The 56,583-nt window shown below is 66.7% G+C and carries 53 protein-coding genes, 1 tRNA gene and 1 riboswitch (2 of these 55 running past the window's edge); of the genes, 26 read left to right on the forward strand and 28 right to left on the reverse strand.

Annotated elements, in window-relative coordinates; genetic code table 11:
- Window positions 1-63 carry the final stretch of a MaoC/PaaZ C-terminal domain-containing protein gene (locus DZG09_RS06460; RefSeq protein WP_119696796.1) on the forward strand. 354 nt of this gene lie to the left of the window's left edge, so the window shows 63 of its 417 coding nt (coding positions 355-417); the start codon falls outside the window, past its left edge; it ends in the stop codon at window positions 61-63.
- Entirely contained in the window at window positions 60-1,190 is a 1,131-nt protein-coding gene (locus DZG09_RS06465) for a UDP-N-acetylmuramate dehydrogenase (RefSeq protein ID WP_119696797.1), read from the forward strand. Before DZG09_RS06460 ends, DZG09_RS06465 begins: the two co-directional genes overlap by 4 nt.
- 11 nt (window positions 1,191-1,201) lie before the next feature.
- On the opposite strand, the gene DZG09_RS06470 is transcribed toward DZG09_RS06465, so the two are convergent.
- Window positions 1,202-2,401, reverse strand: coding sequence for a pyridoxal phosphate-dependent aminotransferase (locus DZG09_RS06470; protein ID WP_205529078.1), 1,200 nt, complete (start codon window positions 2,399-2,401; stop codon window positions 1,202-1,204).
- A gap of 160 nt (window positions 2,402-2,561) precedes the next feature.
- Here DZG09_RS06470 and DZG09_RS06475 point away from each other — a divergent pair.
- From DZG09_RS06475 to rplA, 6 genes are all read left to right on the forward strand, one after another.
- A tRNA-Trp gene (locus DZG09_RS06475) sits at window positions 2,562-2,634 on the forward strand.
- Between the two features lie 35 nt (window positions 2,635-2,669).
- Window positions 2,670-2,930: a preprotein translocase subunit SecE gene (gene secE, locus DZG09_RS06480; RefSeq protein ID WP_087054391.1), complete on the forward strand. Its 261-nt coding sequence runs from the start codon at window positions 2,670-2,672 to the stop codon at window positions 2,928-2,930.
- 36 nt (window positions 2,931-2,966) lie between these two features.
- Complete coding sequence (gene nusG, locus DZG09_RS06485) at window positions 2,967-3,968, forward strand: transcription termination/antitermination protein NusG (RefSeq protein ID WP_119696799.1); 1,002 nt, start codon at window positions 2,967-2,969, stop codon at window positions 3,966-3,968.
- 223 nt (window positions 3,969-4,191) lie between these two features.
- Entirely contained in the window at window positions 4,192-4,383 is a 192-nt protein-coding gene (locus DZG09_RS06490; protein ID WP_119696800.1) for a WCX domain-containing protein, read from the forward strand.
- 138 nt (window positions 4,384-4,521) lie between these two features.
- On the forward strand, window positions 4,522-4,953 hold the full coding sequence (gene rplK / locus DZG09_RS06495) for a 50S ribosomal protein L11 (protein WP_119696801.1): 432 nt from the start codon (window positions 4,522-4,524) through the stop codon (window positions 4,951-4,953).
- An 11-nt stretch (window positions 4,954-4,964) separates the two neighbouring features.
- Complete coding sequence (rplA, locus tag DZG09_RS06500; RefSeq protein WP_205529131.1) at window positions 4,965-5,660, forward strand: 50S ribosomal protein L1; 696 nt, start codon at window positions 4,965-4,967, stop codon at window positions 5,658-5,660.
- Between the two features lie 66 nt (window positions 5,661-5,726).
- Here the strand turns inward: rplA and DZG09_RS06505 are convergent, their stop codons facing one another.
- From DZG09_RS06505 to DZG09_RS06530, 6 genes are all read right to left on the reverse strand, one after another.
- A complete protein-coding gene (locus DZG09_RS06505; RefSeq protein ID WP_119696803.1) occupies window positions 5,727-6,641 on the reverse strand; it encodes a carbohydrate ABC transporter permease in 915 nt (304 codons plus the stop codon).
- A complete protein-coding gene (locus DZG09_RS06510; RefSeq protein ID WP_119696804.1) occupies window positions 6,638-7,615 on the reverse strand; it encodes a carbohydrate ABC transporter permease in 978 nt (325 codons plus the stop codon). The genes DZG09_RS06505 and DZG09_RS06510 overlap by 4 nt, the downstream gene beginning before the upstream one ends.
- 65 nt (window positions 7,616-7,680) lie before the next feature.
- Window positions 7,681-9,048, reverse strand: coding sequence for an ABC transporter substrate-binding protein (locus tag DZG09_RS06515; RefSeq protein ID WP_119696805.1), 1,368 nt, complete (start codon window positions 9,046-9,048; stop codon window positions 7,681-7,683).
- A 232-nt stretch (window positions 9,049-9,280) separates the two neighbouring features.
- Window positions 9,281-9,760, reverse strand: coding sequence for a MarR family winged helix-turn-helix transcriptional regulator (locus DZG09_RS06520; RefSeq protein WP_119696806.1), 480 nt, complete (start codon window positions 9,758-9,760; stop codon window positions 9,281-9,283).
- Complete coding sequence (locus tag DZG09_RS06525) at window positions 9,750-11,474, reverse strand: MDR family MFS transporter (protein WP_162893194.1); 1,725 nt, start codon at window positions 11,472-11,474, stop codon at window positions 9,750-9,752. The genes DZG09_RS06520 and DZG09_RS06525 overlap by 11 nt, the downstream gene beginning before the upstream one ends.
- 333 nt (window positions 11,475-11,807) lie before the next feature.
- Window positions 11,808-12,491 (reverse strand): YqaJ viral recombinase family protein, encoded by a 684-nt coding sequence (locus DZG09_RS06530; protein WP_119697431.1) that lies wholly within the window; start codon window positions 12,489-12,491, stop codon window positions 11,808-11,810.
- 388 nt (window positions 12,492-12,879) lie between these two features.
- Between DZG09_RS06530 and DZG09_RS06535 the strand changes: the two genes are divergently transcribed.
- The 6 genes from DZG09_RS06535 (at window position 12,880) to rplL (ending at window position 16,430) form a co-directional block, all read left to right on the forward strand.
- Complete coding sequence (locus DZG09_RS06535) at window positions 12,880-13,422, forward strand: SipW-dependent-type signal peptide-containing protein (protein WP_119696808.1); 543 nt, start codon at window positions 12,880-12,882, stop codon at window positions 13,420-13,422.
- On the forward strand, window positions 13,392-13,988 hold the full coding sequence (locus DZG09_RS06540; protein WP_240423747.1) for a signal peptidase I: 597 nt from the start codon (window positions 13,392-13,394) through the stop codon (window positions 13,986-13,988). The genes DZG09_RS06535 and DZG09_RS06540 overlap by 31 nt, the downstream gene beginning before the upstream one ends.
- Window positions 13,985-14,617, forward strand: coding sequence for a hypothetical protein (locus DZG09_RS06545; RefSeq protein ID WP_119696809.1), 633 nt, complete (start codon window positions 13,985-13,987; stop codon window positions 14,615-14,617). Before DZG09_RS06540 ends, DZG09_RS06545 begins: the two co-directional genes overlap by 4 nt.
- Window positions 14,614-15,189, forward strand: a complete 576-nt coding sequence (locus tag DZG09_RS06550; RefSeq protein ID WP_119696810.1) for a hypothetical protein — start codon at window positions 14,614-14,616, stop codon at window positions 15,187-15,189. Before DZG09_RS06545 ends, DZG09_RS06550 begins: the two co-directional genes overlap by 4 nt.
- 286 nt (window positions 15,190-15,475) lie before the next feature.
- Window positions 15,476-15,991 carry a 50S ribosomal protein L10 gene (gene rplJ, locus DZG09_RS06555; protein ID WP_119696811.1) on the forward strand — a complete coding sequence of 172 codons (516 nt, stop codon included), beginning with the start codon at window positions 15,476-15,478 and terminating at the stop codon, window positions 15,989-15,991.
- Between the two features lie 49 nt (window positions 15,992-16,040).
- Complete coding sequence (rplL, locus tag DZG09_RS06560; protein WP_119696812.1) at window positions 16,041-16,430, forward strand: 50S ribosomal protein L7/L12; 390 nt, start codon at window positions 16,041-16,043, stop codon at window positions 16,428-16,430.
- Between the two features lie 111 nt (window positions 16,431-16,541).
- Here rplL and DZG09_RS06565 read toward each other — a convergent pair whose 3' ends face one another.
- The 5 genes from DZG09_RS06565 to DZG09_RS06585 form a co-directional block, all read right to left on the reverse strand.
- Entirely contained in the window at window positions 16,542-18,806 is a 2,265-nt protein-coding gene (locus tag DZG09_RS06565; RefSeq protein ID WP_119696813.1) for a sulfatase-like hydrolase/transferase, read from the reverse strand.
- 24 nt (window positions 18,807-18,830) lie between these two features.
- Complete coding sequence (locus DZG09_RS06570; RefSeq protein WP_119696814.1) at window positions 18,831-19,877, reverse strand: ABC transporter substrate-binding protein; 1,047 nt, start codon at window positions 19,875-19,877, stop codon at window positions 18,831-18,833.
- A 42-nt stretch (window positions 19,878-19,919) separates the two neighbouring features.
- Window positions 19,920-20,717 (reverse strand): ABC transporter ATP-binding protein, encoded by a 798-nt coding sequence (locus tag DZG09_RS06575; RefSeq protein ID WP_119696815.1) that lies wholly within the window; start codon window positions 20,715-20,717, stop codon window positions 19,920-19,922.
- Between the two features lie 45 nt (window positions 20,718-20,762).
- Window positions 20,763-21,494, reverse strand: coding sequence for an ABC transporter permease (locus DZG09_RS06580; RefSeq protein ID WP_240423858.1), 732 nt, complete (start codon window positions 21,492-21,494; stop codon window positions 20,763-20,765).
- Between the two features lie 92 nt (window positions 21,495-21,586).
- Window positions 21,587-22,219 (reverse strand): ABC transporter permease, encoded by a 633-nt coding sequence (locus DZG09_RS06585; protein ID WP_162893196.1) that lies wholly within the window; start codon window positions 22,217-22,219, stop codon window positions 21,587-21,589.
- Window positions 22,220-22,651: 432 nt separating this feature from the next.
- On the opposite strand from DZG09_RS06585, the gene DZG09_RS06590 reads away from it, so the two are divergent.
- Window positions 22,652-23,641, forward strand: coding sequence for a sugar-binding transcriptional regulator (locus tag DZG09_RS06590; protein ID WP_205529080.1), 990 nt, complete (start codon window positions 22,652-22,654; stop codon window positions 23,639-23,641).
- Window positions 23,642-23,760: 119 nt separating this feature from the next.
- Window positions 23,761-25,212, forward strand: coding sequence for a sulfatase family protein (locus tag DZG09_RS06595; protein WP_119696819.1), 1,452 nt, complete (start codon window positions 23,761-23,763; stop codon window positions 25,210-25,212).
- A 162-nt stretch (window positions 25,213-25,374) separates the two neighbouring features.
- Here DZG09_RS06595 and DZG09_RS06600 read toward each other — a convergent pair whose 3' ends face one another.
- The 6 genes from DZG09_RS06600 to DZG09_RS06625 are packed head-to-tail and all read right to left on the reverse strand — an operon-like array spanning window position 25,375 to window position 30,868.
- A complete protein-coding gene (locus DZG09_RS06600; protein WP_119696820.1) occupies window positions 25,375-26,265 on the reverse strand; it encodes an endonuclease/exonuclease/phosphatase family protein in 891 nt (296 codons plus the stop codon).
- A complete protein-coding gene (locus DZG09_RS06605) occupies window positions 26,262-26,948 on the reverse strand; it encodes an HAD family hydrolase (RefSeq protein ID WP_119696821.1) in 687 nt (228 codons plus the stop codon). Before DZG09_RS06605 ends, DZG09_RS06600 begins: the two co-directional genes overlap by 4 nt.
- The gene (locus tag DZG09_RS06610; protein ID WP_119696822.1) at window positions 26,945-27,994 is read right to left on the reverse strand and encodes an ABC transporter ATP-binding protein; all 1,050 of its coding nucleotides are present in this window, start codon (window positions 27,992-27,994) and stop codon (window positions 26,945-26,947) included. The genes DZG09_RS06605 and DZG09_RS06610 overlap by 4 nt, the downstream gene beginning before the upstream one ends.
- The gene (locus tag DZG09_RS06615) at window positions 27,991-28,872 is read right to left on the reverse strand and encodes an ABC transporter permease (protein WP_119696823.1); all 882 of its coding nucleotides are present in this window, start codon (window positions 28,870-28,872) and stop codon (window positions 27,991-27,993) included. Before DZG09_RS06615 ends, DZG09_RS06610 begins: the two co-directional genes overlap by 4 nt.
- On the reverse strand, window positions 28,860-29,741 hold the full coding sequence (locus DZG09_RS06620; protein ID WP_119697433.1) for an ABC transporter permease: 882 nt from the start codon (window positions 29,739-29,741) through the stop codon (window positions 28,860-28,862). Before DZG09_RS06620 ends, DZG09_RS06615 begins: the two co-directional genes overlap by 13 nt.
- Complete coding sequence (locus tag DZG09_RS06625; RefSeq protein ID WP_119696824.1) at window positions 29,738-30,868, reverse strand: ABC transporter substrate-binding protein; 1,131 nt, start codon at window positions 30,866-30,868, stop codon at window positions 29,738-29,740. Before DZG09_RS06625 ends, DZG09_RS06620 begins: the two co-directional genes overlap by 4 nt.
- Before the next feature lie 234 nt (window positions 30,869-31,102).
- Here DZG09_RS06625 and DZG09_RS06630 point away from each other — a divergent pair, with 234 nt between their 5' ends.
- On the forward strand, window positions 31,103-31,852 hold the full coding sequence (locus DZG09_RS06630; protein WP_119696825.1) for a GntR family transcriptional regulator: 750 nt from the start codon (window positions 31,103-31,105) through the stop codon (window positions 31,850-31,852).
- A gap of 9 nt (window positions 31,853-31,861) precedes the next feature.
- Here DZG09_RS06630 and DZG09_RS06635 read toward each other — a convergent pair whose 3' ends face one another.
- The 4 genes from DZG09_RS06635 to nagA form a co-directional block, all read right to left on the reverse strand.
- Complete coding sequence (locus tag DZG09_RS06635) at window positions 31,862-32,584, reverse strand: DUF305 domain-containing protein (RefSeq protein ID WP_119696826.1); 723 nt, start codon at window positions 32,582-32,584, stop codon at window positions 31,862-31,864.
- A 9-nt stretch (window positions 32,585-32,593) separates the two neighbouring features.
- Entirely contained in the window at window positions 32,594-33,307 is a 714-nt protein-coding gene (locus DZG09_RS06640; protein WP_119696827.1) for a DUF3105 domain-containing protein, read from the reverse strand.
- A gap of 42 nt (window positions 33,308-33,349) precedes the next feature.
- On the reverse strand, window positions 33,350-35,131 hold the full coding sequence (locus tag DZG09_RS06645) for a sigma-70 family RNA polymerase sigma factor (protein WP_119696828.1): 1,782 nt from the start codon (window positions 35,129-35,131) through the stop codon (window positions 33,350-33,352).
- Window positions 35,132-35,462: 331 nt separating this feature from the next.
- Window positions 35,463-36,623 (reverse strand): N-acetylglucosamine-6-phosphate deacetylase, encoded by a 1,161-nt coding sequence (nagA, locus tag DZG09_RS06650; RefSeq protein ID WP_119696829.1) that lies wholly within the window; start codon window positions 36,621-36,623, stop codon window positions 35,463-35,465.
- Window positions 36,624-36,792: 169 nt separating this feature from the next.
- A riboswitch (ZMP/ZTP riboswitch) is annotated at window positions 36,793-36,877 on the forward strand.
- A 29-nt stretch (window positions 36,878-36,906) separates the two neighbouring features.
- Between nagA and glyA the strand changes: the two genes are divergently transcribed.
- The 3 genes from glyA to DZG09_RS06665 all read left to right on the forward strand — a co-directional run bounded on the left by glyA (window position 36,907) and on the right by DZG09_RS06665 (window position 40,077).
- Entirely contained in the window at window positions 36,907-38,205 is a 1,299-nt protein-coding gene (gene glyA, locus DZG09_RS06655) for a serine hydroxymethyltransferase (protein ID WP_119696830.1), read from the forward strand.
- Window positions 38,206-38,356: 151 nt separating this feature from the next.
- On the forward strand, window positions 38,357-39,238 hold the full coding sequence (locus DZG09_RS06660; protein WP_119696831.1) for a bifunctional methylenetetrahydrofolate dehydrogenase/methenyltetrahydrofolate cyclohydrolase: 882 nt from the start codon (window positions 38,357-38,359) through the stop codon (window positions 39,236-39,238).
- A gap of 71 nt (window positions 39,239-39,309) precedes the next feature.
- Entirely contained in the window at window positions 39,310-40,077 is a 768-nt protein-coding gene (locus tag DZG09_RS06665; RefSeq protein ID WP_119696832.1) for an LLM class flavin-dependent oxidoreductase, read from the forward strand.
- A gap of 20 nt (window positions 40,078-40,097) precedes the next feature.
- On the opposite strand, the gene DZG09_RS06670 is transcribed toward DZG09_RS06665, so the two are convergent.
- Window positions 40,098-41,555, reverse strand: a complete 1,458-nt coding sequence (locus DZG09_RS06670) for a helix-turn-helix domain-containing protein (protein WP_119696833.1) — start codon at window positions 41,553-41,555, stop codon at window positions 40,098-40,100.
- Window positions 41,556-41,672: 117 nt separating this feature from the next.
- Between DZG09_RS06670 and DZG09_RS06675 the strand changes: the two genes are divergently transcribed.
- On the forward strand, window positions 41,673-43,505 hold the full coding sequence (locus DZG09_RS06675; RefSeq protein ID WP_420845900.1) for a phosphoenolpyruvate carboxykinase (GTP): 1,833 nt from the start codon (window positions 41,673-41,675) through the stop codon (window positions 43,503-43,505).
- A gap of 92 nt (window positions 43,506-43,597) precedes the next feature.
- Here the strand turns inward: DZG09_RS06675 and DZG09_RS06680 are convergent, their stop codons facing one another.
- Entirely contained in the window at window positions 43,598-43,804 is a 207-nt protein-coding gene (locus DZG09_RS06680) for an AsnC family protein (protein ID WP_119696835.1), read from the reverse strand.
- 179 nt (window positions 43,805-43,983) lie between these two features.
- Between DZG09_RS06680 and DZG09_RS06685 the strand changes: the two genes are divergently transcribed.
- The 3 genes from DZG09_RS06685 (at window position 43,984) to DZG09_RS06695 (ending at window position 46,794) form a co-directional block, all read left to right on the forward strand.
- Window positions 43,984-44,640, forward strand: coding sequence for a GntR family transcriptional regulator (locus DZG09_RS06685; RefSeq protein ID WP_119696836.1), 657 nt, complete (start codon window positions 43,984-43,986; stop codon window positions 44,638-44,640).
- A gap of 82 nt (window positions 44,641-44,722) precedes the next feature.
- Window positions 44,723-45,472, forward strand: a complete 750-nt coding sequence (locus DZG09_RS06690; protein WP_119696837.1) for a LytR/AlgR family response regulator transcription factor — start codon at window positions 44,723-44,725, stop codon at window positions 45,470-45,472.
- Window positions 45,469-46,794: a sensor histidine kinase gene (locus DZG09_RS06695; RefSeq protein WP_119696838.1), complete on the forward strand. Its 1,326-nt coding sequence runs from the start codon at window positions 45,469-45,471 to the stop codon at window positions 46,792-46,794. Before DZG09_RS06690 ends, DZG09_RS06695 begins: the two co-directional genes overlap by 4 nt.
- A gap of 65 nt (window positions 46,795-46,859) precedes the next feature.
- On the opposite strand, the gene DZG09_RS06700 is transcribed toward DZG09_RS06695, so the two are convergent.
- From DZG09_RS06700 to DZG09_RS06715, 3 genes are all read right to left on the reverse strand, one after another.
- Entirely contained in the window at window positions 46,860-47,279 is a 420-nt protein-coding gene (locus tag DZG09_RS06700) for a hypothetical protein (protein ID WP_119696839.1), read from the reverse strand.
- Between the two features lie 76 nt (window positions 47,280-47,355).
- Window positions 47,356-49,716, reverse strand: a complete 2,361-nt coding sequence (locus tag DZG09_RS06705) for a glycoside hydrolase family 3 protein (protein WP_119696840.1) — start codon at window positions 49,714-49,716, stop codon at window positions 47,356-47,358.
- Window positions 49,717-50,018: 302 nt separating this feature from the next.
- Window positions 50,019-52,976, reverse strand: a complete 2,958-nt coding sequence (locus DZG09_RS06715) for a glycoside hydrolase family 3 C-terminal domain-containing protein (protein WP_240423749.1) — start codon at window positions 52,974-52,976, stop codon at window positions 50,019-50,021.
- A 248-nt stretch (window positions 52,977-53,224) separates the two neighbouring features.
- Between DZG09_RS06715 and DZG09_RS06720 the strand changes: the two genes are divergently transcribed.
- Both DZG09_RS06720 and DZG09_RS06725 read left to right on the forward strand, forming a co-directional pair.
- The gene (locus DZG09_RS06720) at window positions 53,225-54,697 is read left to right on the forward strand and encodes an MFS transporter (protein ID WP_119696843.1); all 1,473 of its coding nucleotides are present in this window, start codon (window positions 53,225-53,227) and stop codon (window positions 54,695-54,697) included.
- 1 nt (window position 54,698) lies between these two features.
- Window positions 54,699-55,274: a TetR/AcrR family transcriptional regulator gene (locus DZG09_RS06725; RefSeq protein WP_119696844.1), complete on the forward strand. Its 576-nt coding sequence runs from the start codon at window positions 54,699-54,701 to the stop codon at window positions 55,272-55,274.
- A 46-nt stretch (window positions 55,275-55,320) separates the two neighbouring features.
- On the opposite strand, the gene DZG09_RS06730 is transcribed toward DZG09_RS06725, so the two are convergent.
- Window positions 55,321-56,583, reverse strand: the 3' portion of a protein-coding gene (locus DZG09_RS06730; protein ID WP_119696845.1) for an ABC transporter substrate-binding protein. It continues 3 nt past the right edge of the window; 1,263 of the gene's 1,266 nt are visible here — the last part of the coding sequence; its start codon lies beyond the right edge, outside the window; it ends in the stop codon at window positions 55,321-55,323.

Raw genomic sequence — 56,583 nt, forward strand, 5'->3', positions numbered from 1 at the left:
GACGCGAAGGTGCTCGCCAAGGCCCAGGCGAACGTGCGGTTCGACGAGGCCGCGCAGGCGTGAGTGATCCGCTTCCGCTCTCGCAGCTGACGACGCTGCAGGTCGGTGCCGCGCCCGAGCGCATGATCGATGCGCACACCCGTGATGAGATCACGGACGCGCTGCACCAGGTGTGGGCCGACGGCGATGACTGGTTCGTGCTCGGCGGCGGCTCCAATCTGCTGGTCGGAGACGAACCGTTCGACGGCACGGTCATCCGGATCCTGACACACGGTTTTCAGGCGGTGCCCGGTGCGGAGGCAGGACGTCGACGCATCCGGATCGAAGCCGGCCAGAACTGGGACGAGTTCGTCGCGTGGACGGTCAGCCAGGGCCTCGCCGGTGTCGAGGCGATGAGCGGCATCCCCGGCACCGCCGGTGCGGCACCGATCCAGAACGTCGGCGCGTACGGCCAGGAGATCGACCAGACGCTGGTCGAGGTCGAGCTGATCGACGAGGCCACCGGCGAGACGCACGTGGTGCCGGCCGGAGAGCTGGGGCTCGGCCCCCGCACGTCAGACCTGAAGCGACACTACGGCTCCGAGCCTCGGCGCAGGGCCGTGATCCTGTCGATCACGCTTGAGCTCGACGACGTCGGCACAGGCACGTTCCCGATCCGGGACCAGCGCATCGCCAAGGCGATCGGCGCGGATGTCGGCGCCGAGGTCACGCTCGCCGATGTGCGCGAATCGGTGCTGGCGATCCGGGCGTCGAAGGGCATGGTGCTCGACCCCGCAGACGACGACACCCGCAGCGCGGGGTCGTTCTTCAACAACCCGATCCTGTCGGAGAGCGAGGCGCGCGCGCTGCCGGAGGCGTGCCCGCGCTGGCCGCTGGTGCCCGACATCGAGCCCGTGCGGGTGATCCCGTTGGAGAGCTTCGACGGCTACGTGCCGCCCGCACCGGTCGAGACCGCGGGCGTGAAGGTCAGCGCCGCGTGGCTGATCGAGAACGCCGGTCTGAGCAAGGGCTTCCGGCTCGGTCGCGCGCGCGCATCGCTGTCCACCAAGCACACACTGGCGCTGACCAACCGCGGGGGCGCGACCGCGTGGGAGATCACCCAGCTCGCCCGCTTCGTGCAGACCCGGGTGGCCAGCGAGTTCGGGATCGAGCTGCAGCCCGAACCGGTCTTCGTCGGCGTCGAGCTGTAGTCTCGGTCCGATCAGGCGAAGAGGCGCTGGAGGCGCTGGATGCCCTCGAGGAGCTGGTCGTCGCCGAGGGCGTAGGACAGGCGCAGGTAGCCGCTGGGGCCGAACGCCTCGCCCGGCACGACGGCCACCTCGACCTCGTCGAGGATCAGGTCGGCGAGTTCGAGCGTGGTGTCGATGCGGCGCCCGGCCCATTCGCGACCGAGCAGGCCTGTGACATCCGGGTACGCGTAGAACGCTCCGAGCGGGTTCGGCACGCTCACTCCGTCGATCTTCGACAGCTCCTGCACGATGAGTCGGCGCCGACGGTCGAACGCGAGACGCATCTGCTCCGCTTCGTCCTGCGGTCCGCTGATCGCCGCAATCGCTGCGCGCTGCGCGATGTTGTTGACGTTGCTGGTCAGGTGCGACTGCAGGTTTCCTGCGACCTTGATCGCGTCGACGGGCCCGATCATCCAGCCCACGCGCCATCCGGTCATCGCGTACGTCTTCGCGACGCCGTTGACGAGGATGGTCTGGCCGGCGACATCCGGGACCGCCTCGACGATCGACGTCGCGACGGCGCCTTCGTAGGTGAGGTTCTGATAGATCTCGTCGGTGATCACCCAGATGCCGTGCTCGAGCGCCCATTCGCCGATCGCCCGAGTCTCCTCGGGCGAGTACACGGCGCCGGTCGGGTTCGACGGAGACACGAACACGAGCACCGTCGTCTTCTCGGTGCGGGCTGCCTCGAGCTGGTCGACCGTCACCTTGTAGCCCTGGTCGGCGCCGGCGAAAACCTCGACGGGTGTGCCATCGGCGAGCTGGATGGCTTCGGGGTAGGTGGTCCAGTACGGCGCGGGAAGGAGGACCTCGTCGCCGGGGTTCACCACAGTCTGGAATGCCTGGTAGACGGCCTGCTTGCCGCCGTTGGTGACGATGATCTGGTTCGGCGCCACTTCGAGCGAGGAATCGCGCAGCGTCTTCTCGGCGACCGCCTCCTTCAGCGCCGGCAGACCGGCGGCGGGGGAGTAGCGGTAGTTCGCCGGATCGCGCAGGGCCTCGGCTGCGGCGTCGACGACGAACTGCGGTGTCGAGAAATCGGGCTCGCCTGCGGCGTAGGAGATCACCGGGCGGCCCTCGGCCTTCAGGGCCTTCGCCTTGGCGTCGACCTTGAGCGTCGCCGATTCGGCGATGGCGGACAGCTTGCGGGAGAGAGGAGCTCGTTCGGTCACGTCTCCCACGGTACAGCGATGGCGCGCGACGCGCGTGGAATTCGCGGGCCCCATTGCGCATGCCGTACACTTGAGGAACCAGTGCTTCATTGCATGCTTTCGCTCTGCCCGACGGGCTGTGAGAGGATCGAGAGGCACCTCGAGACCCGCAAGGTTCTCTAGGGCGGTAGCTCAATTGGCAGAGCAGCGGTCTCCAAAACCGCAGGTTGCAGGTTCGATTCCTGTCCGCCCTGCGCGTCAGCGCCAGCTGACTCACGAAAGGTATCGAATGGTCAGGGACGCTTCCGGCGGCGACGTCGTCGCAGCGAACGGCAATGCTGAGAAGAAGCCCAACTTCTTCATGCGGATAGTCATCTTCTTCCGCCAGGTCATCGCCGAGCTTCGCAAGGTCGTCACCCCGACTCGTTCCGAGTTGCTGAAGTTCACGTCCGTCGTGCTCGGCTTCGTGGTCGTCATGATGGCTCTCGTCTACGGGCTCGACAGTCTCTTCACGTGGGTCACGACCTGGGTGTTCGGCATCCCCCGCTGATCACCTCTGGCGCACCGCAATCGAAAGTGAGCTGACGTGACTACCCACAATCACCGCGACGACGTCGACCTGTCGACGGCGGCGGAGCAGTCCAGCGAAGAGGACGAGGCACAGGACGGCAACGTTCTGGCCGAGCAGGAGCAGGCGGCGCAGGCCCCTGAGACCGGCGCGATCCACCTCGATGGCGGAGAGCCTGCTGACGAAGACATCGACATCACCGACCCGGAGGCCGACGCGATCGTGAACGACGCACTGAACATCGACGAGACCGCCGAGGTCGAGGCAGCCGCAGACGTGCTGAGCGATGACGAGGCACAGAAGGACGCCGGCGAACCACAGGGCGACGCGACGACGGACGCTCAGGACGAGGCCGCAGAGCCGCAGGCCGAAGCCGAGGTCGAGGAAGACGACCCGTACGCCGAGTTCCGTGCGGAGCTGCGAACCCTCGAGGGCAAGTGGTATGTGATCCACTCCTACGCCGGCTTCGAGCGCAAGGTGAAGGCCAATATCGAGCAGCGCAAGGCGACGCTCGAGGTCGAGGACGAGATCTATCAGATCGAGGTCCCGATGGAGGACGTCGTCGAGATCAAGAACGGCCAGCGCAAGATGGTCACCCGGGTGCGCATCCCGAGCTACGTTCTCGTGCGCATGGAGCTCAACGAGGACACCTGGTCGGTCGTGCGTCACACGCCGGGCGTGACGGGCTTCGTGGGCAACGCTCACAACCCGACGCCGCTGCGGTTCGAAGAGGCGTTCAACATGCTCAAGCCGCTCGCCGAGCTGAAGGAGGCCGAGAAGGCCGCCTCCGGAGAGAAGCCGAGTGCCGGTGAGAAGAAGGCCGCGCCGCGCGTCATTCCCGCCGAGATCGACTTCGAGATCGGCGAGACGATCACGATCAAGGAGGGCTCCTTCGCGGGCCTGCCCGGTTCGATCAGCGAGATCAACCCGGCCAGCGGCAAGCTCACGGTGCTCGTTTCGCTGTTCGAGCGCGAGACTCCGGTCGAGCTGGCGTTCGACCAGGTCACCAAGATGGTCTGACCAGGCACTTCGTACGACGAGAGCGGCCTCCCCGAATCGGGGAGGCCGCTCTCGTCGTACGGGCGGTCACTCGTGCTGCGCCGCCCAGTGCGGGCTCTGGATCAGTCCGATCAGGTTGCCGAACGGGTCGCTCACCGAGGCCGACCACCAGCCTTCGCCGCGCTGGGTCACGGGGTCGAACTCCTTCGAGCCGAGCGCGATGAGCCGGTCGAACGAGGCCCGGATGATCGCAGCCGCTGAGGAGGGGGTGCAGCTCGCGCATCCGGTCGTCGAGGTGCGCGCGCATCGAGTCGAGGCGCTCGCAGAGCAGCTGGCGGCGTGGTCCAGCGTCGCCGAGGTCATCGAACCCATCCAGGTGCGCGCCCGGCTGCGGAAGCTGGGGGAGCGCCTCGTCGAGCAGTACCGCGACGCGTGATGCGGCGAACCTCGCGGATCGGGTAGACTTGCATGGTTTGTGCGGCGCTTCGGCGCGCACGAACGTCACCGCGGTCCGGAAGTGCCGGATCCGCGGGAGAGGGATGCCTGAGGCATCCGCTCGAGGAAAGGAAAGGTAATGGCACCGAAGAAGAAGGTCTCGGGGCTGATCAAGCTCCAGATCCAGGCCGGCCAGGCCAACCCGGCGCCGCCGATCGGCCCCGCACTGGGTCAGCACGGCGTCAACATCATGGAGTTCTGCAAGGCGTACAACGCCGCGACTGAGCAGCAGCGCGGCAATGTCGTCCCGGTGGAGATCACCGTCTACGAGGACCGCAGCTTCACGTTCATCCTCAAGACGCCCCCGGCGGCAGAGCTCATCAAGAAGGCCGCAGGTGTGAAGAGCGGCTCCGGCACGCCGCACACCGTCAAGGTCGGCAAGATCACGAAGGCACAGGTCGAGGAGATCGCCACGACGAAGCAGCCTGATCTGAACGCCAACGACATCGACGCCGCGTCGAAGATCATCGCAGGCACCGCCCGTTCCATGGGCATCACGGTCGAGGACTGAGGGGGAGAGAAATCATGGCGAAGTCCAAGGCTTACGCTGCCGCCGCCTCGAAGATCGAGGCCGGCAAGTTCTACACGCCGAGCGAGGCAGTCGCTCTCGCGAAGGAGACGGGTTCGACGAAGTTCGACTCGACCGTTGAGGTCGCGCTGAAGCTCTCGGTCGACCCCCGCAAGGCAGACCAGATGGTGCGCGGCACCGTCATGCTGCCGCACGGCACGGGAAAGACCGCGAAGGTCATCGTCTTCGCGAACGGTGACGCGGCAGAGGCCGCCGCAGCGGCAGGCGCCGACGAGGTCGGCAGCGCCGAGCTCATCGCGAAGGTCGCCGCCGGCTGGACCGACTTCGATGCGGCGGTCGCCGTGCCGGAGCTGATGGGCCAGGTCGGTCGTCTCGGTAAGGTCCTCGGTCCGCGCGGTCTGATGCCGAACCCGAAGACCGGCACGGTCACCCCGAACCCGGCCAAGGCCGTCGAGGACATCAAGGGCGGAAAGATCGACTTCCGCGTCGACAAGCACGCCAACGTCCACTTCATCGTGGGCAAGGCGTCCTTCGGCGCAGAACAGCTGAACGAGAACATCCAGGCAGCCCTGGACGAGATCGTTCGCCTCAAGCCGTCGAGCTCGAAGGGCCGCTACGTGCAGAAGGGCACGGTGTCGACCACGTTCGGCCCGGGCATCCCGATGGACGTCAACGGCCTCGCCGTCTGAGGAACATCCGCAGCGCCTGAGGAATCGGGGCCCCGCCCCGTACGGTGCGGGGCCCCGATTCTCGTCTCAGCCCTTGACCGAACCCGCCAGCAGTCCCCGTACGAAGAACCGCTGCAGAGCGAAGAAGACGATCAGCGGCAGGATGATCGAGACGAACGCCCCCGCCGTGAGCAGGTGCCAGTCCTGACCCCGATCGCCCGTCATCGCAGCCAGCGCGGCCGTGAGCGGCTGCACCGTCCGCGACCCGCCGGAGAAGGTCAGACCCACGAGCAGGTCGTTCCACACCCAGAGGAACTGGAAGATCGCGTAGCTCGCGATCGCAGGCAGCATCAGCGGCAGCATCACCCGCAGGAACACCGAGACGTGCCCCGCGCCGTCGATCCGAGCCGCCTCGATGAGATCCCGCGGCACTTCTGACATGAAGTTGTGCAGCAGGAAGATGGCCAGCGGCAGCCCGAAGATCGTATGCGCCACCCACAGCGACAGGAACGGGAACACATCGGCGATCGCGGTGCCCGAGAAGACGCGCAGCAGCGGGATCAGCGCCATCTGCAGGGGAACGATCTGCAGGGCGAAGACCACGACGAACACGATGTCACGGCCCTTCCACTCCAGCACCGAGAACGCGTACGACGCCATGATCGCGAGAATCAGAGGGGCCAGTGTCGCAGGCACGGCGATGACGACGGAGTTCTGGAAGTACGCAGCCAGGTTCGTCGACGTGGCGCCTCCCAGAATCTGCTCGTAGTTGTCGAGGGTGAACTGCGGATCGGTGAAGATCGTCCACCACCCGCTGCTCTTGATCTCGGCCTCCGGTCGGAACGACGAGACGAACAGGCCGAAGGTCGGCACCGTCCAGAGCACCGCGATCACGAGCGCGACGGCGCTCCCGATCCGGTTGCTGACGAGCCGTCTGAACGACCCGGCCGCGCTGCTCGGACGCTTCGTGGGGTTCACCGACGTGAGAGTCTGCGTGCTCATCCGCGCACCGCCTTGTTCTTGTTCATCTGCCGCACGTTGTAGATCACCAGCGGGATCACGAGCACGAAGATCACCACGGCCATCGCTGATCCGATGCCGTTGTCACCGAATGTGAACGACCAGTCGTACATCTCGTTCGCCAGCACCTGCGTGTTGAACTCTGCGCCGGTCATGGTGAGCGTGATGTCGAAGACCTTCAGCGTCGCGATGCAGATGGTCGTGAGCACGACGATCAGCGAGGGACGGATGCTGGGCACCGTCACCCGGCTGAACAGCTGCCACGCGTTCGCACCGTCGAGCTTGGCTGCCTCGATGATGTCGCTCGGCACGGCTTTGATCGCTGCCGAGAGCACCACCATCGCGAACCCTGCCTGGATCCACACCATCACCGCGATCAGGAAGATCGTGTTCAGCGGCGAATCCTGCAGGAAGCGCACGGGCTCGAAACCGAGCCACGTGATCACCGCGTTCAGCAGACCGATCTGCTCCTGAGCCGTTCCGCGGTACTCGTAGACGAACTTCCAGATGATGCCGGCGCCGACGAACGAGATCGCCATCGGCAGGAACAGCATCGACTTCGCGACCTTCTCGAAGCGCGACTTGTCAATGAGAACCGCGTAGACGAGACCGATCAGCGTCGAGCCGAGCGGCACCATCACCACCCACAGCATCGTGTTCCCGAATGCCGTCAGGCCGTCTTGGAACAGGTAGCCGTAGTTGTCGAGGCCGACGAAGTTCTCGGTGCGCTTGTCCATCAGCGACATCCACATCGTGCGGAGCGCCGGGTAGACCTGTCCGAGCAGGAGCAGCAGCAATGCGGGGCCGCCGAACACGGCGACCATCACGAAGGTCTGCTTCCTGCCCTTCACATTATCGGCGGCCCGCGCGATGAGGAGCAGAAGCGCAAGGATCGCCAGGAAGACCAGGACCGCGAGGACCAGCTGGCCGTTCTTCGAATAGAGAAAGAAACCCACGTGACACCTCCAGAATGGGCGAAAGCGGGTCGGGGCAGCTCAGGCCGCCCCGACCCGCACGAGCGTCACTCGGGCCAGCTGCTCTCGATCGCCGCGAGGGCGGCTTCGCCGTCCTTCTGGCCGTCGATCCACGCCGTCATCTCAGACCAGAACGTGCCTGCACCCACCTCGGACGGCATCAGGTCTGAGCCGTCGAAGCGCGCGACGGCGTCTTCGTCCTGCATCAGCTCGAGCGTGAGCCGCAGCACGTCGGACGACGCGTTCGCGGGGTCGACGCCCTGGTTCGGGCTCACGACGCCGCCGATCGATACGCGCTCGTTCGCCCATTCCGGCGAGGCCAGGTATGCCTGCACGGCCTGCGTCGCCTCGTTGTCGTTGAACGCGGCAACGTAGTCGCCCGCCACCAGCAGCGGCTGGTCGTCTGCGGTGTCAGCGGGCAGATAGAACGCGAAGATGTCGCCGTCGGGGCCGACGTCCGTGCCCTCCGGCAGCTGCGCTTCGAAGAACGACGCGGCGCGGAACATGTAGCAGTTGTCCTCAAGGATCTGCAGACCGGCGTCGGACCACGGCGTCGACGCGATCGAACGGGTGTCGCCGATGCCGCCGTTGACATAGTCCTCGTTCTGGAGGATGTCGCCTGCCCGGTCGAGCGATGCGACGATCTGCGGGTCGTCGAACGGAATCTCGTGGTTCACCCACTGGTCGTAGACGTCGGGGCCCGCTTCGCGCAGCACCATGTCTTCGACGAAGTCGGTCGCCGGCCATCCGGTGGCACCGCCCGACTCGATGCCGAAGCACCAGGGCTTCACCGTGTCGCTGCCGTGGTCGGCGAGGATCTGGTCGCTGAGATCCATCATCTCGTCCCAGGTCTCGGGAACCTCGTAGCCGCTCTCCTCGAAAGCGCTCGGCGAATACCAGACGAACGATTTCACGGAGCCCATGACCGGCACTCCGTACTGAGCGCCGTCGAGCTCGCCGTAGCTCAGCCAATCCTCCGTGTAGTTCTCGTTCGCCGCTGCGACCACGTCGTCACCGGCAGGCACGAGGTGCCCGCCGTCGTGCATGCGCTGCATCAGGCCGGGCTGTGGGAAGATCGCGAGGTCGGGAGCGTTGCCGCCCTCGACCTGCACGAAGATCTGCGACTCGAACTCGTTCGTGCCGTTGTGCTCGATCGTGATGCCCGTGCAGGCGACGAAGTCGGCCCATGACTCCTCGAGCTGGTCGGCTTCCTGGTCCGAGATCGTCGACGACATCGTCACCCGGTCGCCGTCGAACGAGCCGTACTGCTCGAATGCGCTGCAGTCCGCGTCGGTCTCCCCGCCGCCGGTGGAGCCGCCGCCGAGATCGTCGCCGGCGCACCCCGCCAGCGCCAGCACGGCGACGAGTCCTCCGGCGACTCCGGTACCCCATTGCCGAATGTTGCGTGTCCTCATGCTCAACGTCCTCTCTGACTGTTGATGATCGGGCGCTCACACCCCCATGAGCCATACAACCGCTTCGGAACGTGAAACAGGTGCGCTCGTCGATAACGTCTTCATTGCAACCGTGGGAGCGCTCCCAGCATAGGGCACGCAAACGACGGGAAGCGAGCACCCGCTGAGGGCATCGGACAGAGACGGATGCTGTGCCGTTCCGGAGGGCCGGATTCGGCGGTTCCGGAGGGTGTCAGTCCTCTGCGGCGTCCTCATCCTCGTTGAGCGCGTGGAGCAGGTCGGCCAGCCGCTGGATGTCGTCGACGTTCCAGTGGCTGAGCTTGTGCTTCAGGCTGCGTTCCGATGGGTCCCCGTGGATCTCGTCGAGCCGCGCCTTCGCCTCCGGTGTGGCCTCGAGCAGCTGGGCGCGTCGGTCGTTCGGGTCCGGCGTGCGCACCACGAGATTCCGTTCCTCGAGCGTCGAGACCATCCGGCTCATCTGACTCTTGTCGAGCAGCAGCTGCTCGCCGACTGCCGACGCGGTGAGTGGTCCGTCGAGTGCGATCATCGTGAAGACCTTGAACCCGCCTGGCAGCAGGCCAGGGGAGAGCCTGTCGGCTCGCCGCGCGATCAGGCGGCGGAGCCGACCGACCATGTTCATGAACTCGCCCTCGACCATTCGGATGGCCTCGTCGCGCTCACCGACGGAGGTGGCGAGAGGATCAGCGGTCATCGTCGTCGTCCTTCTTCGTGGGGTGCGCGGGAAGTCTAATGGCTCCGGTCGACGCGAATGCGACGTCGCGGGCCTCGCTCAGGCCGAGGTGCTCGCGATCCGCCTCGCTCCACGCATCGTCGTCGGGCGCAGACTGTTCGCCCGCCTCCTCTGCTGCACCGTCTATCAGCTGCTCCTGCGTGTTCTTCTGATTGAGCGCCCGGTTCGGCAGGAAGCAGATCGCGATGAGGCTCAGCACAGCGAGTGGGACTCCTACGAGGAACGCGTGCGAGATCGCGACTGCGGAGACCTGCTCGATGATCACGGCGATCGGTTCCGGCAGTTCACGGGTCGGCGGCAGGCTGCCGCCCGCGAGCTTGTCAGCGATCTCGGCGCCCTGCGGACCGAGCTCCATCATCGCGGCCTTGACGTCCGCCGCACGGTCTTCGAGCCGCTGCGTCATGCTCGCTGCGAGAACCGAGCCCATCACGGCCACACCCGTGGTGCCGCCCACGGAGCGGAAGAAGTTCACACCGGATGAGGCGACGCCGATCTCGCGCGGATCCGAGGCATTCTGCACGACCAGCACGAGGTTCTGCATCGTCATGCCCGTGCCTGCGCCGAGCAGGAACATGAACACCCCCGCCATCCACAGCGGAGTGTCGTATTGCAGCGTCGACAGCAGTGACGTGCCGGCGATCATCAGCGCGCCGCCGAGCACGACGTAGCGCTTCCACCTGCCCGTGCGCGAGACGAGCTGACCGATGACCACGGATGAGCCCATCATCCCGGCGGCCATCGGGATGGTCATCAGCCCGGCCTCGGTCGGGCCGAACCCGCGCGAGACCTGCATGTACTGCGCGAGGTAGACGGAGGTGCCGAACATCGACACACCGATCGAGATGGATGCGAGCACGGCCAGCGTGAAGGTCCTGTTGCGGAACAGGTGCATCGGGATCAGCGGTTCGGCGACCCTGATCTCGACGATGATGAACACGATGGTGGCGACGACGGAGACGCCGACCATGTACAGCGTCTCCCAGCTGACCCAGCCGTAGGACTGCACGTTCGAGATCCACACGAGCAGGAAACCGGCGGCGACGGACAGGAGCACGATGCCGACGTAGTCGATCCGGATCTTCGCGGGCTTCGCCTGCTGGATCCTGAGCGTCTTGGTCAGCACGATGAATGCCGCGATGCCGAGTGGGATGCCGACGTAGAAGTTCCAGTGCCAGCCGACCGAGTCGGTGAGCACACCGCCGAGAAGCGGGCCGCCCACAAGGCCGATCGACATCACGCCGGCGAACAGGCCCATGTACTTGCCGCGCTCGCGCGGGCTCAGCACATCGGCCATCAGCACCTGACTGAGTGACTGGAGCCCGCCGCCGCCGATGCCTTGCAGAGCTCGGAAGAAGATGAGCATCTCGGCCGTCTGCGATGCACCTGCGCCGGCCGACGCGAGCACGAAGATGACGAGCGCGACGAGCATCAGAACCTTGCGGTTGACGAGGTCGGCGAGCTTTCCCCAGATCGGGGTGGAGATCGCCGTCGTCAGCAGCGTCATGGTGATGACCCAGGTGTACTGCGTCTGGGTGCCGCCGAGATCGTCGACGATGATCGGCATCGAGGAGCCGACGACCGTCATCGACAGCATCGAGCAGAACATGGCCAGCAACAGGCCGGAGAGTGCCTCGAGCTTGAGTCGAGTGGCCCTCTTCTCTTCAGTCGTGGACAACTGGTCTCCTTCAGGAAGGGCGAGTGACATGGTCGCGAAGAAGGCGCCATGAAAGGTTGAAGTAGGTCAACTATATGCAAATGGTTGACGTAGTGCAACTAATTAGCGTGAGTGCGCGGCAGACGAGCGCGGTGGGGCGCGGGACGATCGCGGAGAATGCGCAGAACCTCGGAGGGACTCGGTGCTGCGCCCCTAAGAACTGCGCGAAGTCCTAGCTTCTGCGGTCGACGCCTGCGCCCGCGGCGCGCAGGGCGACGGCTGTGCCGACCTGGCGCCTCGGTGAGATGCCGCGCCTCGGTGAGATGCCGCGCCTCAGTGGCGAAGTGCCGTGGCTCAGTCGGTGAGTGCCAGCGCCTGATGGGCCGAGCGGGATGCGGCGCGGTGAAGCGCCTCCTCGCGAGGGGTGAGTGCACGGTTCGTCGGCACGTCGTTGCCGGTCGTGCGGCGGTACAGCTCGTCGATCAGCGCTGTTGCGAGCCGTAGGAGACGGGTGATCTCATCATCGTCCCGGTCGATCCACAGGCACGTGGGTTCGTCGTGCAGAGGCTGGAAGTCGCGGTGCTGCTCCCACGCGAACAGCGTGCGCTCGGCGCCCAGTACGTGCTGCTGCCACCAGACCTGCCGCAGGTAGGTGCGGGGCACACTGCGGAAGGGCTTGTTCGTCGTCTTGATCTCGGAGAGCAGAATGCGTCCGCTGGAATCCTCGGCGATGCCGTCCGGCGTCGCCAGGTGCCGCCGCTCCGACTCGGCGTGGAAGAGGGCGGATGAGGGCAGGATGCCGTGCGTCGCAGCGACCCACGCCGCGATCTCGGGCTCACGCCTGCGACCGTGCTCGGTGAACGCGTTGCCGGAGAAGCGCGGTCCGCCGCCGAGCTTGGAGGCTGCGGCGCGCTGGATCGACGCGTCGGTCGACAGCTGCGCCACATCTGTTGCCGTGATGCCTGCGGCTCTGGCCCTCAGCCACCCGACCCGGTCGCGGGAGTCCGCGACGATTCGGGCCTGCAGTTCTGGTGACACGCGCTTCAGCCTACGCCGGGGGTCAGGCGGCGCCGGGGTCGACGCACCGTCGATCGAGCGGAACATCTGCTCGATCTTCGCGGTCGCGTCCCTGAATCCTCCGATCAGCGGGCGGCTGATCGGCGTCATCGACGGCAGAAAGGAGGTGCGGTTTCTTGCTGACGTGCACCACGATGCCCAGCAGCCGTCCGAGGCGAGGGCACTGCGGCAGGTGCCCAGCCGGTGTCGTTCGACAGCGAACGCGGCCGATGGCGGCACCGGACGGACGGATGTGCAGCGCGTTCGGTTGCGCAGGCGGCTGATCCGGCGCATAATATACCGAAGTGCCGATGATATCGGTCTGACGATGCGGCATTCCTGCGCATTGCCCGAGCCTCAAGGGGGACGCATGGTCAAGACAACAGATCGACGCAAGGTACTGGCTGTACTCGCAGGCGGGCTCGTGCTCGGCGTCGGCACGGCGGTGACTCTGGCCGCATGGAACGACTCGGAGTTCGCCACGGGTGACTTCGCGGCCGGCACGTTCGTGTTCCAGGGTTCGACCGACAACGTGACCTTCGAAGATCACACATCCGAAGGCGGCGCCGCGGCGCTCACCTTCGAAACCGGTGCCGACAACCTCGCACCGGGTGACACCGTGTATGAGGCGTACGCGCTCCGAGTGACGGGTACGTACGATGCCGCACTCGAGGCTGTGACCCCGGTGGGCGGCGGCGACTTCGCCGCGGCCGGGAAGCTGAGCTTCGGCGCCGTCGCCACGACGGCTTTCGGCTGCGACGAGACCGCGTTCGCCGGTGGGAGCGCGGTGCCCGCCACGATCGACCAGGGCACGGATGTATATCTGTGCCTCGAGGTGACTGCCGAGGACGCGCTCGAGCAGGGGGATGCTGGAAGCGTGCTGTGGCAGTGGAACGCGGAGTCGGTTCAGTAGAGCGCCGACGAGGCGACTCCGGCGACCCGTCAGAAACCGCCTCGCGGCCGACGCGTCGGGGCGGGCGCTTCGGCGGGATCGTCGGGGAAGTGCTGCTCTGGATGGCCGGGGCGGCCGGCCTGGTGTGCATCATCCTCGTGATCCTCGCGGTGACGGCGAACATCACGCTGATCATGTTCCGCACCGGTTCGATGTCGCCGACGATTCCCGCAGGCTCCGTCGCCGTAGTGCAGGAGATGGCGGCCTCCGAGATCGAGGTGGGCGACGTCGTCACTGTCGATCGTCCGGATGATCTGCCCGTCACCCACAGGGTCACCTCTGTCGATGACGGCGCGAGCGATGATGCCCGCGTGATCACGATGCGCGGTGATGCGAACGACGTCGATGATCCGTATCCGTATGAGGTGACCACGGTTCGCACCGTGCTGTTCGCGGTTCCGGGCGTCGCTCCGGCGATCGTGGTGCTGCGTGATCCGTTCGTGCTCGGCGGCATCACCGTCGCCGCCGCACTGCTCGTGGTCTGGGCGTTCTGGCCGCGCGACCGGAAACAGGGAGAAGCAGAGTGAGGCACGGGGCCGCCGCAGCCGCCGCGGGCGGGATTCTCAGCGTGCTCGCGTTCGGAGCCCCCGCGGCAGCCGAACCGACTGTCGAAGTGCTCCAGGGGAAGTACGTGCGCTTGGTCTCCGTGGCCGACTGGGATCAGGCGATCGGCATGGTGCCGGGGGAGCCGGTGAGGTGGGATATCGAGATCAGCGCGGACGCACCGGAGCCCGGCACTCTCACCATCGCGATGAGCGCCACGGGCGAGACCCCGCTGGTCGTCGACGCGGCCTCGTGCGGCGTTCCGTGGCAGGGGGGAGACTGCCCGAGCGGAGCTGTGCATCTGCGTACCGGGTGGGAGCTGCCGCGCGAGGACGAGTCGGCGGTGCTGGACGAGGTGGATTCCGCCGAGGTGACGCACCTGCGGCTGCTGGTCGCAGTCGCCTCGGGTGCCGACGCAGACGCGACGCGGCTGCGGGTTCAGGTAGTCGGCGCAGGAGAGGAAATCGACGCGTGGTCAGGCGACCCGCTGCCGCCGACCGGTCCGCCTGCCGTCGTTCCCTGGATTCTGGCTGGGGGATCATTACTGCTCGCCGGCGGTGCCGCGCTGCTGATCGCGCGGGCTCGTCGACGAGACGACGGAGCCGGGACATGAAGGTCGCGTCGCGCAACAGCCGGCGGACTTCCCGTGCGGACGGTCTGTCGCCGCGGCTGTCGGCGGGTATCGCGGGAATCGCGCTGCTCGTCGTCGCGGTGTCTGCGCCGACAGCGCAGGAGACCGAGGCAGGGTGGGCGGATGCAGAGGTTGGAGCGGCCGAGTTCACCGCGGACTCGGTGCCGACCCCGATTGCATCGCAGTCGCCTGGATGCGTTGCATCCGGAGGGGCACTGGGCCTGAATCCGTCGGTGACGATCTACTGGCGAATCCCTCCTGAGGGGGACGGGTACACATCAGAGGATGCCGAGTTCGGGCAGATCATCACGGGAGGGATCCTCGAGCCTCTTCTCGGTGGGCTGCTCGGGAACACGACCACCTCCGGTACGCCCGAGGGCTACGTGACCGTGGTGAACAGCGGACTTCTGACGGGGCTGCTCGGGGGAAGCAAATCGTTCGGCATCCGGCTCACGGGTCCGGGGGACTGGGTGTCGGACTGGTTCGTCGCAGACGCATCGATGGGATTGGCAGGTCTCAATCCCCAGTGCACCATTCGCACCGTCCCGAGTTGAATCCGTCGGTCCGGATGTCGCCGTCGTGATGCGCGAGCGGATTTGGCAAGATCGCGCGCCGTGCCGTAAACTTCACTAAGCCGAAGACCGCCGGTCGTCGCGGCGCGGGAAACCGTGCAGCGATCGAAGCACTGCTCAGCAGGGGCCCGCGCAGGTGTCACGAACGATTCTCCTGATTTTCCAGGTTCCGCTCCGTGCGCTTGCGCCGGAGCTTTTTCTCTGCGTGCGACGGTCTCGGTCGACGCTCCGCCTCCGCGGAGCGTCTCGTACAGATCTAGGAGTGGCCATGGCGCACAAGGACGCAACGGTTGCCGAGCTTCAGAAGAACTTCGAAGACTCGACCGCCGTCGTGCTTACCGAGTACCGCGGGCTGACGGTCGCCGAGCTCAAGGAGCTCCGCGACAGCATTCGTCAGGACGCGGAATACGCCGTGGTGAAGAACACGCTGACCAAGATCGCCGCGAACAACGCGGGGATCTCGGAGCTGGACGTCGACCTCAACGGTCCGTCGGCCATCGCCTTCGTCCACGGTGACCCCGTCGCCGTGGCCAAGGGTCTGCGTGCCTTCGCCAAGGCACACCCTCTTCTCGTCATCAAGGGCGGCTACTTCGACGGTGCCGCTCTCAGCTCGGACGAAGTCAACAAGCTCGCCGACCTGGAGAGCCGTGAGGTTCTCCTGTCGAAGGTCGCAGGCATGATGAAGGCTTCTATGTCGAAGGCTGCCGCGGTCTTCCAGGCGCTGCCGTCCAAGACGGTGCGCACGGTCGAGGCGCTGCGCGAGAAGCAGGACACCGCCGCGTAGAGCGGGCGGACAAGCATCCACACAACCCCAGATACACAGGAGATAAATCATGGCGAAGCTCAGCACCGAAGAGCTGCTCAGTGCGTTCGAGGAGCTCACGCTCATCGAGCTCAGCGAGTTCGTTAAGGCGTTCGAGGAGAAGTTCGACGTCACCGCCGCGGCTCCGGCCGCCGTCGCCGTTGCCGGCGCCCCGGCTGCCGGTGGCGACGCCCCGGCCGAGGAGGAGCAGTCCGAGTTCGACGTCATCCTCGAGGGTGCCGGCGACAAGAAGATCCAGGTCATCAAGGCTGTCCGCGAGCTGACCTCGCTCGGCCTGGGTGACGCGAAGGCGCTCGTCGACGGCGCGCCGAAGGCAGTTCTCGAGGCTGCGCCGAAGGAGGCCGCTGAGGCCGCCAAGGCGAAGCTCGAGGAGGCCGGCGCAACGGTGGGTCTCAAGTAAGACCCGTCTCCGCGACACTCTGCAACGAACCCCTGAGGCTGCGGCCTCGGGGGTTCGTTCTGCGTGCGGAGCCTCCTGGCTTGAACAAAGACGACGTAGAGGAGAGAGTACTCAGTCCATAGGCTCATAGTCGGCTGGACCGTCGAGATCGTCACCGAGATCGAAGTCGATCGACTTTATCTCACCGGTGAATGCGAAAGGTCTCCTGTCGGCGTAGTCAGGAGAGACTGGCGACAGGCCATCGCGTCCGACATCGAGCCCCTCCCAGTCCATGAAGTATCGCGATGTGGCATCGATGTCCTTGGAGTCGACGACTCTGCCGTCCACCAGCATGCGAGCCGTTCCGCACAGCTCACCTGTCTTGGCGAACTCGTAGCGGAACACATGCTCACCTCGCGAGAGGATCAGCGGGCTCTCGAGTGTGTACTGCTGCTCGTAGTAGTTGTACTGATGTCGCAGCCGACCATCCATGAGATAGAACGTGTAGCCGCCGCACACGCCGCCACAGGCGACGAGCACCCCTTCATCATCGGGACCGGTTATGACGCGTGCACTGATGCCGTACGATCTGTCCAGGATGAAGGGCGAAGCCCCCATCGGCACTTTGGTGGTACCGCCGAACAGTCGGTAGTGTGAGCGTCCGCGTGGAGCGCCGGGAAGCAGTCGTGACTCAGCGCGTCGCATGGCGAAGCCGCGGTCATCGAGAGGAAGAACGCCGTACTTGCGGGCCTCGCTCCACCAAAGATCTTCGAGCTCCTTCAGCTTCTCCGGCATCTCTCCGGCAAGATCTCGAACCTCGGCGACGTCAGCGTCGACGTGATAGAGCTCCCATCGATCGTCGGCATAGTCCCCGCCGCGCGGATGATACGCTACAGCCTTCCACCCGTCTTTCCAGATCGCCCGGTGGCCGAACATCTCGAAGTACTGCGCGCTCTTGCGCGACTCGCAGTCCTTGTCGAAGGTATAGGCCATACTCGTGCCGTGGATCGGCATCTGTGCAACGCCGCGGATCTGTGCGGGCGGTTCGATTCCGACGACGTCGAGGATCGTCGGTACGATATCCGTCACGTGGTGGAACTGCGTGCGCAGCCCATGGGCTCCGTGGCGTTTGGGCAGTGCGACGATAAGAGGGTCGCGAACCCCGCCGGCGTGCGTGTTCTGCTTGTATCGCTTCAACGGCGTGTTCGCCGCCATGGCCCACCCCAGCGGGTAGTTGTTGCGCACATGTCGGGTTCCGATGAGATCGATTCGTTCGAGATTGAATTCGAGCGACTCCGCGTCATTGTTCTCGTAGAACGTTGTGCTCGTCGAGCCGTATTGCTGGCCCTCTTGACTGGCTCCGTTGTCGGACATCAGGAAGTAGATGGTGTTCTCCTGCTGCCCGATCTCTTCGATATGGCGCATCAGCCTGCCCAACTCATGATCCGTATGGTCGAGGAACGCAGCATACGCCTCTTGGAACCGAGCGAAGAGTCGCTTCTCCTCGTCTGTGAGTCCGTCCCAGGCAGGCACCCCGGGGTTGCGCGCCGGGAGCTTCGTGTCGCGCGGGACGATGCCGAGCTGCTTCTGGGCGGCCAACCGACGTTCCCGTGCGATGTCCCAGCCGTCGTCGTATCGGCCGCGATACTTCTTCAGCCATTCGTCCGGCGCCTGGTGAGGGGAATGCGTAGCACCGGGGGCGAGATACATGAAGAACGGCTTGTCCGGAGCCAGCGATACGTGGTCGGTGGTGTACCCGATCGCGCGGTCGACCAGATCTTCGTTCAGGGTGTATCCCTCTTCGGGCGTGCGCGGTGGATCAATCCGGTGGTTGTCGTTCACCAGTTCCGGTTCGAACTGATCGGTGAGAGCATCGAGGAAGCCGTAGAAGTGCTCGAAGCCGCGACCGAGCGGCCACTGATCGAAGGGGCCTACCGCAGATGTCTGTGTGACGGGTGCCAGGTGCCACTTCCCGACGGCGTAGGTCGAGTAGCCTGCCTCGCGCAGCATCTCGGCGAGAGTACCGGCATGATCGGTGACCGCTCCGCGCTTCGACGGATACCCGCTGTCCGCGTTCGCGATGATGGACATGCCGACGGAATGATGGTTTCGACCAGTGAGGAGTGAGGCCCGCGTCGGCGAACACAAAGCGGTCGTATGGAAGTTGGTGTACGTGAGCCCCCGATTCGCCAGAGAATCCAGATTCGGAGTTTCGATCTCACTTCCATAGCATCCGAGACTGGCGAATCCTACGTCATCGAGAAGAATCACAACCACGTTCGGGCTGCCCTCCGGCGCGCGCTCCTCTGGCGGCCACCACGGACGTGAGTCCTGATGAGTCGTTCCGATCATGCCTTCGAATCGCTCCGGAGAGCCGAGTGCGGACGTGGTGCTCATCGGTTCGCTTTCCTCCTCGAACAGTCAGTTGCGGTAGTCGGCCGCGGCTTGCAGGACATCGATGCCTTCTGCGGTCATCGCCTCGATGTCAGGCATCTCGTCGTAGACGCCCGCATCGACGAGGAACTCGGCCGTGTCGGTCAGCCCATCTGAGAATGCCCCGCTGCGCATCTGCTCCAGCGCCTCGTCGAGGGTGAAGTAGTTCTTGACTGACAACGAATACTCAGCCACTTCCTCTGGAAAGTCCGCGCCGATGGAATCGAGGAAGTCCATCAGGTGCGGCGTGACCTCCTCTTGCGGCGTGTCGAGGATGTACTCGTTGGCCCGGTAGACCGCATCGAGGTAGGCGGCCGCAGCGTCGGGGTTCTCCGACCAGAATGCAGGTGTGATCATGTAGGGATCGATGAGCTGTGCGCCGGCCTTGTCGCCGTCGCACACCTGGGCATATTTGTCGGGGTCTTCGACGAGCGGCCAGTTGCCCGCGGCAAAAGCCACGCCTGCATCGATGTCGTCGTTGAGCATGCCGTTGACGATGGCGGCCGGATCCAACGGAACTGTTTCTATGTCGCTTGCCTCGACGCCCAGAGAATCGGCACACGCGAAGAGGAGCTGCGCGCTGACGCTGTTGGCGACGACTCCGACGGGCGTGCTGGCAAGCGCCTCCGCGGGTGATGAGCCGTCCAGCACGTCGTTGTCCATGAACAGGATGATGTTCTTGTTCTCTGTGAGCATCGACCCCGTAGGCAGCAGGCCCCATGAGTCGTATCCGGTGAGCAACGGAGGCGCACCGATCCATCCCGCTTGCCAATCGCCTGCAGCACCGGAAGCAAGCAGTGCGCCACCGTTCTCCGCGTACTGGATCTCGACATCTAGCTCGGCTTCATCGAAGTAGCCGAGTTCCTCCGCCAGCCACAGCGAGAATCCTGTCGGGTTGCTCTGGCTTGCCGCGGTGATGTGCGTGACTCCATCGGCATCTGCGGTTGAGCCGCCGCCGCTCGAACACCCTGTGATCAGCGACGCGGCCGCTGCAGCGGTGAGAAACCCAGCAGCACTCGTTCTGCGAGATAACATGAACACTCCTTTGTGAATATGGTGGGGATGTGAAGGTCAGGGTCAGTCGTCGGTCACGATCTCTTCACGGACGAGGGACCAGATTCTCTGCCGCAGCTCACTGAATTCGGCATAGCCCATAGCTGCTTCAATGTCTTCGGCCCGCCAGTCGGCGTCCCTTGGAATCCTTATGTCCGTCTTGATGCGCCCGGGGCGCGCACTCATCACGAGCACGCGATCAGCGAGGTACACGGCTTCTTCGACGCTGTGTGTGATGAACAGGACGGTGTAGTGATCCTGCCGGTGAAGCCGCGACACTTCCTCCTGCAGCAAGGTGCGAGTCTGAGCATCGAGAGCTCCGAATGGTTCGTCCATCAGCAGGATCTCCGGTCGCATCACGAGAGCGCGGGCGATTGCAACACGTTGCTGCATACCACCCGAAAGCTCGTGAGGATGCGCGTCGCGAAACTTCCTCAGACCCATGAGGGCGAGCTGATCGTCGACCCGTCGCTCGCGCTCCGGTCGTGACACGCCAGCCGCTCTCAGTCCGTACTCGATGTTCTTGAAGACGGTTTGTGACGGGAAGAGGGCGAATCGCTGGAAGACGACGCTTCTCTGGGGCCCCGGCAGGCCGGCGGGTTCGCCGTCCACGAGGATCTCACCGGTGGTGGCTTCCTCAAGACCGGCGGCGATCATCATGAGCGTGGACTTACCGCAGCCCGAGGGTCCGACGATCGTGACGAACTCGCCCTCCTCGATCGATAAGTCGCACTCGGTCAGTGCTTCGACTTCGCTCTTCCTCGTGCGGAACCGTTTGGATACGCTGCGGATCTGCATCTTCGGTGCGGTCTTCAGTGCCATCGGAGGGCCTCACTCTTGGTCGGTGTGAACGGGGCGGTGTGCACTTCAGCGGCTGCTCTTGCGCGGGGACCAGCGGAACAGCATGTGCTGAGCGCGTTGGAGAAGCGCGTCGAAGAGAGTGGCGATCAGCGCGATGCTGACCATGCCCACCACGATTGTCGGAGTCGAGAGATTCGCCTGCCCCTGAAGGATCAGGTTGCCGAGGCCCTGCTTGCCCACGACCAGTTCGGCGCCGACAAGTGCCATCCAGCCATTGCCGAAGCCGATGCGGATGCCCGTGAACGACACCGGCGCGGCGACGGGGGCGACAACTGATACGAGGGTCCTCATGGAGCTCGCACCGAGCACGCGGGAAGCCTTCAGCAGCAACGGATCCGTCTGGGCCACACCGAGACGGCTGTTGATGACAATGGCGGGGAAGGCCGCGACGAACACGACGAGGGCTTGTGCGGACGTGTTAGCGCCGAGCCAGAGCACGGCAATAGGAATCCAGGCGAATGGCGGTATGTATCGCAGCAGTTCGAAGGCGGGCGCGACGACCGCGCGTACCACCGGAATCCAGGCAAGAAGGAATCCCAGCGGAACACCGATGACCACGGCGCTCAGCACGCCGAGCATCCATCGTGACAGGGAGGCGAACGCGTGACCGAAGAGGGTTGTCCCCGCGAACGGCTCGGCGATCAGCTCGAGGAATCTCTGGGCCACCGCGACCGGTGAGGGGAGCACCCGTTCAGGGATCAGGTGGAGGAAGCCGGTCGCGATGAACCATACGAGCACCAACAGCAGGAGCGTTGCGGTGGTCCACACGACGGGCGCGAGATCCTTGCGAACTGCGTTCGTCGGCAGAAGCTGTGCACGGGTCTGATTCGTCATGAGATCGCCGTTCCGGATCCGGGACCGACGAGTCGCACAGCGGTGCGTGCGAGCACTGACAGAGCGGCGCCGATCACGCCGATCGTGAGCATCGATACGAGGAGGATGTCGGTGTCGAGCGTCCGCGATGAGTTGAGCGCGATATAGCCGAGGCCGTTCGACGCGCCGAGCAGCTCTGCGGCGATGACTGTGGTCCATGCGTTGCCCAGTGCGATCTGCGCACCTGCGAGGAGAGTGGGGACGGCTGTCGGAACGACGACGCCCGCGAGAATTCGAGTCTGGCCGGCCCCGAGAACTCGTGCGGCACGAATCAGGATCGGATCGATGCCTTCGACCGCCTGGATCGAGTTCAGTGTCCACGGCACGATTGCGGCGACGAAAACGACGAACACCCGAGAGACGTCACCGATGCCGAACCACATCAGAGCGAGCGGGATCCACGCGATCGGAGGTATGGGCCTGAGCAGTTGGAAGACAGGGTAGACGGTCCAGCGCGCGTGTTTGGACCACGCGACCCAGATTCCGAGGGGGAGGCCGATGACTCCTGCTGCGAACCACCCCATCAGCACTGTCGTCAGGCTCGCCAAGCTGTGGCCGAGCAGGGTGTCGCCCAGATAGGGCTCACTCACGAGGCGAACCGCGGCGCCGACGACATCGGTTGGAGGCGGAAGGAAGAGCGGAACGATGGGCCCCCCTGGCCTGGTGGCCCATGCCCAGATTGCGATGACCGCTATGGCCGAGACCACGGATATCAGGAGAGCCGTTCGTCGTCGCGGCTCGCGACGCCAGAAGGATTCCGCATGGCCCCGTGGTCGTTCGCCAGGGCGAGCGCGTGGAGGCAGAGTCGGCATCGAGAGAGCTCCCGTCGTCTTTGACTGCTTGGAATGACCTTGAACTCATTGAACGGCGAGACTCTCAATTTGTCAACAGATGAGCATTAAGATGTGAGTTAAAGCTCAGATGTGTTTTAATGTGATGACATCGCCGAGTTGAGACAGTCAACGGCCGTATCCACGGCAGAGTGGTTGCGATCCCCAATGCGAGTCCGACGAGAGGACAGGATGATGGCGCGTCGAGGTCGTCCCCCAAGCGTTCCCAAGATCTACGAGGGCGGTGAGTACGGGCCCGACGAGGAGCTCGCAATCGCTGCCTATGTGGCGCGCGAGTACTACGTCGAGGACCGATCGAAGGTCGCGATTGCGGAGGAAGTCGGCCTCAGCCGATTCCAGGTGGCGAGACTGCTTCAGGTTGCACGTTCTGCCGGATTGGTGCGCATCGAGGTCAACGACCCGGGAACGATCGATCGCGAACTGAGCGCATTGCTCCAGCGTCGTCTGGGCATACGTCGTGCCCTCGTCGTGACCTCCCCGACGGCGGTCCCTCTGACGGACATCGGACGGGTGCTCGCGGACGTGATGACTGAGACCGTGGAAGCCGGGAGCCTCGTCGGGCTCAGCTGGAGTCGTGCCCTGCGTTCAATGGTGGAACAGATGCGCGATGCACCTGCGTGCACTTTCGTACAGCTAGCGGGTCACATGTCACCGGAAGGGGAGACCATCGGCAGTGTCGAGCTCGTTCGGCGGGCGGCCGAGAACGCTGGAGGGGAGAGCCTGCCGATCTATGCACCGTTTCTCGTTCCCAGCGCCGAGGCGGCGACGGCGCTGCTGACGCAGTTCGACATCGCCAACGCTGTCGCTCAGTTCGATCGACTCGATGTCGCGTTCGTCTCCATCGGAGGCTGGGGGCCTTCGCTGTCGGTGATCTATGACTCGATGACGGAGAGCGAGCGCCAGGCTGCACGCGAACGCGGCGCCGTGGGCGACGTGAACGGCCGTCTCATCGACGCTTCGGGGAATGCACTGGACCATCACGTCGACAACCGAACGATTGCGATCTCATTCGAACAGCTGCGGCGAACGCGAGAGGTCGTCTGCAGCAGTCATGGCGCGGATAGGGCCGAAGCGACGCTCGGTGCGATCCACGCCGGATTCGCTACGACCTGGGTCATGGATCAGCCATTGGCGCAAGCGGTGCTGAAGCTCGCAGAATGACGCCGCGCGGCTCAGATGTGAACTTAACGGACCGAACAAGTACATACGCATTCAGATCGGCCGTCCGCGTGCGCCCCCCCGGGGCGCGCTCCGGTCGCCCCAGAGAAGAAGGCAGAGCCATGACCGCACAGCGCCGTCCGAACATCGTCCTGTTCCTCACAGACGATCATGCCTCCCATGCCGTCGGTGCGTACGGATCCGTTGTGAATCGCACGCCGCGGATAGATGAGATCGCCGCGCAGGGCGCAGTGCTTGAGAACTGTTTCGCGACGAACGCCCTGTGCTCACCGAGCCGGGCAAGCATCCTGACCGGCAAGTACAGCCACCTCAACGGGGTCTACACTCTCGATACGCCGATCGACGCCTCGCAGCCGACATTCGTGAGTCAGCTCAAAGCAGCCGGGTATCGCACGGCAGTCATCGGAAAGTGGCACCTCGGTGATGGAGACGGGCACGATCCGCAGGGCTTCGACTACTGGGACGTGCTGATCGAGCAGGGCGAGTACTTCGACCCGAAGTTCCTCTCCGAGGAGGGCATCCGAACCGAACCCGGATACGTGACCGACATCATCACCGACCTCGCTCTGAACTGGCTGGAATCCATCGATGATGAGCAGCCGTGGTGTCTTCTGATCAACCACAAGGCTCCTCACCGATCGTGGGAGCCGGATGAGCGTCACGCGGGTATGTATCGTGACATCCCCGTTCCCAGGACGTTCTTCGACGACTACTCGACGCGCTCCTCGTCTGCGCGTCGTGCCGCGATGAGAATCGCAGAGCACCTCAACTCCGCTGATCTGAAGCAGCCGATTCCCTCAGGGCTCACATACGAGGAAGAGTCGCTCTGGAAGTATCAGCGCTACATGGAGGACTACCTCGCCTGTGTCGCGTCCGTGGACGACAACGTCGGACGCGTGATCGACTGGTTGCGCGAGCGTCAGTGCTACAACCACACGCTCACGATGTACACATCGGATCAGGGGTTCTTCCTCGGCGATCACGGATGGTTCGACAAACGGTTCATGTACGAGGAGGCGCTGAGGATGCCATTCGTGCTGTCGTGCCCTGACAGTGTCCCCGCGGGCCAGCGTCACTCGGGCATCGTGACGAACGTGGACTTGGCAAGGACCATCCTCGATGCCGCAGGAGCGGAACCGTACGAGGGCATCCAAGGGCGCAGCTTCTGGAACGACGTCAGCGGAACAGGCGAGGCGACACCGCCGAATGATGGCATGTACTACAGGTACTGGGAACACGGCGATCGGTTCCACAACGCACCGGGGCACTACGGCTACCGCAGCGAGCGCTACAAGCTGATCTACTTCTACAACGACGGCATGGGTGTTCCGGGGGCTGACGTCACGACGTATGAGGGCTCCACTCACGCACCGGACTGGGAGCTGTACGATCTCGTCGACGACCCGGAGGAGCTGTCGAACGTGTACAACGATCCGGCGTACCGCCGCACGCGCGAGGAGATGAAGGTGAGGCTCTGGCGTGCGCAGGCTGAGGTCGGTGATGCACCTCATCCGAGTCAGGCTGTCCCGGAGATGCTCACGCAAGACGGGTGAACTGTGGGCTGCCGCTCGGGTCGATCCAGCCGAGACGCGACGGCGTTCACCGCGTCTATCTCGCACCGCTGAGTCTCGCCGCGGCGTCGGCGACCTGGTGCACGCATGGGCAGGTGCTGTGCTGGGCGTCGCCCCGCCCGTACTTCCTGCGTGCGGAGCCTCTCAGCGCGTGACGACTGCGCGCACCGCCAAGTGATCGGACGGGAAGGCGTTCCCTGCGTGATCCGGGATGTAGCCGTTGCGGCCGCCGTGCTCGGTGAACCCGACACCCTGGTCGGGTTCGATGGCCGAACCGTAGTGGTCAGCGGCGATGACGGTGAGACCGCGCACGGAGATGAAGTCGATGCGGTCGCGCGGCTCGTCCTCGAGCGTGTGGATCTGCGCCCAGGTGAGGCCGGGAGCGGCCGGCGGATCGGGATGCACGGCACGGAACGCATCGGCATAGCCTGCCTCGAGCAGGGCCCGCGTCGCCGGCCAATCGACCGCAGGACGGATCATGCCGTCCCAGTCCAGCGGTGACGGCACGTTGAAGTCGCCCGCGATGATCACGGGCATATCGCCGATCTCGGCGAGGATGCCATCGGTCGAGGCGAGTACGGCGCGGATCTGCTGCTCCCGTTCCTGCTCGCCGGGGATCTCCCGCTCCGCCGCGAACACGGCGTTCTTCTCGCCTGCGCTGGCTCCGTGCCGATACGGCCCGTAGTCCCATGGCGACAGGTGCACTGACCAGGTGAGCACGTCGCCGATCGGTGTCCGGATGACTGCCGCGGTCGCATACGGATCGGTGTCGGTCGGAATCAGCCGGATCGCGTGCGGACTCAGCACGGCGTTGTCGAATCCCTGCTGCGCAACGGCCATCCGGAGCTCCGCGGCCAGCGGGGCCGCCGAATGCTCCCATGCCTCCTGGAGGAAGAGCACGTCGGCGGCCTGGTCGGCCAGCACTTCGAGCTGCTTCTGGCCGGCGTCGTCGACTTCGCGTCCGCCGCACCAGATGTTCCACGTCATCAGACGGAGCGATCCGGCGTCGGTGTGTGCGTCAAGGGGAGTCGTCATGGTGCTTCCGTCTCCTGATTCTCCCGCTCCGGCGTCGGAACGAGCTGTGCGTCGATGTCGGTGAGAGAGCTGAACCGCGCATCGCAGTCGAGCGTGACGGCAGGGTCGGCGTTGACGCCGATCACTGTCATCCCCGCTGCACGAGCGGCTCGAGACCCGGCAGGCGAGTCCTCGAAGGCGATGGTGCCGCCCGGCTCGACGCCGAGCAGACGCGCGGCGTCGAGGTAGAGGTCGGGAGCCGGCTTTCCCGAGGCGACGTCGCTGAGCGTCCGCACGACATGCACCGTGTCCAGCAGCCCGATGCTATCGAGCATCATCTCCACATCGGCGCGCAGGCCGTTGCTCGCCACGGCGACCGGAACGGCCGCGGCCAGACGGGTGACGAGTGCGATCGCCCCCGGCATCGGGGCTACGCCGGGGGTGAGCCGAGCTGAGTACCGCCGCACGAGGTCGGCGCGCACGGCGGATGGCTCGGCACCCGTGAGCGCGGCGATGCCGGTGGCGGTATCGTCCACGCTGAGGCCGTGGAACTGCTCGGGGTCGGTGTCCGTGACGTGGGCGAGAACCTCCGAGATCAGCTGCAGCCAGATCGATTCAGAGTCGACCAGGATGCCGTCGCAGTCGAATACGGCCGCGCTCGCGGTCATCTGGACGCTCCCGTCGGCGACGACGAGATCAGTCACGCGGCGACCTTCTCGCTCGTGCTCTGCGGCACGCGCAGCGCAGCGGAGGCGAGCACCCGGGCAGACACGCGCGTTCCCGGTGCGACCAGGCCCGCTCCTGCGGCGGACACCGACGCGGTCACGCGCATGCCCGCAGCCGTCTCGGCGCGGACGATGGTCCGCTCACCGAGATAGGTCTGCTCCGTGACCGTCGCATCGCCTGAAGCATCCGGGTGCAGTTCGACGTCCTCGGGACGCACGAACAGTGTGTCCAGCCCGTGTGCAGGCTGTGCGAGCGGCACGGCGCCGCCGTCGAAGGTGTCGGGAACGCCGAGTTCTGTGACAGTGCCGACGAAGCGGGCGACGAACTCGGTGGCGGGGCGCTGGTACACGTCCTGCGGTGCGGCGATCTGCTCGATGCGTCCGCCGTTGAGCACGGCGACGCGATCGGCGATCGCCAGTGCTTCGCCCTGGTCGTGGGTGACGAACATGGTGGTGATGCCGAGCTGCTGCTGCAGACGTCGGATCTCGTCGCGGATCTGCGAGCGCACGATCGCGTCGAGTGCGGAGAGCGGCTCGTCCAGCAGCAGCACGGAGGGGCGGACCGCGAGCGCCCTGGCGAGGGCGACGCGCTGCTGCTGTCCTCCGGAGAGCTGATGCGGGAAGCGTGCGGCGAGGTGCTCCAGGCCGCACATCTCGAGCAGCTCCTCCGCACGCCTGTGCCGTGCCGACGACTTCACACGACGGATGCGGAGCCCGTACTCGACGTTCTGCCGCACCGAGAGATTGGGGAACAGGCTGTACGCCTGGAACACCATGCCGATGTCGCGTCGGTTCGGTGCGAGGGCCGTGATGTCGCGCCCGCCGACGCGAATGCTGCCCGACGTCGGCTTCTCGAAACCGGCCAGGATGCGCAGAGCGGTCGTCTTTCCGCATCCGGACGGGCCGAGCACGCTGAGCAGCTCGCCCGGTGCGATCCGGACGTCCATGCCGCGCAGCACGGTCGTGTCGCCGAAGCGCTTGGTCACCTTCTCGAGGATGACCTCGTTGTCGTCTGTGGCGGTCATGATGCGGTCACCTTCCGGGACGGGGTGCTCGGGGTCGGAACAGGGGCGTCGTCCTCGTCGACCTTCGAGGCCGGAGCGAGCCGGCCGGCGGCGAAAGTGGCGAGGAGCATGAGCGCCCAGGTGGTCAGGTTGAGGAGCACGGCGACGGCGATGGAAGCGCGGAAGTCGGTGCTCGACACGGTGAACAGCCACACCGGCACCGTCTGCTGGCTGAGCGTCGCCGCGATCGAGAACTCTCCGAAGCACAGCGCGGTCCCGAAGAACACTGAGAACTGCACGGGCCCGCGGATGTTCGGCAGCACGACGCGCCAGATGGTGCCCCACGTCGATGATCCGAGGACCGTCGACCCCTCGACGATCGCCTTGAGGGGAATCGTGCGCAGGCCGGCATCGATCGATCGGAACGTGAACGGCAGGCAGAGCACGACGTAGGTGCCCACGAGGATCAGCGGCAGATCGGGGTTCTGCAGCGTCTGGCTGATCTCATTCGGGATGCTGCCGCGGCCCTGCGAAGCGCCCCAGCGCAGAATCGACACCACGCCGGCTGCGAGCGCGATCGACGGAACGACGAGGGGGAGGGTGCACAGGATCTCGAGCACAGGGCGCAGCTTCGGTGCCCACAGGTGGACGGCGACGACGGCTGGCACGAGCGTCGCCAGCAGTACGACGACCGTGAGCACCGCGATCGTGAGAGTCCGCACAGCGGCGTCGAACAGACTGGCATCGCTTCCGAGCACGCTGAACGACTCGAGAGAGAACGACCCGCCGGGGAATGCGGCGAAGGCGATCGAGCACAGGATCGGGATGGCCAGGTAGGCGCCGACGACCACGATCGGGGCCCAGCGCAGAGCGCGGGCGGGGCGGTTCAGCTGATCCATCGCGCGGACATCCTCTGCAGTCGGTTGAACAGGAACAGCACGACGACCGCGATGGCGACCATCGTCACGCCGAGTGCCATGGCCGCCTCCTCGCCTCCCGACGAGACGCCGGATCGCAGTTCGGAGGCGATGGTGAGTGTGACCAGCGGGAAGCCGCCGGTGCCGATCAGAACCGCGGCCGAAGCATGCGTGGCGTACGCGGAGCCGAACAGCAGCACCCATCCGCCGAGGAGCGCGGGAGCGGCGACGGGAAGCCCGACGCGGCGCCAGAACGTCCAAGCGGAGCCGCCGAGGCTGCGGTTCGCCTCGTGCCACTCGCGCCTGAGGCCGACGAAGGTGGGCAGCGTGACCATGATCATCGTCGGCACGAGGAAGTACTGGTACATCACGACCAGGCCCTGCCAGCTGTACAACGAGAAGCCGATGGCGTCCAGTCCGAGCAGCGCGAACAGGAATCCGGTGTTGCCGAGCGTCACGATGAAGCTGAACGCGAGGGGGGCGCCACCGTCATTCGCGAGCACGGACGACAGCACGGCCACGACGGCGTCGAGCTTCTTCGAGCGGATCTGAGCGATGCAGAACGAGGTGACGGCGCCGATGGCGGCACCGACGAGGGCGCCGATGGCGGATACCTTCACGGAGTTCGCAATGGCCTGGCCGCGGTCGGCGAGGCTCGCGAAGTTCTCCAGGCCGAGGTGCGATCCGCCGGTCTCATCGGACACGGTGAACGCGGTCAGCGCCATGCCGACGATGGGCAGGAGGAAGAAACAAGCCAGGAGAAGGACCATCGGTGCGAGGGCGGCGACGGCCGGCGTGCCCGACCCGCCGAGGCGTGCTCGACGAGTCGGGTCGGTGCGGGCGATGCTCACTGGATGGCCGACGCCCACTCGGCGTCGATCACCTGCTGGTTGGCCTGGCGCTGCTCGAGCGAGGGCATCTCGCCGAGCTCAGCGCTGGGGAGGGCGTCAAGGGCGTCCTGGTCCGCAGTGCCGGCGTCGATCATCGCGTCGAGCCGCACGGGGGAGACGCCGCCGGCCAGCAGGAGGTTCTGACCCTCGTCGGAGAACAGGAACTCATAGAACAGACGAGCCGTCGCGGGGTGCGGGGCGTCGTCGTTGAGCGACGCCGTGTAGAAGGACGACACGACGCCGTCGGTCGGGATGTTCACCTCGAGCTCGATGTCCGCCTCGTCGGCCAACCGGTCGGCGATGGGCTGCAGCGTGTAGGTCCACTCCAGCAGGATCGGCGTCTCGCCCGTCTCGATCGTGCCGGCGTTGCCCTGCACCGGCAGGAAGTTGCCGCTCTGCTTCAGCTCACGGAAGAACTCGACGCCCGGCTCGATGTCGTCGAACGACCCTCCGTTGGCGAGGGACGCCGCGTGCACGATCATGAACGACGACTCGGACGTCTCCGGGCTGTCGGGCAGCGCCACCTGCCCCTGGTACTGCGGATCGAGCAGATCCTGGAAAGACGTCGGGCACACCTCGATGCGCGAGGCGTCGCACGCCATCGCGATGGTGCCGCCGTACTGGTTGATCCAGGTGTCATTCTCACCGACGTACTGCTCGGGAACGTCGTCGATCGTCGCGGGCAGGTACTCGGCCAGCAGTCCGTCCGCATCGGCCTGCACAGCGTAGCTGAGGCCGGTGTCGAGGTAGTCGAGGGAGGTGTCCTGACCCTGACGGTTGACGACGGCGTTGACGAGATCCTGGCTGGAACCGGTCGACGTGTCGTTGTTGATCTCGATGCCGTACTCGTCGCTGAACGCGTCGAGCAGGCCGCCGTAGTTGGCCCAGTCCTCGTACAGGCCCATGGCGTTGAAAGCGCCCTCGGCCTGTGCGTCTTCGATGAGCTTGTCCATTCCGCCGCCGTCTTCGACGCTGGTCGCGGTGCGCCAGGTCTCGGAGGTTTCGGAGGAGCTGTCGCCGGAGCATCCGGCGAGGGCGAACGCGGTTGCGGCGATGACGCCGGCCGCGGCGAGGACTCGTGTGCGCATGGTCTTCTGGACGCTGCCTTTCCTGAAGGGGAGAGAGGATGATGAGCGATCACATCGCTAGTGATGCTGACGACTTCACCATAAAGATCACTAGTGAACATGTCGAATCGATGAGCGGAGATCGAACGCCAGGTGAACGCGGAGAGGCGCCAGGATGGCGGGCGCCGCGACGCATAGACTGAGGGGCCGAATCGGTCGACAACGACCGGCGCAAAGCACGAACGGAGGCGCGGAGTGCAGGCATTCGCGTTCAGAACCATCGCCGACGCGCTGCGAGAAGAGATCCGCGACGGCGCGTATGGCGTCGGCGACTCGCTGCCGCCGGAGCGGGTGCTCGCCGAGCGCTTCGGGGCCTCGCTGGGCACCGTGCGTGTGGCGCTCAAGGAGCTGGTCGCCGAGGGGATCGTCGACGGCACCAGGGGGCGGCCGAAATCGGTGGTGCGCGTGCCGAACCCCCGGTCGTCGTTCGATGAGTTCCACAGCTTCGCGCAGTGGGCGCGCGGTCACGGCCATGAGCCCGGCGGGCACGTGAACGAGAGCGCATGGAAGATCGCCGACGCGCGCGACGAGCAGCTGCTGCTGGCCCCGCGCGGCGCGCGCGTGCTGTCCGTGGTGCGCGTGCGCTCCCTCGACGGCGACGTGGTGATGCTCGAGCGCACTCGCTATGCGGAGTGGGTGGGCCTGTTCGTGGCGGCGATTCCGCCCGATGCGCCGTCGGTCACCGTCGCACTCGCCGAGCACGGAGTGCGCTTCACACATGCGGAGCACCGCTTCAGCGCAGAGGGGGCGAAGGCGCGTGACGCGCAGCTGCTCGGAGTCGGCAGAGGATCCGCTCTGCTGGCGCACCGCCGCGTGTCACGCGACCCGCACGGGCGCATCCTGGAGTGGTCGGTCGACCGGTACATCGCGGGCAAGATCGCTGTCTCGGTCGGCAACTCGTGGAACCAGAACCCGCTCACCTGGACCACGCCGGACGAGACGTAGCGCTTGCCGTTACTCGCAGTCGAGCCGATCCGCGATGGCGCTCATCGCTTCGATCTCGCGCTGCTGGGTCTCGCCCATGGCACCGGCGACCTGGTGCACGCGGGGGTCGGAGCCGAGCTCGCGCACGGCCTCGACCATCTCGAGGGCACCCGCGTGGTGGGTCACCATGAGGTCGACGAAGAGGCAGTCGCCTGCCGTTGTGCCGGCTTTCGCCCGCAGGTCGGCGAGCTGGTCATCGGTCGCCATGCCCATAGCCTCGCGCAGTTCGGCATCGGTCGCGGTCGGCGTGACTGCGCCGCCGTGATCGTGCTCCGTGCCCTGCATCCACGCCATCAGAGGCTCGGTGCCGTACTGCGGCGCGCCCCAATCGACGAGCCAGCCGTACATCTCGCCGCCCTGCGCCGCCTGGCTCGTCGCGATGTCGTACGCGGTGAAGCGCAGCTCTTCGTCGCTCGTCGCCGCATACTCGATCATGGCCATCTCTACGGCCTGCGAGTGGTGCACCTGCATGTCCCGGGCGAAGCCGACGTCCGCGTCGTTCGGACCCGTCACTGCGCCGAACGTGGTGAAGCGGCCGATCGCGAACGCGGCCCCGGCGACGAGTACGATCGCCAACGCGATCAGCGGCCACCGGCGACGGCGCGTGGATCCGGATGATCCTGCCGCGCGCTCCGGCGACGCGTCGGCCTCCGGATCATTCGTATCGATGCGCTGGGCGCCTGACGCGGTCATCCGGAGCCGTCAGAGCCGTCCTGGGCCATCGACGGCGCCGGTGCAGGAAGCGCCTGGCTCCGGCACATCAGGGCTGCGCCAATAGGCCTGGAAGAACTGCTCGATGCGGGGATCGTCTGCGGAGTCGAGCTTCAGCTGGGCGTTCCACGCGCTCACAGCGATCGGTGTCTCCATGCCCTCGTACGGCGACATCAGACCATAGCCGCCCGGTATGTGCTCGCGCAGGCGTTCGACTTCTGCGTCGGTGAGGGCCTCGGCGTCGTAGGCGATCCAGACGGCACCGTGCTCGAGGGAGTGCACGGCGTGCTCGTTCTCCTGCGCCTCGGTGTAGACGCCGCAGTTCAGCCACGCCTGATTGTGCGGGCCGCCTGCCGGCGGGTTCTGCGGGTAGTCGACTTCTCCCGCGACGTGGTCGGTGTCGTTGTCGAAGGTCTCGACGCCCTCGATCGACGACGGATCGACAGACGCGATGTCGTACTCGTTCCAAGGAGTCGTGATGAACGACCATGTGACGAGCGCGGCGACGGCCACGGCAGCGACGGAGCCGACGGTCCACCATGCGGCGATCCCGCGTCGGCGCCTGCGCACGTTCTCCTCGTACTGGGCCTTCGCTCCTGCCGTCTCGGCCTGCCGCTGTCGGGCGAGGCGCTCGGCCTCGGCTGCGCGGGCGGGGTTGCCGCTGCGTCCGCGAGGGGAGCTGGAGCCGGAACGTTTCGAAGCCACCCCACGAGTCTATGCGCGCGCATGTGCGCGGGCGCTGAGAGGCTAGCCGCTGTGATCTGGGAAGAGCCGCTGTTCGAAGAAGTCGCCCAGGGTGAGTCCCTCGAGGGCCGCTGAGCCGTCCTCGAGCTCGATGATCACCGGGTCGTCGTGGGACATCCAGAGCGACCTCTTCTGCAGCGTCGCACTCGCGATGCCGTCTTCATCCGCCGTGACGGTGTCCTCGACGAAATTGCTGTCGATGTAGTATCCCTCGACTCGGATCAGAACGTCTGCTCCCGGTGCAGCGTTCGCCGCGATAGTGAACGTGGGATCGAGCAGACCATTCCACGTGCTGCGGTCGAGGTTCGTGGACAACGGCACCTCTTCTTCGTTCCCGTTGTCCTCCGGCTCGCTCGGATCGTCGTCGCCCGATGGGGCGGTGGCAGTGGTCGTGGGGTCCGGCGTCGGCTCGGTCGTCGGCTCAGGCGACGGCGGTTCGTCGCTGCTCGTCGTCGCCTCGGGGGAGGCATCCGGGGTCTGCGGGGTCGGTTCGGGGGTCGGCTCGGTCGCCTTCGGCGTGGGGGTCGGCTTCTCGGGCGTGGGCTTCGGCGTAGGCGTCTTCGATCCGTCCGACTCGTCAGAGGCGTCGGCGAGATCGGAATCGGGTTCGATCTCCGCGCCTGTGGGCGAGGTCGAATCCTGCAGCGCCGACTGGGTGCCTTCAGCCGGGGGATTCAGCTGGCCGGGCAGCACGGCTGCTGCGGCGACGACTCCCGCGATGGCGAGCGATGCGATCCCCGCCGTGGCCACACCCGCCACCGTCAGCATTCCGCCAGCGGACGATGACGCGCTGGATGCGCCTGACGAGCCTGCTCCCGCAGCACCGACGGCGCCGGCCGCCGCGCCGATGAGCGCAGCGCCCGGCTCGACGAGGTGCCCGAAGAGCGCCGCACCGTGGCCGGCGAGATCCGGAGCAACGCTCTCGTCTGCGATCACGCTCGCACCTTCGACGACGCCCTGCGGCATCGCCATCAGCGCGACGGCCTCGCCGCCGCGCTGCAGAGATGCGAGGTAGCCGCCGGCACCTGCGACGCCGACCGCGAGCGGCAGCAGCACCATGACGAGTCGGCTGCCGACATCCTGAGCCTCAGAGGCGACGATGGCGCAGCGCGGACACGAGGCGATGTGCGCGTCGGCCTTGGCGCCGTCGCGGGAGCCGAGGTTGCCGCGCGTGTGTGCGCCGATGCGCTCGATCGTCCACTTGCAGTCGGAGTCCTCGGGAACAGACGCGATGTGCGCCTGGATCCACGATTCGCGCAGCCCTTCCCGGGCCCGGAGCGCGAGCTGCGAGACCGCTCCGGGCTTCACGCCGAGCAGCGGCGCAACCGCGGCGGGCTTCATGTTCTCGACCTCGGTGTACCAGAGCACTTCCTGCCACCGGCTGGGGAGGGAGCGGAACGCGGTCACCGTGAGGCTGTGGTCGAGCGCAGCGCCGACCGCCTCTTCGCTGGAGCCAGGGTCCTCGACGTCCTCGAGCTCACCGGCGGCGGAGGCGGCGGCCTTGCCCCAGGTCGCCGCGATGTTCCGGATGGCGGTGAACAGATAGGCGCGGAAGGAACCGGTGGGCCCGCCCCCGCGCCTGATCGCCTGAAAGATCTTCGCGTAGGCCTCCTGTACGAGGTCGTCGGCGTCGAGATCGTGGGAGATGTTCCTGGCGGCGACGATGCCGGAGCGGTAGTGACGCCGCCACAGCTCACCGAACGCATCGGCGTCGCCGGAGCGCGAACGCAGCACGAGATCGGCGTCAGCCGTTCTCTCGTTGTCGTCGGTCTCGCGGGCACGCATCCCTCTATTGTGCGTCGATCGTTATGCGATGCGCCAGTTGACCGGCGAATTCTGCGCGGATACTCGGGCACCGACGGTGCTCACGGCATGTCGGAAGAAATCTCTCGGAAGTCGCGTGATGAATCGACATCCTCGCCGTCCCATGTGCGAAGGGGTTGTGCGTTCGGGTCCTTCGGGGAGGGGTCCCCAGCGTTTCCACGAGGAGCCGAACGCCGATCGCCGGATGAGCCGGAGCGTCTCGGGGGAGGGGCTCCGCGCCGCGGCGAGGTGCATGAACCCGGGTGGGCCCGAGTCGGGGGACTCGGGCCCACCGACCCCTGATCGGCTCGCGTCAGACGGCGCGGGTGCCGGCTGACCATACGGCGCGGACGCGCAGCTCGTCGTCGAGCAGGACCGCGTCGGCCGCGGAACCAGGGGCGAGGGAGCCGAGGTCGAGGCGGCCGATCGCGCGCGCAGGCACTGCGGTGAGCGCGGCGACGGCGTCGGTGAGCGGTGCGCCGAACGCGACGGCACGACGGAGCGCCTCGTCCTGCGTCAGGGTCGAGCCGGCTATCGCACCCGTCTCGCGCACACGAGCGACGCCGCGTGCGACGTCGACGCCGAGCGTGCCGAGGGTATATGCCCCATCCGGCATACCCGTCGCCGCCATCGCGTCTGTCACCAGCGCGACGCGACCGGGGGCGGCGAGGAACAGCATGCGCATGACATCCGGGTCGACGTGCACGCCGTCGGCGATCAGCTCGAGCGTCACGTGCTCATCTGCTGCGGCTGCCGGCATCGGGCCGGGGCGTCGATGGTGCACACCCGGCATGGCGTTGAACGCGTGCGTGAGGATCGTGGCGCCGCGGTCGATCGCCTCGCGGGTCGTCTCGGCATCGGCATCGGTGTGGCCGATCGCCGCCGCGGCGTCGGCCGCGACGATGCGCGCCACCGCGTCGAGCCCGCCGCTGAGCTCAGGGGCCACCGTGATCTGCCGCACCGTGCCCGCGCCTGCCTCGAGCAGCGTGTCGACGTCGCGAGGTTCAGGCGCGCGCAGCAGAGCGGGATCGTGCGCGCCGTGATGACCGGGGTCGAGGAACGGGCCCTCGAGGTGGGAGCCCAGAACATCCGGATGTGAACGTGCGAGCTCTGCGACCGTCGCGGCTCTGCGGGCGAGGACGTCGATGTCGGCGGTGACGAGGGAGATCACCGCGCGCGTCGTGCCGTGCGCGCGGTGCGCCGCCCTGGCCGCCAGAATCGCCTCTCCGCCGTCGTCGAAGGCGTGACCGCCGCCGCCGTGGCAGTGGATGTCGATGAAGCCGGGCGTCAGCATCGCGCCGGGGACGATGGTCGAGGCGTCGAGCACCTCGTCGCCGTGCGCGATCGCCTCCGGCACCAGCGCCCCCGTGCCGGACGATGCGATCGTGCTGCCCTCGAACCGCACCCATCCTGTTTCGGAAGCCCCAGGGCTCCCCGGGCCGACGAGACGCGCGGAGTGGATCACTGTTCCCATCCCGCTAGCGTGCCACGTCCGTGCACTTCGACATGTGCGGAACCGGCTGCCGAGATGCGCACATTTTCGACAACCGGCCGACAAAACCGGCGCATCTCGACGAAAGGTGCGCATCTCGGCAGCGGGCGTGGGGTCACGAGCGGAAATATGCAGGGGTGCTCCGGTAGACTTGCGGCGTCGCGACTGGCGCCGGAGGTGGGACACCACCGGGGAGCGACTTGGACGGCAGTCGGCCGCGCGCCTGGGCCGATGCGATCACCTCCCACCTTCCTCTGGAGTTCGCATGACTGATCCGCTTTTCAACGCCCCGCTCACCGAAGTCGACCCCGAGATCGCGCAGGTGCTGCAGCGCGAGCTCGACCGCCAGCGCGGCTTCCTCGAGATGATCGCCTCCGAGAACTTCGTGCCGCTGTCGGTGCTGCAGTCGCAGGGCTCCGTGCTCACGAACAAGTACGCGGAGGGCTACCCCGGCCGCCGCTACTACGGCGGCTGCGAGGAGGTCGACGTCGCCGAGACCCTTGCCATCGAGCGCGCGAAGGAGCTGTTCGGCGCGGAGTACGCCAACGTCCAGGCCCACTCCGGCGCATCGGCGAACGCGGCCGTGCTGCACGCGATCGCACGCCCCGGTGACACGATCCTCGGCCTGTCGCTCGACCACGGCGGGCACCTGACGCACGGTATGAAGATCAACTTCTCCGGCCGCCTCTACGACATCGTGCCGTACGAGGTCGACGCGGAGACGTCGCGCATCGACATGGACGAAGTGCGCCGACTCGCTCACGAGCACAAGCCCAAGGTCATCATCGCCGGATGGTCGGCCTACCCGCGCCAGCTCGACTTCGCCGCGTTCCGCGAGATCGCCGACGAGGTCGGGGCGTACCTGTGGGTCGACATGGCGCACTTCGCCGGGCTCGTGGCCGCGGATCTGCACCCGAGCCCCGTGCCGCACGCGCACGTCGTCTCCTCGACCGTGCACAAGACGATCGGCGGCCCGCGCTCGGGCTTCATCCTCTCCAACGACGCCGACGTGGCGAAGAGGATCAACTCCGCGGTCTTCCCCGGCCAGCAGGGCGGCCCGCTGATGCACGTGATCGCCGCCAAGGCCACAGCCTTCAAGCTCGCGGCGACCGACGCATTCCGCGACCGTCAGGAGCGCACGCTGCGCGGAGCGAAGATCCTCGCCGACCGCCTCGCCCAGCAGGACGTCATCGATGCCGGCGTCTCGGTGCGCTCCGGCGGCACCGACGTGCACCTTGTGCTCGTCGACCTGCGCGACGCGGCGATCGACGGCAAGGCGGCAGAGGATCTGCTGCACGAGATCCGGATCACCGTGAACCGCAACTCGGTGCCGAACGACCCGCGTCCGCCGATGGTCACGTCAGGCCTGCGCATCGGCACGCCGGCGCTGGCGACACGCGGTTTCGACGACGCGGAGTTCACCGAGGTCGCCGATGTCATCGCGCTCGCGCTGCAGCCGAACCCCGACATCGCGGCGCTGCGCTCCCGTGTCGAGAAGCTCACGGCTGCGTTCCCGCTGTATCCGGATGTCGAGCACGCATCGACGGGATACGCCGGCGCCTGAGAAGGAGGCGCGTCGATGCCGATCCGTCTGCTGGTGCTGGTCGGCTCGTCCGGCGCAGCAGCTGCGTCTATCAATCGAACGATCAGTTCCCTATGCTGATAGGTAACCAGTGCGCCCGGAAACGGGCGGGTGCTCGATGAGGAGGCAACATATGACCGCGAAGGTGCTCGATGGCAAGGCCGCGTCGGCGGCGATCAAGACGGAGCTGGCGGAGCGCGTTGCGGCGTTGAAGGACAAAGGAATCACGCCGGGAATCGCGACGGTGCTGGTGGGCGCGGACCCTGCGTCGCAGCTGTACGTGGGGATGAAGCACCGCCAGTCGGAGGCGATCGGGATGAACTCGATCCAGCGCGAGCTCCCGGCGGATGCGACGCAGGAGCAGGTGGAGGCGCTGATCGATGAGCTGAACGCCGATCCGACCTGCCACGGCTACATCGTGCAGCTGCCGCTGCCGAAGCACATCGACACCGACGCGGTGCTGGAGCGCATCGATCCGGCCAAGGACGCGGACGGGCTGCACCCGACCAACCTGGGCCGGCTCGTGCTCAACGTGAACTCGCGGATCGACACCCCGCTGCCGTGCACCCCGCGCGGCGTGATCGAACTGCTGCTGCGCAACGACTACGACTTCAAGGGCAAGCACGTCGTCGTGGTCGGCCGCGGCGTGACGATCGGGCGCTCGATCGGCCTGCTGCTGACTCGTCGTGAGATCAACGCGACCGTCACGCAGGTGCACACCGGAACGGTCGACATGGGGCAGTACCTGCGCCAGGCCGACGTGATCGTGGCGTCGGCTGGCGTGAAGCACCTGATCCGTCCGGAGGACGTGAAACCGGGTGCAGCGGTGCTCGACGTGGGCGTGACCCGTGAGGAAGACCCGGAGACGGGCAAGAGCAAGGTCTACGGCGACGTGCATCCGGACGCCGCCGAGGTCGCGGGCTTCGTATCGCCGAACCCGGGCGGGGTGGGACCGATGACGGTGGCGCTGCTGATGACGAACGTCGTCGAAGCCGCGGAGCGCGCCGCGGCGTAGCGCACGCGTGGCCGGATGTCGGGACGCGCGGCGCGGTTGACCGGGAGCAGCGGCGCGGCAAGGGTGGGAGCATGGCACACATCTCACTCGGCATCGCGGGCGCGCTGGGCACCGAGAAGGCGGCGGCGCTCGCCCCACGGCTCGAAGCGGCGGGGTTCCGCTCCCTCTGGATCAACGAGACGCCGGGCGTCAACGCGCTCGAGGTCGCCGCGGCCGCGGTGCGCGAGACCGACGAGCTCCGCGTCGCGACGGGGGTGATTCCGGTCGACCGTCGTCCGGCGTCGGCACTGCTCGACGACATCGCACGGCTGGAGCTCCCCGAGGATCGCCTCACGCTGGGGATCGGTGCGGGACAGACCCGCCGCGGTGCGCTCGACCTCGTCTCCGCGTCGCTCGAGGCACTCCGCGCGGGCACCGGTGCTCGCCTCGCGGTGGGTGCGCTCGGCCCGAAGATGCGCGCGCTCGCCGCGTCCCGCGCCGACGGAGCGGTGCTGAGCTGGCTGACGCCTGAGGCCGCGGGCGTGCAAACGCGCGAGTTCCACGACATCAACCAGGCAGGGTCTGCGGTGCTCTACGCGCGTGCCAACGCGCATCCGGATGCCAGGAATCGGCTGGAGGATGAGGCTGACAGGTATGCCTCGTTCCCCGCCTACGAACGGCACTTCGCCCGGCTCGGCTTCGGCGCGCGCGACACCGTCCTTCCTTCACCGGCCGACGCCGACATCGCGCCGCGCCTGGCCGAGTACGCCGCAGCGGTCGACGAGGTCGTGCTCCGCGCGATCACCCCGACCGACGCACTCGACGAGTACCTGGCCTTCCTCCCGTTCGCGAGCGACTAGGAAGTCGGCGGGTTCGCGCGCTACGAGCGGGCGTGGCGGTCGAGGAACTCGAACACGGTGCTGTCGTCGACGCCGGGGAAGGTGCCGCGGGGGAGCGGTGTGAAGATGTGCGCGTGCACGCGCGCGCTCGGCCAGGCCCTGCCGCGCCAGCGGTCGGACAACTCGCCGGGGGCGCGGCGGCAGCACGATTCGTCGGGGCAGGTCGACACGCGGCGGTTCTGCGTCTCGCGACCGCGCCAGAACCGCGCGTCGTCGAACGGCACTCCGACCGTGATCGAGAACGCCCCGTCGTCGCGGGTGCCCGTCTGCGTCGAGCACCAGTACGTTCCGGCAGGAGTGTCGGTGTACTGGTAGTGCTCGGTCGTGCGGTTGTGCCGCTCGAAGGCATCACGCGCCGAGAAGTTCTTGCACACGATCTGCCCCTCGACCGAACCGGTCACGTCCTCGGGGAGCGGCAGGTCGTCGTTCTCGTACACCCGCTCGATCTGGCCGGCCGAACCGATGCGCATGAAGTGCAGGCGCATGTCGAGGTGCGTGGTCATCAGGTTCGTCATCCGCATGGCGGCGGACTCGTGCGTCACGCCGAACGCATCGCGGAAGTCCTCCACGGCGAGGTTGCGATCCTTCTTCGCCTCGGTCAGGAATGCCACGGCCTTGGTCTCGGGAATCAGGCAGCACGCCGCGTAGTAGTTGATCTCGAGCCGCTGCTGCAGGAAGTCGGCGTAGTCGGTGGGCGGCCTGTGGCCGAGCAGTCGGTGCGCCATCGCCTGCAGCGCCATCGAGCGCAGACCGTGCCCGCCCGGGATCGATGCGGGCGGCAGATAGATGCGCCCGTTCTCCAGGTCGGTGATCGACCGGGTCGACTCCGGCAGATCGTTCACGTAGATGAGCCGGAATCCGAGCTGTTCGGCCATGATGCTCACCGTGCGGTGCGTGAGCGCGCCCGTCGAGTGCCCCGCAGCGCTCAGCTGCTTCTCTGCGAGCTTCTCGATGTCGGGCAGGTAGTTGTGCTTCGCCCGCATCCGCAGGCGCAGCTCGGTGTTCGCGCGCCTTGCCTCCTCCGGGGTGGCGATGGCCTCCGCCTCTCGGCGCTGAAGTTCGCGATGCAGACCGAGCACCGACTCGATCGTGTCATCCGACATCGATTTGGTGACCCTCACCGCCGGGACCCCCAGCCGACGGAACACCGTGCTCGACTGCGCGCGCTCGAGTTCGATCTCCAGCGCCGCGCGCCGGTTCGGCGGCTCGCCCGAGATCAGGTCGCTCACACTCGTCTCCGCCGCCTCGGCGATCGCCTGCAGCAGCGACAGCTTGGGTTCGCGCTTGCCGTTCTCGATCAGGCTGAGCTGGCTGCCCGCGACGCCCACCTTGGCGCCGAGCTCGTCGAGCGTGAAGCCGGTGGCGAGGCGGTAGTGCCGGATGCGGTGGCCGAGGGTCTTCAGCTCGAGCCCGGATCGCGTGTCCGTGGGGGGAGTCATTCCTTCAGCATATCTAAAGAACCGCCCTTCTTATCAGCTCGAATCGCCTGAAGAGTGCGCGGATGTCCTCCAGAGTGAGTACAACCGCTCATTCATACGGAAGGGAGCATCATGACGATGACCCAGGCACCGCCCGCGCCGACCACCAAGCCTGCGCCCGGCTACGCGGGGCCGGGAATGAGCGAGCTTCTCGTATGGGTGAACGACGTCGCCGAACTGACCCAGCCCGACCGCATCCACTGGGTATCCGGCTCCCGTGAGGAGCACGACGCGCTCATGGACGAGATGGTCCAGCAGGGCACGCTCATCCGGCTCGACGACGCCAAGCGTCCGAACTCGTTCCTCGCCCGATCCGATGCCGGCGATGTCGCCCGCCTCGAGGGGCGCACCTTCATCTGCTCCGAGCGCCGCGGCGATGCCGGCCCGACCAACAACTGGGTCGCGCCTGCCGAGATGCACGAGACGCTGCGGCCGAAGTTCGCCGGCTCGATGCGCGGTCGCACGATGTACGTCGTGCCGTTCTCGATGGGCAAGATCGGCGGTCCGATCTCGCAGATCGGCGTGCAGCTCACCGACAGTCCCTACGCGGTCGCGTCGATCGAGCTGATGACGCGTGTCGGCGACGAGGTCACCGCACTGATCGCCGACGGGCACGAGTGGGTGCGCACGGTGCACTCGGTCGGACGGCCCCTGCACCCGGATGAGCCGGATGTCGCGTGGCCGTCGAACGACGACAAGTACATCGCGCACTTCCCCGACACGCTCGAGGTCTGGTCGTTCGGCTCCGGTTACGGCGGCAACGCCATCCTCGCCAAGAAGTGCTTCGCGCTACGGATCGCCTCGGTTCTCGGGCGCGATCAGGGCTGGCTCGCCGAGCACATGCTGCTCATCCGGGTCGTCGACCCTGCGGGCCGCGCCTACCACGTGGCTGCGGCGTTCCCCTCCGCCTGCGGCAAGACGAACCTCGCCATGATGCGTCCGACTCTGCCCGGCTGGCGCATCGAGACGCTCGGCGACGACATCACCTGGATCCGACCGGGCGATGACGGACGCCTGTACGCGATCAACCCCGAGGCCGGCTTCTTCGGCGTGGCACCGGGCACGGGTGAGTCGACGAACATCACCGCCGTGGAGACGCTGTGGGGCAACGTCATCTTCACGAACGTGGCGCTCACCGATGACGGCGATGTCTGGTGGGAGGGCCTGACTGACGACGTGCCTGAGCACCTCATCGACTGGCAGGGCAACGACTGGACCCCGGATGCCGGGCGCCCGGCCGCGCATCCCAACTCGCGCTTCACGGTTGCCGCGTCGCAGGCGCCGACGATCTCGCCCGATTGGGAGGAGGCCGTGCCGCTCGATGCCATCCTGTTCGGCGGGCGCCGCGCGACCAACGTTCCGCTCGTCGTCGAGGCCCGCGACTGGGAGCACGGTGTGTTCCTGGGGGCGACGATCTCGTCGGAGCGCACGGCCGCGGCCGAGGGCACCGTCGGCGAGCTGCGCCGCGACCCGTTCGCCATGATGCCGTTCTGCGGCTACAACATGGCCGACTACTTCGGGCACTGGGTCGACATGGCCTCACGGGTGTCGAAGCCGCCGGCGATCTTCCAGGTGAACTGGTTCCGCAAGGGCGACGACGGCCGGTTCCTCTGGCCAGGGTTCGGCGAGAACTCCAGGGTCATCGCCTGGATCGCCGAGCGACTGCGCGGCGAAGCCGCTGTGGTCGAGTCACCGATCGGGCGGCTGCCGGAGCCTGGTGCAATCGACCTGACGGGCATCGACGTTCCGGATGGTGACCTTCGGGAGCTGTTCCGAGTCGACCCCGACACCTGGGCGGCCGAAGCCGACCTCACCGAGGAGTTCTTCGACACCTTCGGCGACCGAGTTCCGACGGCGCTGCGCGAGCAGCTGGCCGGACTCAGGCGCCGTCTGGAAGCCGCGAGGTCCTGACCGCACTCCGGTCCTCGCCCGTTCATCCGGACCGCACGCCGGATGAGCACCCAGCGGCCCGTTCCCCCTTCCGATCCGGGGAACGGGCCGCTTCATGCTGCGCGCTTGCCGAAGCGCTTGTGGGCGGCCTGTCTGGTGATGCCGAGCGCCGTGGCGATAGCCTCCCACGAGTAGCCGCTCACGCGTGCGCGCCGCACCAGCGCGGCCTCGTCGCGGCTCAGTTCTCTGCGTCGTTCTGCGAGCGCGAACAGCTCGGGGATCGGATCCTGTGGCTGCTCGGATGACGCGGTTGTGATCATTCGTCAATTATGATTGACGAACACAGGAATGTCAACCTTTATTGACGCCCGAGGGTGTTGGTTCGGATCTGCGACAATAATGCGAGCCGATTTCGTAGACAATCCGGATGGGCGCGGTAGCGTCGAACGGGATGTTGGCACAACGGGCGCTGGCGCATGGCGGGCGGAAAGGATGGCGCATGTCGACGGTCGAGACGAGGACGAGGTCGGACGGCGATGCAGGTGACCTCACACAGCTCATCCGAAGCGCGATCCTCGACGGGGGCTTCGCCCCGAACCAGCGGCTGATCGAGGCGGACCTCAGCGAGAGCTTCGACGCATCGCGCGCGGCCGTGCGGTCGGCGCTGATGAACCTCGCGGCGGAGGGGATCGTCGAACGCCTGCCCAACCGCGGGGCGCGGGTGCGTGCGATCAGCGTGGGCGAGGCGATCGAGATCGTCGAGGCCAGGATCGGGCTGGAGACGCTCGTGGCGCGCAAAGCGGCGGAGAGGATCACCGACGAGCAGGCGGACGACCTGCGCGGGCTGAGCGAGGAGATCGCCACCGCTGTGGGGGCGGGAGACCTCGTCGGATACGCCAGGCTGAACCAGGACCTCGACCGCAGGGTGCGCGACATCGCCGGCCATGCCACCGCTGCGCACCTGCTCGAGCGGCTGGGCGCGCAGTCGGCCAGGCACCAGTTCCGGCTCGCGTATGAGCCAGGGCGGGCCGCGAGATCGGCGCCCGAGCACATCGCGATCATCGACGCCGTGGTGGCGGGCGACGCCGACGCCGCCGAGCAGGCCACGCGCGTGCACCTCGAGGGCATCATCGAGATGCTCCGCCAGCGCTCCTAGACGACACGGCGCCCTTCACCTTCGGCGCCTCGCACCTGAGCTGCATGGCCCGGGCTCAGGTGCGGTCGGTAGGATCTCGGGCATGCGTGCCGTCGAGTCCTCACCGCACAAGCGGTCGACTCTCTCCGTTGCGATCGTCGAGGACGACGACCGTGATCGCGAGCGACTGCGGACGATGCTGCGTAAGTACGAGGCCGACAACGAACTGACCATCCGGCTGAGGGAGTTCGAGGACGGCGCCGCGATCATCGAGGGGTATCAGCCGCAGTACGACATCATCTTCCTCGACATCCAGATGGCCGGCATCGACGGCATGCGCGCGGCAGCCGAGATCCGCAAGGTCGACACGTCGGTCATCCTGATCTTCGTCACGAAAACGGCGCAGTACGCCGTGAACGGCTACGCGGTGCAGGCCCTGAGCTACCTGCTCAAGCCGGTGTCGATGTTCGCGGTCGCCAGCGAGATGGACCGCAGCATCGCTCAGCTGGGTCGGGTCGAGCAGACCTCGATCCTCGTCGGCCCGCGTTCGGCGCCTCGCCGCGTCGACATCAGCGACATCGTCTACATCGAGAGCAGCCGTCACCAGATCTGGGTGCACACGGTGAACGGCCCGCAGACATTCAGTGCGACGCTTCAGGAGTTCGACGACCTGCTCTCGCCGCGCAGCTTCTACCGCTCGCACTCGAGCTACCTGGTCAACCTGAAGCACGTCGTGCAGGTCGACGGCGACGAGTGCGTGATGTCGAACGGCGATTCCATCCGGATCAGCCGATCGCGCAAGAAGGGGCTGCTCGAGGAGCTGACGAACTACATCGGCGGCCAGCTCGTATGACAGAGCTGCTGCCGGACATCCCCCGGTGGTACACGGGCCTCGCCGAGTGGGGAGCGGCGCTGTGCTACATCCTGATGATGCGGCGGCGCCTCCGTCTGTGGGCGTGGACCTCTCTGATCGTCGTGGCGCTGCCTGCGCTGATCGCAGTCCAGCTTCTCGCCGATCGGCTGCCGATCGGGCTGTGGACGCTCGGCATGGTCGCCTCGATGCTGGTGATGTACGGCTTCGTGCGGTTCACCACCGACCTGCAGGGCCGCGACGCCGGCTACCTCACGGCGCGGGCCTTCGTTCTGGCTGAGCTGGTCGCATCGCTGGAATGGCAGCTCTGGGTGCACTGGATGCCGGAGCTGCCGAGTCCGGAGCTGGGCACAGGGCCGTTCTTCGGCTCGCTCGGGCTGCTGGTGGCCTGCTACGGCACATGCTTCGCGTTGGCGCACGTGATCGAGCGCCGCAACATCCAGCCGCGTGAACGCCTCGGTGTCAGTTACCGGGCGCTGATCTCATCGATCGCCATCGCGGGCACGACCTTCCTGGTCAGCAACCTCAGCTTCGTGCTGACGTCGACGCCGTTCAGCGGCAACAACCCGACCGACATCTTCTACATCCGCACGCTCGTCGACCTGGCCGGCTTCGTCGCGCTGTACACCCAGCAGGGGCATCGCAACGAGACGCAGAAGGCGATGGCGCTGGCGGAGACCGAACTGGTGATGCAGCTGCAGCACGAGCAGTACCTGCAGACGAAGCGCAACATTCAGGAGCTGAATCGGATGCACCACGATCTGCGCTACTACGTCGAGGCCATCCGCGCCGAGGAGTCGCCGGAGCGACGCAGCGAGTACCTCACCGACCTGGAATCGAGCATCACCGGCTACGAGTCGGAGATCAAGACCGGCAACCGCGTGCTCGATGTCATCCTCAGCGCGAAGATGGAGAAGTGCCTGCAGGAGCGGATCTCGATGACGAACGTCGTCGAAGGCAAGGCGGTCGACTTCGTCGAGCTGCCCAAGCTCAGCGCGCTGTTCGGCAACGCGATCGACAACGCGATCGAGGCGTGCCGCCAGATCGAGGACGTCGACAAGCGACTGCTCAAGGTGTCGGTGTTCACCCAGGGCGGGCTCGTGATGATCCGGATCGAGAACTACTGGGATCACGAGGTGGAGTTCGTGAGAGGGCTGCCGCGCACCACCAAGCCCGACCGCTCCCGCCACGGCTTCGGCACGCAGAGCATGCGCCGCATCGTCGAAGACCTCGACGGCTCGATCTCGTTCCGGCACGAGAACGACTGGTTCACGGTGCGAATCCTGCTGCCGCGTCCCGCCTGAGACGAACAACGGCGGGTTCCAGGCGCCGAAGCGCCGAGAACCCGCCGTGAAGCGGAGGGGGAGAGTTACTCCGCCTCGGTCATCTCGCCGTCCTGGTCCATGTTCCATTCGGTGCCGGACTCGGCCGAGGTGGCCGTGATCTGGAAGTCGGTGCCGTCTTCGATCTGCACGGTGGAGATGTACTCCTCGACGGCATCCGACGGGTAGTAGGGCATCACCCACATGCCGTACTTCTGCGTCGGGTCCTCGACGTCGGAGGCGAGCATGATCTGCTCCATCGGAGAGTCGACGGCCTCGATCTGCTCGTTGACGATGTCGACGCCCTCCTGCAGGTCCGCGACGAACGCCTCGCTCTCCTCGCCGGAGCCCGCGCCGGGTGAACCGCCGTCGGCCGAGCCGCCGTCAGAACCGCAGCCGGCGAGACCGACGACGCCGACCGCCGCGAGGGAGATGACCAGACCGAAGCGCGTGAGAGTGTCTTTCATGATTTCCTACCTTCTGTGATGACGCGTGAAAGGGTGCCGCGCGACGAATCGGCGGCACCCCATCACACTGTGGTGGTTATTCGATGGGCTGCCCGTCGCTGCCGAGGCCGAAGCCGAACTCGTACGAGCTGCCTTCTGAATCGACGTACGGGGTGGTGTCTGCGATGTCCTCGAGGCTCGCCTCGACGGAGTCCATGTCCTTCGGCAGAGCGATCGGCAGGCGGCCTGTCGGCTCGCTCAGACCGAGCGCGACGTCGAGGAACGCCGCGTCGCTGACGCCGGAGCCCCAGACGATCGCGTCGGAGTCCGCCTCGAACTCCGCCGGGATGACTGCGCCGTTCGAGATCGACAGCAGGGTGACGACGGGGATGTCCTCGCCGCTGGCCTCGACGGCGTCGACCGCGCGCTCGAAGGCGTCGAGGTCGGCCTCGTTCGAGATGCGGGACGTGCTGCCGTAGTAGGAGCGGTTCTCCTTGCTGCCGTCCTCGAGCGTGTCACCGCTGATCGAGGTCTTGCGCACGCTGTCGCCGTCCGCCGTGTACGGGCGGTACTGCAGGGACAGCGGGTAGAACTCGCCGGTGTCCTGGTCGAGACCGGCGCTGTCGAAATTGGTGCCGTTGTTCGGGTTGCTCATGCCGACGAGCACGAGGTCGACGTCCGAGAGGTCGGGGGCCGTGTACGAGACGACCTCCTCGTCATCGTTCAGCTCCGCCTCGTCGGTGATGACCTCGCCGAAGTAGTGCTCGGCGGTCTCGAGATCGATCGTCTCGCCCTCGGTGTAGGTGGCGGGGCCGAACAGTCCGTCGTGGCCCGTGTCGAAGGAGCGCGGGATGTACACGGTGAGGTCCTTGAGGTCCTCGGCCGACGTGCCCTCGGCGATGGTGCCGTCGCTGTTCTTCAGCACGACGAGCGAGTCGTGCTGCGCGTCGAGGCCCGCCTGCTTGAATTCATCGTTGCCGACGAGGTCCTCCGAGACGGCGAGGTCCTGGTAGGCGCTGTCGTATACACCGACCCGGAACAGGTTCGTCAGGATGCGGCGGCCGCTGTCGGCCCAGCGGTCCTCCGCGCTCTGATCGAGGTCACCGGCTTCGTACGCCGCCTCCCACATCGTGTACGCCTCCTGGATCGGGGCGATGTCGTTGTTGCCGCCGAACTGGTCGACGCCCGCCTTGAGCACCTCGAAGTGGCGCTCGGCGACCGTAAGCTCGTCCGCGCCCCAGCTGGTGCCGATGAGGGCATCCGGATCGGTTTCTCCGCCCGCGGTCACGCCCCAGTCGGTGACGATCACGCCGTCGTAGCCGTTCTCCTCGCGCAGGATGTCGACGCGCTCCGAGTCGTAGGCGCTGCCCATGGCGTTGCCGTAGGCGGGGTCGCCCTCGCCGTCGACCAGGATCGAGTAAGACGTCATCACGCCGCCCGCTTCGATGGCGGCGAGGAACGGTGCGACGTGCTCATCCAGGTTGTCGCCGGGCAGGACGCCGTACTTGCCGGCGTTCGTGTGTGATTCGCGGCCGCCTTCGCCGACGCCGTCTCCCGGGAAGTGCTTGATCACGGTCGACACGGAATCCGTGCCCCAGCCGAGGTTCTCGCCGTCCTCGTCGAACGTGCCCTGGAAACCGTCGACGTACGCCGCAGCCATCTCGCTGGCCAGGTCGACATCTTCGCCGAAGGTGCCGTTGATGCGCAGCCAGCGCGGGTCGGTGGCGAGATCGATCTGCGGGCTCAGGGCGTTCGCCAGACCCATTGCGCGGTACTCGGCCGAGGCGATGCTGCCGAACTGCTCCACGACATCCGGATCGAACGTCGCGGCCATGCCGAGCGACGACGGCCACTGCGACACGCCGCCCGACGCACCCGCGTAGCTGTCGGCCGCGTCGTTGCGCGGGTCGGAGCTGAAGTTCACGGGGATGTACGGCTCGTCGTCTGAGACGAGCGTCTCGACGTACGCCTGCATCTCGTTCGTCCATTCGACGACCGGCTCGATGTCGTTGCCGCCCGCATACAGAACGTTGCGCAGGTAGGAATCCGACAGGTACTCCTGCTGGTCGTCGGTGAGCCCGTCGCCCGGGGCGCGCTCGTGGCTCGAGAACAGCATCAGACCGGAGACCTGGTCGGCGCTGAGCTGGGGCGCGAGGTCGGCTGCACGCTCTTCCGGGTCGAGGCGCCAGTCCTCCCACGCGTCGAGCCCGCCGTTGCCGTTCATGTCCTTGAAGGCGAGGGTGCTGCCGCCGTCGGTCTCTTCGATCAGCTCGAAGGAGTCCTTCGCCATGGTGAGGGTCTTGCCGTCACCGGGGTTCGTCACGACGACGATGTCGGTGGTTCCGTCCGTCACCTCCTCCGTGGAGTAGGAGCCCCCGTCCGAGCTCGCGCAGCTGGTGAGCACCACTGCGAGCCCGGTCGTGAGCACAAGACCGGATGTGATCGCTGACTTCCTCATCAATATCCCCGTATCGTCTTTGGCGCGTCGCCGTCGTCGGCGACGCTAGGGAACCAAATGCGCTTCGCCGCCATCGCAGCCGCCTCGTCGACGAGGCGGCCCATGTCCGCATTGCTGTGTGAACTCAGCGGGCGTTGCGCACCATCGACGCTATGAGGGAGCTGGACGTTCCGGTCGGCCAGGTGCACGATCGGCCGTTCTGCGCGCACGATTCGCAAGCACCGGATCCGGATGTGCCTCCCGCACGTACAAGCGGCGCCCGGCGGCAGAAGAGCCACCGGGCGCCGCTTGGTGTCAGCGGGTCATTCTGCGAGGCGCACCTCGTCGTCGCCCGTGCGGTGCCTGCGCACGCGGCGGATCACGAGGTACACGCCGAGCAGCACCAGAACGCCGATCAGGATGGTCGCTCCGAGCTGGATCCAGCGCCACATCGGCGGCTCGTAGGTGACCGTCGAGCCGGGTGCGAAGCCGTTCATCGCGTTGGAGTTCGCGACCGCGTACAGCACGTGGTGCGTCGCCTTCCGGATGTCCTGCTGCGCCGTCGCCGAGCTCGTGTCGTCGAACGACTTCGACGGAGCGAACGTGAGCGTGAGGTCCGTTCCCGCGGCGATGCTCTGGTTCGGGTTCATATAGCGGTACAGGTTGAAGTCGGAGATGGCGAAGCCGTCGAAGCCCCACTCGCCGCGCAGCACGTTCGTCATCAGCGCCTCGGAGCCGCCGGCCCACGTGGCGCCGATGCGGTTGAACGAGCTCATCACCGCGGTCGCACCGACCGTCGTCTGTTCGACCGTGCCGTTCTCGTCCGCGATGTACTCCACGGGCATCTCGGCGTCCTTGACGATCATCTCGAACGGCTTCAGGTACACCTCGCGGATCGTCTGCTCGTTGGCCCAGACCGCGATGCCGTTGTTCACGCGGTTGGCCTCCATGTCATTCAGCGCGAAGTGCTTCAGAGTCGTGTAGAGACCCTTCGACGCCGCGCCGTCCGTGGAAGCGAGGCCCATCGCACCGGAGAGGAACGGGTCCTCCGAGTAGTACTCGAAGTTGCGACCGGCGAACGGGGAGCGGTGCAGGTTCACTGCGGGCGCGTACCAGCCCGATACCTCCTTGAACAGCGCCTCGTTGCCCACCATGGTGCCCATGGCCTTGCTCAGCTCGACGTTCCACGTCTGTGCGATGAGGAACTCGGTCGGGTAGGCCGTGCCGTTCACCGACGCGTTGATGAACGACGAGAACCCTGCGGGACCGTCGAGATCCGTGGTGATCGGCTTCGCAATGCTGGGGAGCGCGCCCGTCTGGTACGCGCCGTTGAGCAGCATCTCGGTCATCTCGTCGATCGTCAGCGAGTCGAGCAGCTCGTCCCACTGCGGATCGTCGATCGGCAGGCCGCGCAGGTTCACCAGCGTCAGGTCGGTGTCCTGACCGGTGGTGGGCGCCTCGGCGTCCGGGTCCTGTGCCGCCTCGACGTCGTATGGTGCGAAGCCTTCCGCGATCGCATCGGTCGCCTGCATCAGGTCATCGCTCGGCGCAGTCGGGAAGGTGCCGGCGAAGTCGGCGCGCGACATGTTCAGGATCTTGCCCTCTTCGGGCTCGTCCGTGAACATCTCCGACACGTCGTCGAACTGGTTGGTCACCGCGGCCTCGTCGGACGAGCGCTGGTCGTCCTCGTCGTAGACGACCGTCTCGTCGACCGTGTAGGCGATTGCGTCGACGTCGTCGGCTGGCGTGTGCGAGTCGGTGCGCAGCGAGAGATCGTAGTCGCCGGCCTCCAGCACGTATGCGGCCGCGTCCTCGTAGTCGTACGACGCCATGTCCTCGACGTTCAGTGAGACCGTGACGGTCTCGCTTTCGCCCGGTGCGATCTCACCGGTCTTGGCGAACGCACCCAGCACGACCTCGGGCTTCTCGATGCCGCCTGCGGTGTACGGCGCCGAGTAGTACAGCTCGACGACGTCCTTGCCTGCGGTCGTGCCGTCGTTGGTCACCTCGATGTCGAGGGAGATCTCGCCGTCGACGTCACCGAGGGAGCGATCGGCGACCTGCCAGGAGAAGTCGGTGTAGCTCAGGCCGTAGCCGAATGGGTAGACGACGGCGTCGTCGTAGTCGATGAAGCCCTCGGCGGCGGCCGTCTCGTAGTAGCGGTAGCCGACGTAGATGCCCTCCTGGTAGTTGACGAACGGGGCATCCGAGGTGACGTCGGCGTTGGAGGCTGCGGCCTCCAGCACCGACGCCGGGTACTCGACGTCGAGGTTGTCGTAGACGAAGTCGCCGAAGTTCGCGAAGCTCGGGTCCTTCGTGAAGTCGGAGGCCCAGGTGTCGACCGTGCGGCCGGACGGGTTGACGGCGCCGGAGAGCACCTCGCCGACCGCGTTGAACCCGGTGGCACCCGGCGAGCCGATCAGCAGCACGCCGTCGACATCGGCGTTGTTCTGGACCGGGTCCAACTCGATCGTCGTCGAGGCGTTCACGGCCACGATCACGGTGTCGAAGCTGTCGGCGGCGAGGTCGATCAGATCGCGCTCGTCCTTGTTCAGCTCGAGCTGGTGCTGGCCATCCTCGTAGTTGTCATCCCACCCGGACATATCGGTGGTGAGGTCGCCGCCCTCGCCGCCGGGACGGCCGACGAAGACCACGGCGGCATCGTCGTACTCGCCGAAGGAATCGGCGACGGAGTCGTAGCCGGAGACGGGCATCTCGCCGATCGTGTAGGTCGACACATCCGGCTTGTCCATCTCGATGAAGCCGCGCGGGTTCTCTTCGGTGAAGGCCGTCAGCTCGTCGATCACGGACTGGTTCACCGTGAAACCGGCGTTCTCGAGACCCTGCTGGGGCGTGACCGCCGTCGAGGTGTCGACCGAGCCGGACCCGGCGCCGCCGTAGACCGGGTTGACGGCCGCGGCGCCGAGCATCGTGACCGCGGCGCCCTCATCGATCGGCAGCGCCTGCGACGAGTTCTTCGCGAGCACGATGCCCTCGCCTGCGATGTCCTGCACCAGCTCGCGCGAAGCGGTGTCGACGTCCTCGATCGTGTCGAAGTCGGCCTCGTAGTACGCGGTGTCCCAGTCGGCTGCCTCCTCGGACTGGTCGACCGTATAGGTGCCGCCGCCGAGCTGCGAGGCGACCCAGTTGAAGCCCACATTCAGCGCGACGTTGAGGACCACGGTGATCAGTGCCACGAAGGCGAGCACCGGTATCCAGATGGACAGGAACTTCTTGTTCGACATGGGGCGTCGTTTCGACTTCGCCGTCGCGTCACTCACTCTGGGACTCCTCCTGGTCATAGGCGGCTGCTTCGTCTCGCCCTTGTGCTGTACGCGGGGCATCTTTGCTGTTGTGCGCTTCTCGGCGCGCCCATGCGTCCAACATCAACACGCTAGGCGCCGCCGCCCGGATGGAGGGTTGCAGCGGCACGATCGGTCAAAACTCGCGCACCGCTGGTCTGCTCAGCGGAAGCTCAGGTGAATGAACAAAACTATACCGACTGGACGGTACAGCGAGACGAGGAATCATGACACCCGCACGGCGCTATCTCAGCCTCGGCGTGCTCACGGGAGCGGTGCTGCTGCTCGCCATCGATGCAACGGTGCTGCACCTCGCCGTGCCATCGCTCGCGCGGGATCTCGACGCCAGCGCGACCGCCGTGCTGTGGATCGGCGACGTGTACTCGTTGGCGATCGCCGGCCTCCTCATCACCATGGGGAACATCGCCGATCGCGTCGGGCGCAAGCGACTGCTGCTGATCGGCGCCACCTCGTTCGGCATCGCCTCTGTGGCGGCGGCGTTCGCTCCCACGCCCGAGATGCTCATCGTCGCACGGCTGCTGCTGGGGGTCGCGGGTTCGACGCTGATGCCGTCGACGCTCTCGCTCATCCGCAACATCTTCACCGATCCGGCCGAGCGCACCCGCGCGATCGCGATCTGGTCGGCGGCCGCCGCGAGCGGCATCGCACTCGGCCCCGTCGTCGGGGGCGCGCTGCTCGAGCACTTCTGGTGGGGGAGCGTCTTCCTGATCAACGTGCCGGTGATGCTCATCATCGTCGGAGTGGGTGCGTGGGTGCTGCCGGAGTCGAAGAACCCGCATCCCGGCAGGCTCGACCTTCTCTCGAGCGCGTGGTCCATGCTCGCGATCGTGCCGTTCGTCTATGCCATCAAGCACCTCACCACGGGTGCGGTCGACGTCGCACTGGCCGTCGCGCTCGCCGCATCCGCCGCGGGTTCCGTCCTGTTCGTGCGCCGCCAGCGCCGCTCGGCCGCGCCGATGATCGACATCGAGCTGTTCCGCAACGGCTCCTTCTCCGGCGCAGTGGCAGTGAACTTCATCTCGGTCTTCGCGATGAGCGGTGTGCTGTTCTTCTTCTCGCAGTACCTGCAGCTCGCCCGGGGGCTGCAGCCGCTCGGCGCGGGGCTCGCGCAGCTGCCCGTCGCCGTCGCGTCGATCATCGCCGTGGCGTGCGTCGGTTTCCTCGTCGCCCGCCTCGGCCGGGGCAGGGCGATCGCGTTCGCGCTGGCGCTCGGGGCCGCCGGACTGGTGGCGGTCGCGGTGATGGAGGGCAGCGCGCACCTGTCATGGCTGCTCATCGCCCTGGTGCCGCTCGGGCTCGGCATCGGCATCTCCGAGACGCTCAGCGTCGATGCGGTCGTCTCGTCCGTACCGCAGGAGAAGTCGGGCGCGGCCTCGTCGATCTCCGAGACCGCGTACGAGCTGGGCACGGCGATGGGCATCGCCGTGCTGGGCTCGGTGCTCACGGTGATGTACCGGTTCGTGCTTCCCGCAGACGCTCCGGATGCTGCGCGGGACTCGCTCGCGAACGCCGCAGCCGAGCTGGGCGAGGGAGCGGCGCTCGAGGCCGCGCGGGAGTCCTTCGTGCACTCGATGCAGGTGACCACGCTCATCGCCGCAGGTGTGATGGTCGCCGGAGCAGTCGTGGCGCTCCGCCTGATTCCGAACGTGCGGCCGGCGGTCGCGGCTAACGTGGACTGACATGGGACGCACAGCGGGGCGCGATGCCGATGGAACGCGAAGGATCATCCTCGACGCGGCGACGCCCATGGTGGCTCGCCACGGGCAGGAGGTGTCGCTGGCCAGGATCGCTGACGCGGCCGGGGTGTCGAAGGGCGGGCTGCTGTACCACTTTCCGACCAAGGAGGACCTGCTGCGCGCGAGCGCGGCCGACCTGTTCGCGCGCTTCCGCGAGGCCGTGTACGCCGAGACCGAGAAGGAACGCGGCGGCGCACACGGACGCCTGGCCAGGGGATACATCCGCGCGACGTTCGCGGAGCTGTCGGACGATGTCGCACGCGATCAGATCGCCGTGGCCGCGCACCTGATGAGCGAGCCCGGCATCCAGGAGATCGCGTCGGCCGACGGACGGCGCTGGCGGGATGAGCTGATGGCAGACGGGCTCGGGGAGCAGGCCATCCGGATCATCGTGGCCGCGTCCGACGGCGTCGGCAGCGCCCCGCTGTGGGGTGCGATTCTGAACCCCGACGACTGCGCCGCGCTGAAGGAACAGCTGCTCGACATGACGCGGGGCGGGGATCCGGAGGAGACACGATGAGGCGTCCGCCCCCAGGGGCGGACGCCTCATCGTCCGGCGGGTCGGATCAGCCGATCGAATCGACCGTCTCGTAGCCGTTGCCGTTGTACTCCTGCACGACAAGGCTCGACACGGCAGGCTGACCGTCCTCCGTGGTGTTCACCGCGGTGCCGTCCAGCATCAGCGGCGCCTGCAGGTCGGAGACGCTGCGCAGCGCCTCCATGAAGGACTCGCGGGTCGGCTCCTCCATGTTCTGGAACGTCTCGTCGAGAGTCGCTCCGATCATGTAGCTCCACATGCAGTGCGGGAAATCGGGCGTCGTGGTGTAGTCGCCCGAGTAGGTCTCGAGCGAGGAGAGGAAGGTGGTGACGTCCTCGTCCTCCGCGTAGGCCGGCGACTGCGGCGCCTTGGCGAACGACACCGAGTAGAAACCGTCCTCCGGGGCGGCGTTCGCCGGGCCGAGGATGGCCACGGGGCTCGACGTGTTCGACGGCAGGAACCAGCTGGGTGACCAGCCGAGCTCGCGCGTCTTCTCGATCGATGAGATCACCAGCGGTGTGATCGACATGGCGTTGAAGAACACGTCGGCGTCGGTGTCCGCCAGCTGTGTCAGCTGGGAGTCGACGGAGGGGTCGGTCGCCTCGTAGGTGAGCTCTTTCACGACCTCGACGCCCGTTCCCTCGATGGCCTCCTTGAAGCCCTCGACGTAGCCTTCGCCGTAGTCATCGTTCTGCGACAGGATCGCAACCGTGAGGTCGTCGCCCGACTCCGCGAGCAGCTCGCCGAACGCCGCGCCCTCGTTCATGTACGTGGGCACGAAGCCGAGCTGCCACGGGCTCTCGGTCTGATCGGAGAAGATCGGGTCGCCGGTCTGGATCAGGACCTGCGGCACCTCCTCGTCGATCGCCGCGTCGCGGAATGCGCGGTTGGTCGGCGTGCCGAGTCCCGCCGTGAACGCGAACACGTCGCCGGAATTCTGCTGGAAGTTCTGCAGCGCCTTCTGCGGGTCGTAGGCGTCGTCCCATGCCTGCACGTCGACTGTGCGGGTGTTGCCGTCGCCGAACTCGATGCCGCCGGCATCGTTGCGCTCGCCCATGTAGGCGACGAGCCCCGCGACCGTGCAGTTGCCGGGACCGGCCGTGGCACCCGACAGCGGCGTCGTGACGCCGAGGGTGATCGAGTCGTCGGTGATGCCGGGGCTCGATCCGCCGCCGTCGCCATCGCCGCCGCCGGAGCCGCCGTCGTCGCGGCCGCAGCCGGCCAGGACGAGAGCGAGCGCGGAGCCGACGGCGACGGTGCCGAGCCACTTCGCTTTCCTGCTGTTCAGGAT

The sequence above is a fragment of the Microbacterium halotolerans genome (genome assembly GCF_003569805.1).
Classification (GTDB): domain Bacteria; phylum Actinomycetota; class Actinomycetes; order Actinomycetales; family Microbacteriaceae; genus Microbacterium; species Microbacterium halotolerans.

What these genes read in the sequence shown, in the direction of transcription:
- secE (WP_087054391.1), top strand. Translation starts at nt 2,670, where the DNA reads ATGGTCAGGGACGCTTCCGGCGGCGACGTCGTCGCAGCGAACGGCAAT.
- DZG09_RS06490 (WP_119696800.1), top strand. Translation starts at nt 4,192, where the DNA reads ATGATCGCAGCCGCTGAGGAGGGGGTGCAGCTCGCGCATCCGGTCGTC.
- rplK (WP_119696801.1), top strand. Translation starts at nt 4,522, where the DNA reads ATGGCACCGAAGAAGAAGGTCTCGGGGCTGATCAAGCTCCAGATCCAG.
- DZG09_RS06505 (WP_119696803.1), bottom strand. Translation starts at nt 6,641, where the DNA reads ATGAGCACGCAGACTCTCACGTCGGTGAACCCCACGAAGCGTCCGAGC.
- DZG09_RS06515 (WP_119696805.1), bottom strand. Translation starts at nt 9,048, where the DNA reads ATGAGGACACGCAACATTCGGCAATGGGGTACCGGAGTCGCCGGAGGA.
- DZG09_RS06520 (WP_119696806.1), bottom strand. Translation starts at nt 9,760, where the DNA reads ATGACCGCTGATCCTCTCGCCACCTCCGTCGGTGAGCGCGACGAGGCC.
- DZG09_RS06535 (WP_119696808.1), top strand. Translation starts at nt 12,880, where the DNA reads ATGGTCAAGACAACAGATCGACGCAAGGTACTGGCTGTACTCGCAGGC.
- DZG09_RS06550 (WP_119696810.1), top strand. Translation starts at nt 14,614, where the DNA reads ATGAAGGTCGCGTCGCGCAACAGCCGGCGGACTTCCCGTGCGGACGGT.
- rplJ (WP_119696811.1), top strand. Translation starts at nt 15,476, where the DNA reads ATGGCGCACAAGGACGCAACGGTTGCCGAGCTTCAGAAGAACTTCGAA.
- rplL (WP_119696812.1), top strand. Translation starts at nt 16,041, where the DNA reads ATGGCGAAGCTCAGCACCGAAGAGCTGCTCAGTGCGTTCGAGGAGCTC.
- DZG09_RS06565 (WP_119696813.1), bottom strand. Translation starts at nt 18,806, where the DNA reads ATGAGCACCACGTCCGCACTCGGCTCTCCGGAGCGATTCGAAGGCATG.
- DZG09_RS06570 (WP_119696814.1), bottom strand. Translation starts at nt 19,877, where the DNA reads ATGTTATCTCGCAGAACGAGTGCTGCTGGGTTTCTCACCGCTGCAGCG.
- DZG09_RS06575 (WP_119696815.1), bottom strand. Translation starts at nt 20,717, where the DNA reads ATGGCACTGAAGACCGCACCGAAGATGCAGATCCGCAGCGTATCCAAA.
- DZG09_RS06590 (WP_205529080.1), top strand. Translation starts at nt 22,652, where the DNA reads ATGATGGCGCGTCGAGGTCGTCCCCCAAGCGTTCCCAAGATCTACGAG.
- DZG09_RS06595 (WP_119696819.1), top strand. Translation starts at nt 23,761, where the DNA reads ATGACCGCACAGCGCCGTCCGAACATCGTCCTGTTCCTCACAGACGAT.
- DZG09_RS06600 (WP_119696820.1), bottom strand. Translation starts at nt 26,265, where the DNA reads ATGACGACTCCCCTTGACGCACACACCGACGCCGGATCGCTCCGTCTG.
- DZG09_RS06610 (WP_119696822.1), bottom strand. Translation starts at nt 27,994, where the DNA reads ATGACCGCCACAGACGACAACGAGGTCATCCTCGAGAAGGTGACCAAG.
- DZG09_RS06615 (WP_119696823.1), bottom strand. Translation starts at nt 28,872, where the DNA reads ATGGATCAGCTGAACCGCCCCGCCCGCGCTCTGCGCTGGGCCCCGATC.
- DZG09_RS06625 (WP_119696824.1), bottom strand. Translation starts at nt 30,868, where the DNA reads ATGCGCACACGAGTCCTCGCCGCGGCCGGCGTCATCGCCGCAACCGCG.
- DZG09_RS06635 (WP_119696826.1), bottom strand. Translation starts at nt 32,584, where the DNA reads ATGACCGCGTCAGGCGCCCAGCGCATCGATACGAATGATCCGGAGGCC.
- DZG09_RS06645 (WP_119696828.1), bottom strand. Translation starts at nt 35,131, where the DNA reads ATGCGTGCCCGCGAGACCGACGACAACGAGAGAACGGCTGACGCCGAT.
- nagA (WP_119696829.1), bottom strand. Translation starts at nt 36,623, where the DNA reads ATGGGAACAGTGATCCACTCCGCGCGTCTCGTCGGCCCGGGGAGCCCT.
- glyA (WP_119696830.1), top strand. Translation starts at nt 36,907, where the DNA reads ATGACTGATCCGCTTTTCAACGCCCCGCTCACCGAAGTCGACCCCGAG.
- DZG09_RS06660 (WP_119696831.1), top strand. Translation starts at nt 38,357, where the DNA reads ATGACCGCGAAGGTGCTCGATGGCAAGGCCGCGTCGGCGGCGATCAAG.
- DZG09_RS06665 (WP_119696832.1), top strand. Translation starts at nt 39,310, where the DNA reads ATGGCACACATCTCACTCGGCATCGCGGGCGCGCTGGGCACCGAGAAG.
- DZG09_RS06670 (WP_119696833.1), bottom strand. Translation starts at nt 41,555, where the DNA reads ATGACTCCCCCCACGGACACGCGATCCGGGCTCGAGCTGAAGACCCTC.
- DZG09_RS06675 (WP_420845900.1), top strand. Translation starts at nt 41,673, where the DNA reads ATGACCCAGGCACCGCCCGCGCCGACCACCAAGCCTGCGCCCGGCTAC.
- DZG09_RS06680 (WP_119696835.1), bottom strand. Translation starts at nt 43,804, where the DNA reads ATGATCACAACCGCGTCATCCGAGCAGCCACAGGATCCGATCCCCGAG.
- DZG09_RS06685 (WP_119696836.1), top strand. Translation starts at nt 43,984, where the DNA reads ATGTCGACGGTCGAGACGAGGACGAGGTCGGACGGCGATGCAGGTGAC.
- DZG09_RS06690 (WP_119696837.1), top strand. Translation starts at nt 44,723, where the DNA reads ATGCGTGCCGTCGAGTCCTCACCGCACAAGCGGTCGACTCTCTCCGTT.
- DZG09_RS06695 (WP_119696838.1), top strand. Translation starts at nt 45,469, where the DNA reads ATGACAGAGCTGCTGCCGGACATCCCCCGGTGGTACACGGGCCTCGCC.
- DZG09_RS06700 (WP_119696839.1), bottom strand. Translation starts at nt 47,279, where the DNA reads ATGAAAGACACTCTCACGCGCTTCGGTCTGGTCATCTCCCTCGCGGCG.
- DZG09_RS06705 (WP_119696840.1), bottom strand. Translation starts at nt 49,716, where the DNA reads ATGAGGAAGTCAGCGATCACATCCGGTCTTGTGCTCACGACCGGGCTC.
- DZG09_RS06720 (WP_119696843.1), top strand. Translation starts at nt 53,225, where the DNA reads ATGACACCCGCACGGCGCTATCTCAGCCTCGGCGTGCTCACGGGAGCG.
- DZG09_RS06725 (WP_119696844.1), top strand. Translation starts at nt 54,699, where the DNA reads ATGGGACGCACAGCGGGGCGCGATGCCGATGGAACGCGAAGGATCATC.